This window comes from Stenotrophomonas sp. STM01 (assembly GCF_014852135.1).
In the GTDB taxonomy this organism is placed as follows: Bacteria; Pseudomonadota; Gammaproteobacteria; order Xanthomonadales; family Xanthomonadaceae; genus Stenotrophomonas; species Stenotrophomonas capsici.
Window position 1 is genome coordinate 864,821 of sequence record NZ_JACVBA010000002.1, and the last position, 57,671, is coordinate 922,491.

Below are 57,671 nucleotides of genomic sequence, written 5' to 3' on the forward strand. Positions count from 1 at the left end.
GCGGCGCGCGCCAACCGGTGCCGCTGGCCTGCCCGGACTGCGGCAGCCTGGCCCTGCAGCCGCAGGGCATCGGCACCGAGCGGCTGGAAGAACGCCTGCTGCAGCTGTTCCCCGAGTATCCCGTGCTGCGCATCGACCGTGGTACCACCGCGCGACGCGACGCGCTGGAGCAGACCCTGGCCACGCTGGGCGAGCAGCCCGGCATCCTGGTCGGCACGCAGATCCTGGCCAAGGGCCACGACCTGCCCAAGCTGACCCTGGTGGTGGTGGTGGGCATCGATGAAGGCCTGTTCTCGGCCGACTTCCGCGCCAGCGAGAAGCTGGCCCAGCAGCTGATCCAGGTCGCCGGCCGCGCCGGCCGCGCCGACCGCCCCGGCGAGGTCTGGCTGCAGACCCACCACCCGGACAATGCGCTGCTGCACACGCTGGTCAACGGCGGCTACCACGCCTTCGCCGAAGCCGAGCTGGTGCAACGCGAGGCCGCGGGCTTTCCACCGTTCGCGCACCTGGCATTGCTGCGCGCCGAGGCCAAGCAGGTGGAACAGGCCAATGCCTTCCTGGCCGCGGTGAAGCAGTTGGTCCCCACCGAGAGCGTCGTCGAGCGTTATGGCCCGATGCCGGCACCGATGCCGCGACGGGCGGGATTCCAGCGCACCCAGTTGCTGCTGTCAGCCACGCAGCGGCGGCCCCTGCATGGCCTGCTGGATGGGCTGATGCCACAGGTGTATGCGTTGCCGCAGGCGCGACGCGTGCGCTGGTCGCTGGATGTCGACCCGATGGACCTGTACTGACGTGGCAGCGTTCAACCGCCAATGGAGGACGCCGCGGCGGCCTCCATGCGGGTGATCACCGAGGCGAACGCCTGCTGCTGCGCGATCACCGTGCGCCAGGCATCCCGGTTCGCATCGCACTCGATGCAGCGCCGCAGGTCCGGGTCGTGGACCAGCCATGCACCTGCAACCGGCCCCGCGGCGGGCCAGCGGATCGGACTGCACGCGCGCCACGCGTTGTTCTGCCGGCCCGGCACGCCCTCGGCACGACGCGCCTGGACCATGCACCTGAAAGTGTTCATGACGCCCCCGCATCGCTGGCGCGGATCGAACGACCTACAGATCCACGCCGAAGCCGATACCGCCTGATTTCTCGCTGCCACTGAATGCGCCCCCCAGCGAGAACGAGCCACGCGCGCCGAGCTTGCGGCCGTAGCCGATCGACAGGGCCTTCTCGCTGCCCTGGAAACCCGCGCCGACCGAAACGCGCCCGCCATTGCTCTGCGAACCCGCCGCATTCACCGCCATGTTGAGCATCGCGCTGCTCATCGCGCCCATCCGGTCGATGCGACGGTCCTGGCGGGTGAAGCGGTCATCCATCTCCCGCCGCAACCCGTCGAACTGCAGGTCCACGGCCTCGAAACGGCTGTCGGTATAGCTGTTCGCGGCAGCGACGGCCTGGCTGGCGGTGCCATCGGCGTAGCTGCGGGCCGACTGCAGCGTGGTGGCATCACCGCTGTCGGCATGCGCCCTGGCCGAGGACAGCACGTTGGCGTCGGCCGTGGCCATGTCCGTGCGGATCGCGGCTTCACGGGCATCGGTGTAATTCCCGGCCGCGTCGATGGCGGCCGCATCCCCCGCATCCATCTGCCCCTTGTTGACTGCATGGTCGGCAGCGGTGCCATCGGCCACGCCCGCCACCTGGGTCCCCCCCGATGTTCCCCCCGAACCCGAGCCGGAGCCGGCGCCGCCGCCAAGCGTCAGCGAGGCCTTGCTGGCGTCGTCGTAGTACACCGCCAGGTCCGCGCGGCCCTTGATCGCGGTGAGCTGGGTATCGATGGCCGACAGCGCGGCACCGACATTGCCGTAGCTGTTGCCCTGGACGGCGAAGGTCGGCGCGGTGAACACGCCGCCGCTGTAAGCGGCCCCACCGCCCAGCCAGGCCGCGACCCCACCCAGGTTCGCATTCAACGACGTGCCCAGCGCGGTGAGCTGGCCCACGTTGGCGGCATCGGTGGCGGCCACGCCGGCGGCAACGTTGACGATGCGCCGTTGCTGGCTGGCCGAACCGACCGACACGACATTGGCCAGGCCGGCATCGGTGCTGCCCGCCCCCAGTGCAACTGAACCGCCGCCCGTTGCCTTGGCATTCCTGCCGATGGCCACGTTGTTGTCCGTACCTGCGGTGCCAGACGTGCCCTTGAAGCCACAACAGCCTTCCTTGCCATCGGCGCCGTTGCCCGCCTCGCTGCCATCGCCCAGAGCGATGTTGTAGTTTCCGCCGGCACCACCATCTCCGCCGGTGCCGCCGGCACTGCCGTCGCCGGCCTTACCGCCATTGCCGGCGCTGCTGCCGGCACCAAAGGCGAGGTTGTAGCCTCCACCGCTGCCACCCACCCCACCGCTCCCACCGGCCGTCCCGTTGGCACCCTGCCCGCCCATGCCGACCGAGCTGCCCTTGCCGATCGCTGTATTGCCCGTGGCATTTCCCAAGCCGCCGGCCGAACTGGAGTAACCGGGCTTGGATGGCCCAGACGCACCGTCACCGCCCACCCGACTGCCGTCCAGGCAGGCCAGGGCACCGGTACTTGCATCCTGAGTGCAGGGGGCCGTTGGCGTGGTTCCACCGACCACTTCGGCTGCATCCGCAGGCAGCGATGGGAACAAGATGAGCAGGCCGGCGACCGCCAGGGCCGCGGCTACTCGATCAGCCTTTGAAATGACACGGCCGCGCATGATGGTGTCCCCCGATTCAACAAGGGGCAAACCCTATCGCCATCGTTGCAGGATCAGCATCCACGAAATCAGGTACGCAGGTGTCCTTGGGACGCGGATCAACGGGCGAGGTCGAGCTCCAGCTGTACGCGGGTTCCGTTCCGGTCATCAGCCGGACCCACCTGCAGGTCACCGCCCATGCGCCTGGCCCGCAGCTGCATGCTGGCCATGCCGGCGCCGCCCGCTGCGCTGCCTGGGACGGTCGCCGGCAGGCCGATGCCGTCGTCGTCGATCTGCAGCTGCAGCCGGTCACCGTCCCGTCGCAGGGTGATGTCCACCCGTGTCGCACGGGCATGCTTGAACGCGTTGGTCAGGGCTTCCTGCATCAGCCGCAGCAGGTCCAGGCTGCGTGAGGCGCCCAGTTCCACCCCGTGCAGGTCCTGCAGGTGCCAGTAGGTATCGATGCCGCCGGCTTCCAGCAGGGTGCTGGCGCGGTGCCGCAAGGGCACCAGCATCTCGGCCAGGTCGGCGTGCTCGCGTGCGGTGCTGTCGATCACCAGGCGCAGGTCGTCGCGCATCTCGCGCAGCAGTTCGATCACCTTGGAACGCGGCATCTCCTGCGGGGCCTGCTCCAGCCGCGCGATCGCCCCGACCAGGGTGCCGCCGAAGCCATCGTGCAGGTCGCGCACCAACTGCAGGCGCTCACCGGCGCGGCTATGCGCCAGCTCCAGCGCATGCTGCGCGTTCAGGGTTTCCGACAGCTGGGACGTGGCCTGCTGCACTTCATGGCGCAGCTCGGCGTTGAACCCTTCCACGCGTTTCATCGTGTTGGCGAAACGGTAGGCCAGCACGAAGCCCATGCCCAGCAGCATCAACGGCGAGGTGAAGGACCCCAGGTAACTGACCCCGCCGTACCAGCCCATGTACACGCCCAGGTCGTGCAGCGACACCAAGATCGGCAGGACGATGCACAAGGCCAGCACCTGCGCGTCACGGCGGCCACTGCGCAGCGCATAGCCCATGAAGGTGAACGACACCACGTACAGGAAGGCGATGAGTGGCACCAGGTAGAGGTTGCGATGCGGCCCCATCCACTGCGGCCACAGCAGCGCCGCCGCCATCGCCACCGCCGCCAGGCCCATCAGCACGCGCTCGAAGCGTGGCCAGCGCCGCTCGCTGAAGCGCAGCAGGAACACGGTGTGCGCCGCCGCAGCCACCACGTAGCAGCCAGCGATGAAGGCCTGCCAGCCATCGGTGGTGGAAAACGGCCAGGGGCTGGTGGCCACGAAGTTGGTGTCGTACATGCGCCCGAACACCGCGCTCAGCGCATACCAGCCGTACATCGCCTCCTTGCGCCGCAGCAGCCAGAACAGGCCGATCACGCCGGCCAGCACGAAGCCGATGGCGGTATCGAGCAGCTGCAGGTCATGCCGCACGCGTACTTCCTGCCGGTAGCGTGCCTGCAGCACCGCGGCATCGCCCACGTCGACCACGCCGAACGATGGCTGGTACGCCGCCAGCCCCGACACCCGCACCAGCAATTCGTTCTCGCCCTGCCGCAGCAATGGCGACTGCAGCAGGTAGTAGCGCGGCACATGCCAGCTGCGCGACAACGGTTCGACCAGCGACGGATCGCGGTCGATCAGGCTGCCGTTGAGGTAGACCGCCGCCGCCATGCAGGTGTAGTCCAGCAGCAAGCCGGTGGGTTCGCCGGCATCGCCCTGCCGCCAGCGCAGCCGGTACCAGACCACGCCGTCGTGGTCGGGCCAGCGCGTCTGCCATTGGTCGGCCAGGGTCACCGGCTCCCACCCCTGCAACGGTGGCGCCTGCGCCTCCCAGCCGCTGCGCACCGCTTCGGCCTGCACGATGCGCGCCACCGCCGGCGGAGCGGCCAGCGCGCCCCCCATCACCAGCAGCAACAGCAGGCCCAGCAGCCCGCGGATCATGGCAGCAGCCCGAGCACGCGCGCCTCGAACACCGCCGCGGTGCGCGAACCGACGGCCAGCTTGCGGTAGATGTTGCGGGTATGCGCCTCGATGGTCAGGCGCGACAGGCTGAGCAGCTCGGCGATCTCGCGGTTGCCGTAGCCCTGCGCGACCAGGCCGAGGATGCCCAGCTCGCGTTCGGACAGCGGCACGCTGGCCGCCGGAGCAGGTGCCGTGGGTGTCGCCGCGGGCACGAAGGCAAGGATGCGCCGGGCGATCATCGGGTCGATCGGTGCACCGCCACGCTGCAGGCTGCGCAACGCCACGCGCAGCTCGATGTCATCGCGGTCCTTGAGCAGGTAGCCCACCGCACCGGCACGCAGCGCGGCGAAGATCGCCTCTTCCTCGGCGAACGCGGACACGATCACCGCCTGCGCCTGCGTGGCCTGCTGCTGCATCCACGCGATCAGTTCGGTGCCGGTGCCGTCAGGCAGCTGCATGTCCACCAGCGCCAGCGCGAAGGATTCGCGCTGCAGCAGGTCGCGGGCATCGGCAAGGTTGGCGGCGGTCCGGAGCCGCACCGGCTGCGGGTCCAGCAGTTCGGCCACGAGCCGTGCCAGCCGCGCCAGCGACGCCGCGTCATCATCGACAATCAGGATGGAAGACAACTCCATCAGCGCCCGCCTCGCTCCCCGTTGCGGTGGAGTTTAGCGCGCTCTTACGGCAAGTCTCGTGCCTGCCCGGATGAATGAGCACGCCCTCCACCCCCTCCCCCGCAGGCGGGAGAGGGGCTTTGAGCAAAGAGCCGATGCCGATCTGAACCCCACCCCCGCCTGCGGGAGCGGGGGTGGGGTGAGGGTCGCTTTCGCTTTACCAGGTCTTCCGCAGCGGATGCGCTTCGGTGTTGAACACCACGCCGTCGAAGTCCAGGGTCTTGGCCGGCGCGAACAGCAGGTAGTAGTACTTGAAGGTCTCGGCGAACAGGAAGCTCTCCATCGAGTCGTCCTTCTCCTTGCTGCGCACATCCTTCAGCGCGGCAAAGCCGTGCTCGGTGCGGGTGTGCTTGACGAAGTCGTCGAAGAACTCCTTGCCCATGCCGCGGTAGCGGGTGTCACCGGTGTAGTGGTGCAGGTAGTAGGCCGACTCGACGATCTCCGGACGCAGCGCGTAGCCCGGCGAGCGCACTTCCATCGCCGCGTAGTCCAGCGACTCCGGCTCGATGCCGTGCAGGCGCCACATCTTCAGGTTGGACTCCTGCAGGCGCTTGGCGCGGTCCAGGTCGCCGCCCAGCGCGAGCAGGCCCGGCATGAACGCATCCAGCGCGCCGTAGGTGGTGGAGGTGCGCGCGCCGGTGTTCATGTCGGCGTGGCCGTACCACAGCTCGCCTTCACGCACCTCGTCGGCCAGGTACTGGTTCAGCGGGCCGATGCTCTCGTCCCACATGCGCTTGCAGTCCTCGTCGCCGAACAGCTTCCAGCACTTGAGCAGGTACTCGTAGTACGAGTCGATGCCGCCGGCGATGGAGGCATCGGTGTTGGTCCACTCGCCGGTCTCGACGTTGATGTTCAGGCCGACCAGGCCGATCTTGGAGCGGCGGTTGTGGGTTTCCACCAGCGCGCGCTTGGCCTTGTCGTAGTAGGCCTGCTTGCCGGTGAGCTTGGCCAGGGTGCCGAACTCCAGCAGCAGCGTGCCGGTCTCGGCCGGGTTGCTGATGGTGCCGCTGGTCTTGCCGGTGCGCAGGTTGACGTGGGTGTACGGCAGGCCGGTGGGGCTGTCGAACACCGGCGACAGGCGCGTGCCCAGGTCATCGGCGAGCTTGAGCAGGCGCTCGTCGTTGGTCATCTGGTAGGCCGACAGCAGGCCACCCAGCAGGCGGATGGTGACCTCGAAGTTCTGCACGTCGATGTCCTGGTCGAAGGACAGCTGGCTGACGATCAGCTCGCGCGCTTCGTTGGCTTCCTTGTCCATGCCCAGCAGCAGCAGGGTATCCAGGGCATCGACCGGCGACATCAGCAGCGGCTGCGGGTACCAGTCGCGCGGCTTGGCGCTGAGCGGTTTCAGGTCATCGTGGCCCTTGGCGTACTGCATGTAACCCTGCCAGGCGTGGCGGGTGGCTTCGCGGACCTGTTCGGCCATGCGTGCCGCTTCGGCCTCGTCGACGGCCGGCACGGTGGCCAGGGCGGGCGTGGCAGCGGCGGCGGCCGGTGCGGCGGGCGTGCTGTCGCTCGGGGCGGGCGACGGGTTGCAGGCGCTCAGCGCCAGCATCAGGGCGGCGACCAGCGGGGCGGTGCGCAGGGCTCGGTTCATCATCGGGTCCTCGGAGTGGGAACGTCTTGCGGTGGTGCAAGGGTGGAGTGCAGCGTGTCGCCCAGCGTCTGCAGACGCAGCGCGGCACGCAGGGTCGACAGGTCGGCGCGGCTGCGCACGACCACGTCACGGGGGGAAGCGGGCAGCAGGTCGAAGGCGTTGTCCTCAACGCGCGCATCGACGTTGCCGAAATCAATCCACAGCGCACGCGCCAGTGAGGGGCTGCGCAGGCGCAGCAGGTAATGGTCGCCCTGTGCGACGAGCGCGCTGGCCACCTGCCCGGCCGCCAGTGGCTGGTCCTTGGCGGCGGCGAAGTAGACGACCCGCTCGGCGATGACCGTATCGTCCTGCAACAGCTCGAACATGGCCAGGCTGCGCCGCGGATCGGCCCCCTGCAGCAGCGCAGCATCGCTCAGGCGCGCGACCTCGGTGGCCGCCTGCGCGGCCAGCGTCACCGCCTGTTGCTGCTGGTGGAGCTGCCTGCCGTCGACATCGAGCACGCGGATCCGTAGCTGTGCCTGCAGCGCGCTGCGGCCGTCATTGAGCAGGCTGACCCGGGTCACGCCCTCGTCACGCAGCGCCGCCACCGCGACATCGGCGAAGAAGCGCCGCGCATGGAAGTGCAGCGCCTTCCAGTGCCCGTAGTAGTCCACGCTCGACCACGACGCACCGGGCCAGACATCGTTGAGCTGCCAGTACAGCGATCCCATCGTGTACGGCCGCGAGGCGCGGTGGTGCAACGCCGCCAGCGCGATGCCCTCGGCCTGCATCACCCGGCTCAGGTAGACGAAGTCGGCGAACGAACGCGGCGTGCCGTACTCCATCTGGATGTAGTGCAGCAGCCGCTCGTTGCCCTTGCCGGCCATGAACTTCTGGTGTGCCTGGATCACCGGGCCGTCGATCTGCTGTTCCTGGCCGGTCGCGAAGGCATCGATGGTGGATTGTTGCGGCCACGCCTGCAGCCCGTACTCGGACATGAAGCGCGGCGTCTCGCGCAGGTAGGCGGTCACCGGCAATGCCGGGTTGCCCCATACCTGCCAGTAGTGCTTGTCGCCGCGCGTGGAATCATTGGCCTTGGCATCGAGGTCGTTGCTCGGCGAGCTGGACCAGTACGGCACGCCCAGGCCTTCCTCGGCCACCACGGCGCGCAGGTCGGTGCCGAACAGGTCCACGTAGCCCTGCCAGACCTTGGCCGCGAACACCGGGTCGGCGGCGGTCAGGTCCTTGCCGTGGCCCCAGTCCTTCCACGCGGTTTCTTCCTCGTTGTTGCCACACCACAGCACGATGCTGGGGTGGTGGCGCAGCCGGCGCACGTTGTCGCGCGCCTCGGCCACCACGCTGGCGCGGAACGCCGGGTCGTAGCCGGGCTGCATGCCGCCGCCGAACATGAAGTCCTGCCAGACCAGCAGGCCGAGCTCGTCGGCGATGTCGAAGAACGCATCATCCTCGTAGTAACCACCGCCCCAGTTGCGCAGCATGTTCATGTTGGCATCGCGCGCGGCCTGCAGGTCGCGGCGCAGGCGTTCGCGCGTGACCCGCGCCGGGAACGCATCGAACGGGATCACGTTGGCGCCCTTGGCGAATACCGGCACACCGTTGATGACGAAGCTGAAGCCCTGCCCGCCCTGCGCATCGTTCTCACGGCGCAGCTCCACCGTGCGCAACCCGGTGCGCAGGCGTGCCTGTTGTTCATCGCTACGGCCACCTTCGACACGCGCCTGCACCGTGTAGCGGTCCTGCGCGCCCTGTCCCACCGGCCACCAGCGACGCGGCTGCTCGATAGTGACCGGCAGCTGCAGGTCATTGCTGCCGGGGCGCAGCATCAGCTGCCGCTCGATGCGCTGCACGCGCTTTCCGTCCGGGTCCAGCACGTCCACGGCCACGCTGGCGTTGCTGGCGGCGTCGCCTTGCTCGACCTGTAGCAGCACCGTCAGCGCGGCATGTGCCTCGTCCAGCGTGTCGGTGCGCACGGCCAGGTCGGTGATGCGGTTGTCGTCCCAGCTGGACAGCTGCACCGCGCGCCAGACACCGGCGGTGACATAGCGCGGGCCCCAGTCCCAGCCGAAGTGGTAGGCCGGCTTGCGCACGAAGTTGCCGACCATCGCGTCCTTCGGCTCGTCGCCGTAGGGCGAGGGATAGTTGCCGGCAATCTTGTGCGGCATCGCCTGCACCTGCGGCAGCAGCGTGCGGATCGGCGAGCGGAACACGATGCGCAGCTCGTTGCCGGTGGCCTTCAGCCGCCCATCGACGCGCGCGCGCCAGGTGCGGTGGGCATTGTCGGCGCGCAGCAGTGGCGCACCGTTGAGGCTGACCTCGGCAAACGTATCCAAGCCGTCGAAGCGCAGTTCGGCATGGCGGCGCTTGAGCGTGGTCGCCTCCACGTCGAAGCGGGCGCGGTATTCCCAGTCGCCCAGGCCGATCCACTGCAGGCCGGCCTCGGCCGCGCCGACGTAGGGGTCGCCGATCACGCCGGCGGCCTGCAGGTCGGTATGCACGCTGCCCGGCACCTGTGCCGGCCGCCACGCATCCAGCCCCGGATGGGCCTGCAGCTGCGCATCGCCCGGCAGCAGCCGGAAGCTCCACTGCGCCTGCAGGGGAGCCGCCGACGCAACGCCCGCCACGGTGCACGACACCGCCAGCAGGGCCAGCCAACCGAACCGGATGAAACGATTTTGTATCGATCCAAATTTCGTGCGCACGTACTGCATGCGAGCTCCTTCGTGCTGCCGGTTGCGGGAGGGCCACGCCTTCCGGCGTGTCGTTCATTGCGTCCACGGCGCCGGGGTGCCGCGGCGATTGCCGGTGATGCCGGGACGCCCGCAGTCACGCAGGCGTCCGCTGTTCAGTGCTGCTCAGTGCGCGCCACGCACCACGTTCAACACTTCGTGGCAGGCACCCATGGTGTGGTAATCGGTCTTGCCGGCCGGGCTCTTCTCGTTGCTGTACTTGCGGTTGTCGGCATCGAGGATGCGGAACCAGGCACCGTAGGTGTGGTCGACCATGTGTTCCCACGAATACGCCCACAGCCGCTCGTACCACTGCCAGTAGGCATCGTCGCCGGTGCGCTGGGCCAGCAACGCGGCCGCGGCCAGCGACTCGGCCTGCACCCAGAAGTACTTATCGTCGTCGCAGACGAAGCTGTCGGTGCCGATCGGCGCACCGTGCATGTCCGGCTGGCGTCGGGCTTCCGGCGCGAAGCCGTAATACAGGCCACCGCGCGTGGCGTCCCAGGAATTGGCCACCGCCACGTCGAACAGGTGGCGTGCGGTCGGTACCAGCCAATCGGCCTGCACGTGGCGGTCCAGGATCATCAGCAGCTTGGCCCACTCGGTCTGGTGGCCGGGCTGGAAGCCCCACGGGCGGAACAGGTGCTTGGGATTGTCCAGGTTGTAATCCCAGTCGATGTTCCACGCGGTGTCGTAGTGCTCCCACACCAGGCCACCGGCCTTGGCAGCCTGGCGGCGGGTCATGTTGTCGGCCAGCTGCAGCGCACGGTCCAGGTAGCGCTGCTCGCCGCTGGCTTCGAACGCGGCCAGCATCGCCTCGCACATGTGCATGTTGGCGTTCTGGCCGCGGTAGCCGGTGAAGTTCCACTGCGCATCGGCCTCGTCGCGGTACAGGCCGTGCGGCGCTTCCCAGAAGTGCCGCTCCAGCAGCTTCCAGGTCTCGTCCATCCATTCCCGGCCCTGCGCGATGCCGGCTTTCAGCGCACAGCTGTAGGCCAGCAGCACGAAGGCCAGGCCGTAGCAGTGGTTCATGTCGTCCTCGACCTTGCCATCGCGCAGGGTCCAGGCGTAGCCGCCGGTGGCCGGGTTGCGGTGCACGTTGCGCAGGTAGTCCACGCCGTGCTTCACCGCGGCCAGGTATTCGGCGTTGCCGAACTCGCGGTAGGCCATCGCATAGTTGAAGACGAAGCGCGTGCTGCTGACCAGGTGGCGGTGGCTGGCGTCATACACCGTGCCGTCGTCCAGGTAGTAGTGGAAGAAGCCGCCGTTCGGGTCGATGCAGTGCGGGTGGTAGAACGCCATCGTGCTGGCGATGTGGGCGCGCAGGAACTCCGGCGAGCGGAACGCGGGCGATGCGGTGGTCATGCGGTTTGCTCCTGTTGCTGCAGCAGGTGGTGCACTTCGGCACGGTCGGGCATCGCGGCGAACGCGCCCTTGCGGGTGACCGCCAGCGCGCCGACGGCGGCACCGAAGCGCAGGGTATCGGTGATGGCCTGCGGGTTGGCGCAGAACGCGGCAAAGCCCTGGCCGGACCCCTCGCGCTCGCTCATCGCCACCAGCACTCCGCCGACGAAGGCATCGCCGGCCGCAGTGGTATCCACGGTCGCCACCTTGAAGCTGGGCACCTGGCCATGGCCGTGCCGGGTATGCCATCGCAGCGGCGCGGCGCCGTCGGTGATGATCACCCAACCGGCACGCGCGGCCAGCAGGCGCGCGATCACCCGGGCTTCGCCATCCTCGCCCAGCGGCGCGGCCAGGTAGTCCAGTTCCTCGCGCGAAAGCTTGACCAGGTCGGCACGCTCCAGCGCCTGCCACAGCCACGGCGTGGGATCGGCATCGGCCGGCCACAGCGCCGGGCGCAGGTTGAGGTCCAGGCTGACCATGGCACCGGCCGCGCGCGCGCGGTCCATGCCGGCGTAGGTGGCCGCGGCAATGGCCGGCTCGGTCAGGCTGTTGGAGCAGACGTGGAAGCAGGCCGTCCCGTCGAAGCAGGCCGGCACGAAATGCGCGTCACGGAACAGCAGGTCCGCCGCCGGCGGGCGATAGAAGCTGAAGCTGCGCTCGCCGGCGGCATCCAGCGCCACGAACGCCAGCGCGGTCTTGGCCGCATCGGTACGCACCACGCAGTCGGTCGCCACGCCGGCCTGCGCCAGGCTCTCGGCGAGGAAGTCACCAAACATGTCGCGGCCCAGCATGCCGGCGAAATGGCTGCTGGCACCCAGCCGCGCGGCGGCCACCGCGACGTTGGCCGGCGCGCCACCGGCGTACTGCAGGAACGCGCGCGGGGTATCCGGCGTGGCCGGCGGCTGCGCGAGTAGATCGATCAAAATTTCGCCGAAACAAACAATCTTGCCCATCTGGCCTCAGTCTCCTTGGGCGATGACGGCGGCGGGCGACATGCCCGTCCTGCCATGGGATAGCGGATGGCCGCACTGCGGCACGAAACCTTCGTCACCGGACCACGCGCCGGCAACGGAGGTGTAGGGAAAACCTGGCCCTGCCCCGTCCTGCCGGGGGCCGGAGCGGTTGGCGCACGGGGATGGCATGCGTGGATTACTCATGGCTGGCTCACGCGGCCCCAGCGGTGGCCGCGCCGCGGCGGGCACCGAACAGGCCATAGAAGATGATGTAGCCGTAGCACAGCAGCGGCAGCACGAACGAATGGTGCAGACCGATGCGGTCAGCCAGCTGGCCCTGCAGGTACGGCACGATCGCACCACCGACGATGGCCATGATCAGCAGGCTCGAACCCTTGCTGGTCAGCGGCCCCAGGCCCTCGATGCTGAGCGCGAAGATGGTCGGGAACATGATCGAGTTGAACAGGCCGACGGCGATCAGGCTGTACACGGCAGGCATGCCGGTGCTGCTCATGGTGGTTACCAGCAGCACGATGTTCACCGTCGCGAAGATCGCCAGCAGCTTGCGCGGTGACAGGTTGACCATCAACGCCGAGCCGGCGAAGCGTCCCACCATCGCCAGGAACCAGTACGCCATCAGGTACTTCGAGGCCTGCGCTTCGGTGATGCCACCGATCTCCGGCAGCGAGAAGTAGTTGACCATCAGGCTGCCAACCGCCACTTCCGCACCCACGTAGAAGAAGATGCCGAGCACGCCCAGCACCAGGTGGCGATGGCGCAGCACGTCGGCCCAGGTGTGCGAGCCCGCGTCGGCCTTCTCGGTGGTCTCGGTGAGCCTGGGCAGGCGGAACAGGAACACGAACACCGCCAGCAGGAACAGGAAGATGCCCAAGCCCAGATAGGGCCCCTGCACCGCACTGGCCTCGTGGGCGAAGTACGCCGCGCGCTCGGCGTCCGGCAGCACCGCGATCTGGTCGGTGGTCTTGACCGTGTTGGACAGGATCAGCACGCCACCGAAGTACGGCGCCAGCGTGGTGCCCAGCGAGTTCATCGCCTGCGCCAACGTCAGCCGGCTGGAACTGGTGCGCTCCGGGCCCAGCAGCGCCACGTACGGGTTGGCCGCCACCTGCAGCACGGTAATGCCGGTGGCCAGCACGAACAACGCGGTCAGGAACGCGCCATACACGCGCAGTTCCGCCGCCGGCCAGAAGCCGATGGCGCCGATGCCGGCGATCACCAGCCCGATCACGATGCCCTGTTTGTAGCCCACGTGCGCGACCAGCCGACCGGCTGGCAACGACATCAGGAAGTACGCGCCGAAGAAGGTGAACTGCACCAGCATCGCCTGCGCGAAGTTGAGCTGGAACACGCTCTTCAGGTGCGGGATCAGGATGTCATTGAGGCAGGTCAGGAAGCCCCACATGAAGAAGATCGTGGTGACCACCGCCAGCGCCACCTTGGTGTTGACCACCGGTGCTGCAGCTGTGGATCTCAGCGGGGATGGAGGAAGTGTCGGCATGGGAAGGCGCCTTGCGGTGGATGCGGTGGAAGGGGGCGGTCAGCGTGGCAACGCCGCGCTGCTCTCACGGACACGCAGCTGCACCGGCGCGACCACGCGCATCGGAGCCGCGTCAGGGTTGTCCAGGCGCTGCAGCAACAGCGACGCCGCCTGCCGGCCACGCTCGCGCGGGTCGGCGGTCAGCGTGGTCAGCGGCGGGACCGCCACCGACGCTTCGGAGATGTCGTCGAAACCGGTCACCGCGAAGTCGGCGCCGGGACGGATGCCACGCGAGGTCAGGCCCAGCATCAGGCCGAGGGCGACGGTGTCGTTGTAGCAGACCGCGGCGCTGGGACGCTGGCCACCCTCGAACAGCTCGCCGGTGCGTGCGGCGGCCTCCAGGCGGTTCGGTGCCGATTCGATCAGCCAGTCCTGGCGCAGATCCAGGCCTGCTTCGGACAGCGCGCGTTGGTAACCGATGCGGCGCTGGTGGCACGAGCTCGACGCGGCATGCCCACCGAAGAAGGCGATGTCGCGATGGCCCTGCTCGATCAGGTGACGGGTGGCCAGGTAGGCACCGTTCTGGTTGTCCATGGTCAGGAAGTCCCAGTCGGCGCCTTCCAGCTCGCGGTTGAACAGCAGCACGTTGGCGTTGACGCCGAGCACCTGGCGCAGCGCCTGGGTGTCGCTGCCTTCGGCCGGCGACAGGATGAAGCCGGTCGGGGTGTGTTCCATCAGCGTGGACAGCACCGCCTGCTGCCGTGCCGGCGATTCGGAGGTACTGCCCAGCAGCGTGACATACCCTTTCTCGCCCAGGGCTTCGTCCACGCCGGAAGCGAATTCGGCGAAGAACGGGTTGGACAGGTCGTTGATCACCAGCGCGATCGAGGAGGAGGTGCGGCGGCGCAGGTTGGCCGCGGTGCGGTTGTATACGTAGCGCTGGCGGCGCAGCTCCGCCTCCACCTTGGCGCGCGTGTCCACGTTGACCAGTGGGCTGCCACGCAGCACCAGCGACACCGTCGCACGTGACACGCCCACCGCCTGGGCGATGTCGGTCACGGTCACCGCACGTTTTGCTTCCTTGCCGGCGCGCTGGCTGGCGGCGGGTTTCTTATCGTTCATGGCTCAGGCTGACGGCTCGATTCGCGGAAATCCTAAAGGATCGGGGCAGCGCGTCGACGCGCCCTGCCCGGACCCACTGGCAACGGCGTCGCAGCAGCTCACTTCATTTCACTGCCCGGCGTGGCGCAATAGGACACCGGCAGATCCGCAATGGCCGTACCCCAGCCCTGCGTCGGAACGTCTTCGCCCAGCTGGAACTCCACCGTCCCACCCTTGCTCAGCCGCTCCCAGTCGAGCCACACCGTGTTGAGCGGCTTGCCCTCGAACTGGACGGCGTGAATGTACTGCAAGCGATTCCCATCGGCACGCTGTGCCCTCAGCTGCAGCCGCTTTCCGTTGCCGAGATTGATTTCAGCGCTGGAAAACCGCGGCGTATGCAGCAGGAACTGTCCCGTACCCGGTACCGCCGGATACAGCCCCAGGGCACTGAACAGATACCAGGCCGACATCGTGCCCAGGTCGTCGTTGCCGGTCACGCCGTTGGGCGCGTTGGTGAACAACTGCTGCGCCGCGCGCACCACGGTGGCCGTCTTCCACGGCTGGCCGATCAGCGTGTACATCCACGGTGCATGCAGGTCCGGCTCGTTGTTGGGGTTGTAGCGGTACTGGTTGTAGTAGCTGTACGGCCCGACCACCCATTCCTTGCGCGCGGCGGTCTGCGGCGACTTGAGCAGTTCGCCATAGGCGAAGAACGCATCCAGCCGGCGACCGGCCTCCTCGCGGCCATGCATCGCCGTCACCAGGCCCGGGATGTCCTGCTGCGCCAGCCACTGGTACTGCCAGGCGGTGCCTTCGTGGAAGCCATGCTGCGAGCGCGGGCTGTAGTGGCCATCGGCCGGCGTGTACCACTGGCCGCCTTCGGCGCGCGGACGCGGGAAGCCACTGAAGCCGGCCTCGGCGTCACGCACGTCGGCGTCCCACACCTTGTGCCAGTTGCCGCCACGGGCGCGCAGCACCTGCGCATCGTCGGCATGGCCCAAGCCATCGGCCATCTGTGCCAGCGCGCAATCGGCCAAGGCGTACTCCAGCGTGGCCGAGCCGCCGTGGTGCGGGTCCACGTCCATGCCCCTGGACGGGAATGCGCGGTCATAGGCGACGTACCCGTCGGCAAGATAGGTGGCATTGCCCGAGCGGCCGGCATGGCGCGAGTTGATCGGCGGCATTGAGAACGCATTGCGGCGCAGCGCGGTCCAGGCCTCGGCCTCGCGGCCGGTCAATGCACCGAAACGCCACAGGTCGACCAGGAACGGCGTCACCGGGTCACCGGTCATCACGTTGGTCTCGAAGTTGGCGTAGCCCCAGCGCGGCAGCCAACCGCCCTGCGCATCGATGGCCAGCACGCTGCGCGCGATGTCACGTGCCACGTCCGGGCGGGTCAGCGCCAGCCACTGGTTCTGCGAGCGGTAGGTGTCCCACAGCGAGAAGTACTCGTAGTAGGTCCAGCCATCGGCACGGTGGATCGCATCGTCGTAGCCGCGATAGCGCCCATCGGCGTCACTGCCGGTCATCGGCTGCAACAGCGCGTGGTACAGCGCGGTGTACAGCACCACGCGGTCATCGGCACTGGCGCCCTGGACGCGCACGCTGTCCAACTGCTCACGCCAGCTCTGCTGGGACAGCGCGCGCATGCGATCGAAGCCGAGCAGGCGGTCGCCCTGCTTGCCGTCGGCGCGCAGGTTGTTGCGCGCGCCCTCGGCGTCCACGTGCGAGATCGCGCTGGTGGCGGTCACGCTGCGACCGTCGGCCAGGTCGAAGCTCAACCAGGCGCCGTTGGGCTTGAGTTCGCCTTCCATGCTGTGCCGCGCATCGGGCAGGCCGCCGTTCTCGCCCCAGGTGCCATGCGCCTTGAACGGGCGGTCGAACTCGATGCGGAACCACGTCGTGTACTGGTGTCCGCCGCAGAAGCTCTTGGTCACCAGTTTGCCCTCCACCGCGCGGTCGCCGACCACGTCGACGACGCTGCCGATGACCGAGTGCCGCTCGTTGGCCTGGCCAACGTTGACCAGCACATGGCCCAGCCCGCTGCCGGCGGTGAACGTATACCGCTCGGCCGCGGCACGGGTGCGCGCGGTGGTCTCCACGTCGATGCCGCCGTAGTCGGTCAGGCGCACCTTGTAGTAGCCGGCCTGGCCCACTTCGCCGTCGTGCGCATAGGCCGAGGCGTAGCTCTTGTGGTCGAAGCGCTTGGCATCGCGGGTGTCGAAGTCGCCGCCCGGACCGATGCTGCCGGTCACCGGCAGGACCGAGACCTGCCCGCCCTGTTCCCAGCAGCCGGCGCCGGAGATGAAGGAGTGGCCAAAGCCGCGGATCTTCTCGTCGTCGTAGCGCCAGCCCGAGTAGTGGCTGCCGATCGGGCTGACCTGGATCAGGCCGAACGGGGCCGACGCCCCCGGGAACGTATTGCCGTCGTCCTTGCTGCCGATGAAGGTGTTGACCTCGCGCTCCAGCGCCACCGGCGCGGCCTGCAGCAGCGGGACCACGGACAGGGCCAGCACGCAGGCCAGGCGCGCCAGCGGCCGGGGCCGGATCAGGCGGGAGGAAACAGACGGCAATCGGCTCATGCGATGGATCCTTTGGGTCGATGTCGGTACGGCGTCGTCAGGTTGGCCCGGCCGAAGCCGGGCCTGTGAGGCCGGCCCGTCCGTCGGCAGGACGGGGGAGAGAGTCGGCCTCAACAAGCGGGCAGGCGGCTGCCGATGGAAAAGCCCAGCGGCGGCGATCAGGTGGACAACAGCATCGATCAGCTGCCGATCAGCCCGCCATGAAGGCAGTAAAACCAGCATTTCAATCGCTGCAGGTCCGCCCTCCTGCAAATTTAGATCGATTTAAGTAGAACACGAGATTTTCTGGACTTGCATTCTGCGGCGCACCATTGCGCCTGCGGATCGCCCCACGCGTCACCCGGTGCCCGCCCCCTCCCGGACCGGACACCCCTGACCTGAGCCCCCTGCCGCGACATCGGCCCGGACGGCCGGGCCTGGCTCATATTGCGCAGCAGCATGCGTCGCACCCGGCTGCTGTGGTAAAAATTTGCCGCCAATCGTTTAGATCGATCCAAATAACTCGGTCGCGATTGCCTGATCGTGAAAGGCGCAAAGGACCGAGGCAACGCCACGGGAAACACCTGCAACGTCAAAAAGAAATCGGCTTCAAAAATTAGATCGATTCAAGTTTCCGTATCAGCTACCAGTTCAATCCAGGAGAGGGAGAGAGTGGAATGAAACAGATCACCCGCATGCAGGGCCGCGACGCATTGTCCGCCGCCATTGCCGCTGCATTGTTCGCCGTCGCGATCGCACCGGGCGCGGCGTTCGCACAACAGGCTGCCACGCAGCCCGACGCCACCACGCTGGACAGCGTGACCGTCACCGGCTACCGCTACGCCATCGAGAAGAGCCTGGAACAGAAGCGTGATGCCAACGCCGTGGTCGAGGTGATCACCGCCGAGGACGTGGGCAAGTTCCCCGACAAGAACGTCGCCGACGCGCTGCAGCGCGTGCCCGGCGTGATCATCACCCGCAGCGGCGGCGAAGGTAAGAACGTCAGCGTGCGCGGCCTGTCCTCGGAGCTGACACTTACCGAGTTGAACGGCAACTACGTGGCCACCGCCGAATCCAACGGCGACCCCACCCGTTCGTTCAATTACACGCTGCTGCCGTCGAACATGCTGGGCAGCGCCGAGCTGTTCAAGTCGCCGGAAGCCCGCATCGACGAAGGCGGCATCGGCGGCACGGTGATCCTGCACACGCGCCGCCCGCTGGACATGGAAGCCAACACCGGCTTCGTCTCGGTTGAAGGCACCTGGGCAGACACCACCGAGAAGGCCGACGGCCAGCTCTCCGCCTCCTACGCCTGGCATGACAAGGACGACCGCTTCGGCGTGTTCGTCGGTTATACCAACCAGAAGCGCACCACTCGCACCCTGGGCGCCAGCACCGAAGGCTGGTCCTGGTATGGCCGTGACGAAGGCGGCACTGCGGTTGACGTCAACGGCAACCCCTCCGACTTCAACTCCAACTGGTGGGGCGGCACTGGCTTCTACGACCAGAGCGGCAAGTACTACACCGGCTTCATGATGCCCACCTCGGTGAACCTCGACGTCAAGGACGAGAAGCGCGAGCGCAAGGGCGGCCAGATAACGCTCCAGTTCAAGCCGCTGGACAACCTCACCCTGACCGCGAACTACTTCCGCTTCGACCTGTCGCAGGACTCCCAGACCCACACCATCAAGGTGCCGGAATGGAACATCGCCCGCTACTGGGGCGACGGCAACTGGGCCGGCGGACGCCTGCTCGATGGGCTGACCATGGACCCGAGCGGCACCATCGTCACCGGCGCCGACTACAGCCGGCATCCGGGCAAGACCTATTACTGCAGCGAGGACGAGGCCGCGGCAGGCGGCATGGCGCCTGGTGGCTGGGGTTCTGACGACTGCACCGTGCCGACCCCGCAGATCACCGGCAGCTACAACCTCGAAAAGGCACTGTCGCAGACCGCCGATTTCTCCGCCGAATGGCGCGGCGAGTCGGTCGACGTCGCCTTCAAGGGCGGGCGCACCTGGGCCAAGGGCGGCCCGTCGCTGCAGTTCTCGGTGCCACTCAAGCCGCGCAGCCAGAATGCGGACGGCAGCTGGAACCTCGGCAACCTGGCCAGCGCCTGGAGCTTGGCCGGCACGCCGTCGATGGCGTTCTCTCCGGAACTGATGCAGAACCTGAAGAACGGCATCCTGCAGGTTGACCTGGGCTCCACCGGCTCGTCGTGGACGCGCAACACCAACGAGCAGAAGTACGCCCAGATCGACACCACCTGGCACAACGACAGCGGCTTCCTGGAATCGCTGCAGTTCGGCGTCAAATACCGTGACGGCGGCATCCACCGCAGCACCGGCAACAGCTACTGGGCCTGCCCTGGCACCGATGCCAGCGACTACGAGAACCGCTACTGGAACGGCGGCTGCAACGACCTCGCTCTGCAGTTCTCGCCCGACTTCATCTACGGCATGGGCAACCTGGCAGGCGGCATCAATGCAAGCGCGTTCCCGGCCATCAACTACCCGGCCTACATCTCGTACCTGAACAAGACCTACGGGGGGATGCAGACCCGCAACGAGGACAACTTCGTCTACAACGTGGACGAAAAAATCTACTCCACCTACCTGCAGGCCAACTTCCGCACCGAGCGCCTGCGCGGCAACGTCGGCGTGCGCGTGGTCAGCACCCGCCAGCATGCCGACTCCACCGACAAGGTCACCTCGTACAACGATTACTTCTACGACGATGCCAATGGCAACCCGCTGGCCTGCCAGGCCGGCGACACGGTGCCCGGCGCCGCACCGGCACGTACCTACTGCGGCACCGAGGGCTACTGGCGCCTCTCCGACAGCGAAGCGCGCGCCGAGTCGTTCGCGGTCAGCGGCCTGGACCGCAACTACACCGACGTGCTGCCCAGCTTCAACCTGGCCTATGAACTGACCGAGAACCTGTTGCTGCGTGCAGCAGCCTCCAAGGTGATCGCGCGCCCGAGCTACAGCAACATCGCCGCACCGGGCAGCCTGGAATACTTCAGCCCCGAATACGTCAACGACCGCCGCCTCACCGGTGGTGCCAGTGAGCAGGGCTGGTACGGTTCTGGCAGCAACAAGAATCTGGAAGCCTACAAGGCCACCCAGTACGACATCGGCGTGGAATGGTACTTCCACCCCGGCTCAGTGCTGGGCCTGGGCCTGTTCCGCAAGGACGTCAGCAACTTCTCGGTACCGGTGGTGCAGGACGTCACGCAGAACGTCGGCGGCCAGACCGTCGTCGTGCAGAACTACTCCACCACGGCCGGTGGTCGTGACGCGGTGTCGCAGGGTCTGGAGTTCTACGCCCAGCATACGCTGGATTTCGGCCTGGGCTTCCAGGCGAACTACACCTGGAACGACACCAACGAAGCGGCGATCACCCTGGAAGACGGCACCCAGATCGGCAAGTCGCCGCTGGTTGGCAGCGCCGAGAACCAGGCCAACTTCACCGTGTTCTATGAAGTGGAAAAGCTGCTGCTGCGCGCCTCGTGGAACCGTCGCGGCGAAGTGGTGCAGGGCCTGATCAGTGGCCTGAACCTCTACCAGGAGCCCTACCAGCAGATCGATCTGAACGCCGCGTACAACATCACCCCGGCGCTGAGCCTGAGTGCCTCGGTATTGAACCTGACCAAGGAAGAGACGCGCACCCACCTGGGCAACGACACCAAGGCCCGCTTCTACTCCAACGGTTACGCGGGCCGTGTCGTCTACTTCGGCGTGAACTGGAAGTTCTAAGCCTCACACCTCCGCGCTGAACGCGCGGGGGCGCTCCTCCACGGCAGTCGCGCTGGTACCAGGCGGCTGCCGTTTCTTTTTCAGGAAGGGAAAGCGGGAAGCGCAGCCAACGCCAGCAAACCGCTTTGGCTTTGGCTTTGGCTTTGGACTTGGCTTTGGACTTGGCTTTGGCCTTGGCTTTGGACTTGGAATTTCCCTTCTCCCGCTGGCGGGGGAAGGTGCCCGAAGGGCGGATGGGGGCGCTGTTGCGGTTGCTCTTCAACCGAAACCCATAGCAGCACCGCGTCTTCTCGGAAAGCAGCGCTGAAAGCTCACCTCACCCCAGCCCCTCTCCCGCAAGAAACGGGAGAGGGGCTCCAGGAAAAGCCCAAGGCCGCGCGCTCAGGTCAACGCCGTCATAACCGCCGCCTGATACGCCGGGCGCGTCTTCAACCGCGCATACCACGCCTCCAGATGCGGTAGATCCGGCCGCTGGATGGGCATCTCGAACCAGGCATAGGCAAACGCGCCCAGCGGGATGTCGCCCATCGCGAACTGCTCGCCGGACAGCCATGGCTGCCGCGCAAGCTCGGCGTCGGCCAGCTTCAACAACTCGCCACAGCGCTGCAACGCGGCCGCGATGCGTACTTCATCGCGATCGGCCGGCGCAGTCCGCACCACACCCCAGAACAGGTCGCGGAACGCCACCGCGAAGCTGGAGATGGTCCAGTCCATCCACTTCTCGCTCTGCGCGCGCGCGGCGGCATCTTCCGGATACAACGTGCCCAGCGCGTAACGTGCGCTCAGGTAGCGCACGATGGCGTTGGACTCCCACACCGGCAGGCCGTTGTCCTCGATCACCGGGACCAGCCCGTTGGGGTTCATCGCCAGGTAGTCCGGTGACTGGGTGCCACCAAACGCGCCGCCGACCTCGATCGATTCGTACGGCAGGCCGATCTCCTCGGCACACCACAGCACCTTGCGCACATTGCTTGAATTGCGCCGACCCCAGATCTTCAACATCCGCTTGCTCCGTTGTGTTCGCTTTGCATCATTGAACTGATTGTCACGGCTTCGCCTCGGCCCGCTTCGTACTTGCCTTGCTTACCTTGCTCGCCTTGCGCGGCGCTGCACGCACGGCCGACGACTTGCCGTCCTTCTTGACCTCGAACAACCCGGTCGCCTTCATCAGGTCGCTCAACTTGCGATACCCGTAGTTGCGCGAATCGAACGAAGCGCGGTTGGCAATCTGGTTGCCCACCGCACTGAGCATCGCCCAGCCCTGTTCGTCGGCGGCAGCTTCCACCGCGCCGCGCAGCAGGTTGATCAGGCGCGTGTCACCGCGCAACTCGCCGCTGGAACGCGGCGTGATCGGGGCCGCTTCCGGGGGCGCTGCATTCGGCGCGCCCTCGCTGGCATTGGCCGCGGCCGGCACCGGCGCGGCCGCCACGGGCTCCGCGCTCGGCTCATGCGGCTCGGAGCGATCATTGCCCAGGGCTTCCAGGTAGATGAACTTGGAGCAGGCGTTGACGAAGGCCACCGGCGTTTTCTGCTCGCCGAAGCCGTACACCTTCACGCCGTCGGTCAGCAGCCGCATCACCAGCGGAGTAAAATCCGCATCGCTGGACACGATCGCAAACCCGTCCAGGTTGCGTGCGTACAGCAGGTCCATCGCATCGACCACCATCGCCATGTCCGAGGCGTTCTTGCCCTTGGAATAGGCGAACTGCTGGATCGGCCGGATCGCGAACTCATGCAGCACGTGTTCCCAGCCCTTCAGGCGCGGGTTCTTCCAGTCGCCATAGGCACGGCGCACGTTGGCCACGCCAAAGGCCGCCACCTCGACCAGGATTTCATCGATCTTCGATGCAGGCGCGTTGTCGGCATCGATCAACAAGGCAATCCGCTTCTCCGGCTCGGACATGACACAGCTCCATGACGAAAGGCTGAGCCGCAGTATCGGCCATCTATGTTGTCCGCACATCACATGACATCATCGACAGCGCCCGTTGCCCCCACCAATGGCCGGCCCGATGCCGGTCTTTCTGGAGAACGTACATGCCACACGACCCAGTCCCCCACCTGGTCATCGTCGGCGGCGGCTTTGCCGGTCTCTGGGCCACCCGTGCCCTGGCCAAGGCCCGTCTGCGCATCACCCTGATCGACCGCCGCAACCATCACCTGTTCCAGCCACTGCTCTACCAGGTCGCCACCGCCGGGCTGTCCTCGCCGGATATCGCCGCACCGCTGCGCCACATCCTGCGCCGGCAACGCAATGTCGACGTGCGCCTGGGCGAGGTCACCGCCATCGACAAGCAACAGCGCGAAGTCGTGCTGGGCGACGGCACCCGTGTCGGTTATGACCTGCTGATGGTCGCCAGCGGTGCCACCCACGCCTATTTCGGCCACGACGAGTGGGCCGGCGACGCGCCGGGCCTGAAGACGCTGGACGATGCCCTGCTGCTGCGGCGCAAGCTGCTGCTGGCCTTCGAGCGTGCCGAGGCCGAGAACGACCCGGAGAAGAAAGCCGCCTGGCTCAGCTTCGCGGTGGTCGGCGCTGGCCCCACGGGCGTGGAACTGGCCGGCACCCTGGCCGAGATCGCCCGGCACACCTTGCGGAACGAGTTCCGCCACATCGACCCCGCGTCGGCACGGGTGCGCCTGGTCGAGGCCGGGCCGCGGGTGCTGTCCAGTTTCCCGGAACGCCTGTCGCAGAAGGCGCGCGAGCAGTTGGAACGGCTCGGCGTGGAGGTGCTGACCGGCACCCCGGTCAATGACATCAACGCCTTCGGTTTCCAGCTCGGTGACGTGCACGTGCCCGCGCGCACCGTGGTGTGGGCCGCCGGCATGGCCGCCTCGCCACTGGCGCGCACGCTGGACGTGCCACTGGACCGCGCCGGCCGCGTGCAGGTACAGCCGGACCTGACCGTCCCCGGCCATCCGGAGATCTTCGTCGCCGGTGACCTGTCCGCGCTGCAGCAGGACAACGGCCGCCCGGTGCCCGGCGTGGCGCCGGCCGCCAAGCAGATGGGGGCCTACGTCGCCCAGGTGATCCGTGCACGCCTGGACGGTGCCTCGCCCCCTGCCCCGTTCCGCTACAATGACCAGGGCAACCTGGCCACGATCGGACGCATGGCCGCCATCGTGCACATGGGCAAGCTGCAGCTATCCGGGGTGCTGGCCTGGTGGTTCTGGCTGGCCGCGCACGTGTTCTTCCTGATCGGCTTCCGCAACCGCCTGGTGGTGCTGCTGAACTGGGGCGTGGCGTACTGGAGCTACCAGCGCAGCGCGCGCATCATCCTGGGCAACCCCTACGACGACCGGAAGCCCGACCCCCGGTAGAGCGGAGCCGTGCCCCGCCGGGCATCATCGACACCCCCGTGCCGGGCACCACCCGGCAGGGCCCAGTTCATTGCCCGGCAGCGAACTGCTCGAACACCTGCTTGCCGGTCAGCGTCGGCGTGTCATTGGCCAATGCGTAGAACGGCGGCTTCTCGTCGATGAAGATCTGGCTGACCAGCTCCAGCGGTTCCTGCTGGAACAACCCTGCCGACACGAAGTACTCCCCGTCCGGCACCAGCCGGTAGAACAGGTGGGTGCCGCAGTCGCCGCAGAAGCCGCGCTCGGCCCATTCCGAGGAACGGTAGCGCCGTGGTTCGGCGCCGTTGAACCGCACCTTGTCATCGCAATGCACCGCGAAGAACGGCCCGCCGGACCAGCGCCGGCACATGCTGCAATGACACAGGCCGATCTGCACGTGCGCGTCACCGGCAATCACTTCGATCGCGCCACACAGGCAAGTACCCTTCATCGTCGTCTCCCTCCAGGATGCAAGCGCGGAATCTACACCGTCGCGCCGGGACACGCTCGGCCGGGAGCTTCACCGGAAGAGCCCGCCCGCACCACCGCCCACGAAAAAGCCCGGGTTTCCCCGGGCTTTTCGGTGCACCTCAACGCCTGATCAGGCGGCGAACAGTGCCTTCATCTTCTTCAGCGCGTTCGCCTCGATCTGGCGGATGCGCTCGGCCGACACGCCGTACTCGTCGGCCAGCTCCTGCAGCGTCACCTTGCTGTCAGCATCCAGCCAGCGGCGGGCGATGATGTCACGCGAACGCTGGTCCAGCTTGGCCAGGCCTTCGCGCAGCAGGCTCAGCTGGTTGTCCTCGCTGTCCTCGCGCTCGTAGGCCTGCGACGGGTCTTCATCGCGTGCGACCAGGTAGGCGGCCGGCGACGGCGGTGCATGGTCGTCGTCCTCGTCGGACGGCGCATCGAAACCGACGTCACGACCGGACAGGCGCGACTCCATCTCCATCACTTCACGCTCGGAGACGTTCAGGTCCTTGGCAACGGCGCTGACTTCGGCCGCGTTCATCCAGCCCAGGCGGGTCTTGGACTTGCGCAGGTTGAAGAACAGCTTGCGCTGCGCCTTGGTCGTGGCGACCTTGACGATGCGCCAGTTCTTCAGGATGAACTCGTGCATCTCGGCACGGATCCAATGCACGGCGAAGGACACCAGGCGCACGCCCATTTCCGGGTCGAAGCGCTTGACCGCCTTCATCAGGCCGATGTTGCCTTCCTGGATCAGGTCGCCCAGCTGCAGGCCGTAGCCGTTGTAGCCACGGGCCACGTGCACGACGAAGCGCAGGTGCGAATGCACCAGCTCGCGCGCGGCATCCAGGTCCTGCTCGTCGCGGAAACGACGCGCCAGTTCCTGTTCCTCATCGACCGACAGCACCGGGATCTGGTGCACGGCACCGATGTAGGCATCCAGCGAGCCGAGCGCACTGGGAATCGGGAGATTGTTTGCCACAAGGGCAGTGGAGGTATGCAGGCTCATAGTGTCCCAATCTTAGCAGTCAGAACTATTGGACTGACCGGTACAGAAAAAGTTCCAGCATTCTGTTTTTGGCACGACACCCGGCCTTCAGCCTGAATAGGTGCCACAAACAGCTGCTTTCCCCATCCCCCACACCCTACCAGAGCAGGCATCTCAGTCAAACGACAGGGAGCACGCTGATTCAGCCGCCAGCGAGCGCGGCGTCGAGCACCGCCCGCGGTGGCAGCCCCCAATCGATCGGGGCCTGCCCGCGGCGCTGCAGGTAGTCGTTGGCCTGGGAGAAATGGCGGCAGCCCAGGAAGCCGCGGTGGGCCGACAGCGGGGAGGGATGCGGGGCCTTGAGCACGCGGTGGCGGCGGGTATCGATCACCTTGCCCTTCTGCTGGGCGTAACTGCCCCACAGCAGGAACACCAGGCCCTCGCGCTCGCGGTTGAGCACATCCACCACATGATCGGTGAAGCCTTCCCAGCCGCGCCCCTGGTGGGCCCCGGCCTTGCCCTCCTCCACCGTCAGCACGGCGTTGAGCAGCAGCACGCCCTGCTTCGCCCACGGGACCAGGCAGCCATGGTCCGGGCGCGGGATGCCCAGGTCGGCCTCGATCTCCTTGTAGATGTTCAGCAGTGACGGCGGCACCGGCACGCCCGGCGGCACCGAGAAGCTCAGCCCATGCGCCTGGCCATGGCCGTGGTACGGGTCCTGGCCAAGGATGACCACCTTGGCCTGCTCGAACGGGGTGGCATCGAAGGCGGCGAAGATCTGCGGACCCGGCGGGAACACGTGCGCGCCGGCCGCCTTGCGCTGGCGCAGGAAGGCCGACAGCTCGCGCATCTCCGGACGCAGCAGCCAGTCGCCGACCTGTGCCTTCCAGCTCGGCTCGAGCTGGATCTGCGCCGCCTGCTCCGGGTTCACAGCGTCACCGCCGGCTGGGCCATGCGCGCCAGCCGGAGCTGGAACAGCACCTTGGTCACCAGCAGGCGTTCTTCGATGGGTTTCTGCACCAGGTCGTTGGCCCCGGACTGCAGCAGCGCCGACTGGTTGTGCGGGTTGCCGTCGCCGGTCATCACCAGCACCGGCAGGCGGCGCTTGCCGTAGCCGAAATCGATGCGGATCCGCTCGACCACGTCACGCCCGCTCAACTCGCCCTTCAGGGTCACGTCGGTCAGCACCAGGTCGATCTCGCGCTGGGTGCGGCCCAGCGATTCGGCAGTCAGCAGCGAGAACGCGTCCTCGGCGGTGAGCACGTGCACCACGTGCAGGTCGTGCCGCTCCAGCATGCGCTTGGTCGCCTCGGCCACCACGCGGCTGTCCTCCACGTACAGCACGGTCGCATCCGGCACTGGCTCGGGTTGCACGTAGCCACGGATGAAGGCCGCCAACGCCTCGTGGCCCAGCGACTTGTCGAAATAGTCGGTGACGTATTCGGTGAAACGGCGCTGCTCCAGGTGCTGCTGGGCGTCACCGGACACCACGATCACCGGCACGTAGGCCTGCCCGGCGGCGTCGCGCACGCTGCGCGCCAGGGTCAGGCCGTCGCCATCGGGCAGGGCCAGCGAGGTGGTGACCAGATGCACCGGGCCAGCCGCCAGCGCGGCGCGGGCCTCGGCGATGCTGGCGCACCCCACCACCTCCACGTCGGGCAGCTCGCGCGTGAGCACATCGCTGATCAGGCGCCGCACCAGTTTTGAGCCATCGACCACCATCACCCGGGGGGCGTCGCTGATCAGATGCTTGAGTTCGTGCTTCGCCATGCCTGCCTCAGGTTTCAGTCGGGCGAGTCTGCCTGAGGAAGTGGCCGGTCACCAGCCATGCCCCGAGCCAGCCCAGGATCGTGGTCGCCACCAGCACCATCAGCGAGTGGAACAGGTCCAGCCCGTGCAGCACGAAGGGACTGCCATAGCTCTGCGACAGCGTCGCCAGCGGCGGGCGCAGCGCCAGACCGCAGATGCCGATCAACCCCAGCGCCACCGCGCCGGCCCCCAGGCCATACCACGCCCCCAGGTAGACGAACGGACGGCGGATGAAGCCGTCACTGGCACCGAGCAGCTGCAGGACACCGATTTCCTCGCGCCGGGCCTGGATGTCGAGCCGGACGGTGTTGCCCACCACCAGCGCCGCGCCCACGCCCAACAGCACCGACAACACCTGCACCAGCCGTGCGCCGAACGCCAGCCAGCCGTCCAGCCGTTGCCGCCACAGCGCATCGTGCTGCACCAGGTCGGTTTCCGGCAGGGCTTCCAGTGACTTGGCCAACGCGGCGTCATCGCCCGTGGCCGGGGTGACGATCAACAGCGTCGGCAGCGGGTTGTCGCCCAGCGCATCGATCGCCTCGCCCAGCCCGGCACTCTGCCGCAGCTCGGCCAGGCCTTCTTCCGGGGTGCGCACGGCCACCTCGGCCACGTCGGCACGGGCGCGCAGCGCGGCCACCACCGTCTGCGCGGCGGCCGCGTCCAGCTCGGGCTTCAGGAACAGGTTGATGTCACGCGACTGCTGCACGCTGCCGGCGAAATGCTTGAGGTTGTCCAGCACGATGGACAGGCCCAGCGGCAATGCCAGCGCCAGCGCCATCACCGCCACGGTCAGGGCGGTGGCCCACGGCTTGCGCAGCGCGCGGCCAAGGCTGAACACCACGCTGTGCAGGTGGTGGCGGAACCAGGTGAGCACGCGCGACGGCGCGGCGGCTTCGGTGTTTGCGGGTTTGCTCATCGTCTTGCGCTCACTCCGCCAGTTCGTGCGGCGAGATGTCATCGACCAGCTTGCCGTGGTCCAGGATAAGCACGCGCTTGCGCATCTGCTTGATCAGCGCCAGGTCGTGGCTGACCACCAGCACGCTGGTGCCCCGCCCGGGCAGCTCGGCGAACAGCGACATGATCTCCGCGGCCAGGGTCGGGTCGAGGTTGCCGGTGGGTTCATCGGCCACCAGCAGCCGCGGTTCACCCACGATGGCGCGGGCGATGCCCACGCGCTGCTGCTCGCCGGCCGACAGTTCGGTGGGCAGGGCCTTCTCGCGGTGCGCCAGGCCCATGCGTTCGAGCACCGAGCGCACCCGCTTGGCGGTATCGGCACGGCGGTCGCCGCGCAGGATCAGTGGCAGGGCGACGTTCTCGCCGATGCTGCGGTCCACCAGCAGGCGGTGGTCCTGGTAGACCGCGCCCACCTCGCGCCGGTGCAGGGCGACCTTGCCGCCACGCACCTTCAGCAGGTTGCGCTCACCGAACAGCACCGCGCCGCGCGTGGGCCGTTCGCTCAGGTGGATCAGCTTGAGCAGGGTGCTCTTGCCGGCACCGGAGTGCCCGGTGACGAACAGCATCTCGCCGGCCGCCACCTCGAAGCTGACATCCGCCAGCGCCTGATGGCCACCGGCGTACTGTTTGCTGACATTGTCAAAACGCAGGACGCTCATCCGCCGATTATGCAGGAGCGCACCCGGTAGTGCCGAGCCATGCCCGGCACAGGATCCCCGCACGGCCCGGCGCCGAGCAGGGCTCGGCGTCCCCGGGCCGGGCCGATCAGCTGCCGGAAAGCATCCGGCGGATCTTGCGGCCCAGGCGGGTCAGGAACGAGTCGTTGTCACTGCCACCACGCATCGACTTGGCCTGTACCTGCACCGGTGCATTGGCCACGGCCGGTGCGGCCACGCCCTCAGCACCTTCGACCGGACGCCCGTGGCGACGACGACGACGCTTGCGCGGGGCGCGCTCGCCTTCCACCGCCGGGGTGCCCGACGCATTCGGTGCGCTGCCGGCGGTGTCCGGGCGCGGCGGCTTCGGTGCGGCAGCCTGCTCGCCTTCCACGCGCGGCTTGCGCTCACGACGCGGACGGCCATCGGCACCACGCTCGCCACCGCCACGGCGCTCACCGGGCTTGCCGCCACGGCCACCACCACGACGGGCCTCGTCGGCGGCCTTCTGCTCGCGGGCTTCGCGGAAGATGGCCCCCACGCTTTCGTTCTCCTCACCCTCGGCGCCTTCCACCGGCGCGCGCTCCGGGCGCGGCAGGGGGGTCAGCAGCTCGCTGGTGACGGACTCGACCGGGATCTTCTGCTCGATGTAGGCCTCGATGTCCGGCAGGCTCATCGCATAGCGCTCGCAGGCGAAGCTGATCGCATCGCCTTCCTCGCCCAAGCGCGCGGTGCGGCCGATGCGGTGCACGTAGTCCTCTGCATCGAACGGCAAGTCGTAGTTGTAGACGTACTTGATGCCGTCGATGTGCAGGCCGCGGGCGGCCACGTCGGTGGCGACCAGGATTTCCAGCTGGCCCTTCTGGAAGCGGTTGAGCAGGCTCTCGCGCTTCTTCTGCGGTACGTCGCCGGACAGCACGCCGACGCGGTAGCCGGCTCGCTCCAGCGCGCGCGCGACGCGCTCGACGAACACCTTGGTGTTGACGAACACCATGGTGCGGGCGCCTTCGCTGCGCGAGAGCAGGCCCAGCAGCAGCGGCAGCTTCTCCTCGTCGGCCGGGAAGTAGATGCGCTGGCGCACGCGGTCGGCGGTGACGTTCTCGGTCTCCACCACCAGCTTCTGCGGCTCGTTCATGTGCTCGTAGGCCAGCTCCAGCACGCGGTGGCTGAGGGTGGCGCTGAACAGCAGGGTCTGGCGCGTGGTGCGCTCGGGCATGCGCCGCAACAGGAAGCGGATGTCCTTGATGAAGCCCAGGTCGAACATGCGGTCGGCTTCGTCCAGCACGCAGATCTCGCAGGCATGCAGCGACACCACCTTGTGCTGCTTGACGTAGTCGATCAGGCGGCCCGGGGTGGCGATGATCACGTCCACGCCCTGCTGCAGCAGCTCACGCTGCTTGTCGTAGTCCACGCCACCGTAGACCAGCGCGAAGCGCAGGCCAGTGTCGGCGGCGAACTTCATCGCGTCCTTGTGGATCTGGATGGCCAGCTCGCGGGTCGGCGCCAGGATCAGCGCACGCGGGTCTTCCGGCTTGCGGTCGGCCAGCGCCGGCCGGGTCAGCAGCCGGTTGACCACCGCCACCAGGAAGGCCAGCGTCTTGCCGGTGCCGGTCTGTGCCTGCCCTGCCACGTCGCCGCCTGGCAACGCGACCGGCAAGGTCAGCGCCTGGATCGGGGTACAGCGGGTGAACCCTGCTCCTTCAAGCCCTGCCAGCAATGCTGGCTGCAGTTCGAAGGAGGAAAACGTCACATCGGTCAGCGGTTTGTCGCTCATTATTCTGTCTTTGTAGTGCCAGGCGGCCAGTGTGGCCGGGCGGCTTGCATCAATACGGGCACCGTCGCACACTGCGGCCCCTGCGCCGGGTCGCGCGGCTTGGGCTGTACCCTTTTTGTCCGCGCAATAACCCAGTTTACCGCAATGCGACGGTCAACCCGGCATCGACAGTCGCATTGACCCAGGAGACTCACAAGTGAGCGATAAGGTTTTACACGTCGGCGACGCCGACTTCGACAGCGCCGTCCTGCAGTCCGGCGAACCGGTCCTGGTGGATTTCTGGGCGGAATGGTGTGGCCCGTGCAAGATGATCGCCCCCGTGCTGGACGAGCTGGCCGACGCCTATGACGGCAAGCTGAAGATCGTCAAGCTGAACGTGGACGACAACCGCGCCACCGCGGTGAAGTACCACGTGCGCTCGATCCCGATGCTGCTGCTGTTCAAGGATGGCCAGATCCAGGCCACCCAGATCGGCGCCGTCGGCAAGGGCCAGCTGAGCCAGATGATCGACAAGGCCCTGGCCTGATCGATCCACCCGGCCCGGTGGCGCTCCGCCGCCGGGCCATGCGGGCCTTGCCAATACGGCGGCCCAACAGGGTTTCCGGGCAACTTGCACCCCCGCGCGCGGCGGTGTTAGTGTCGTCCTATCCGGCAGCGTTCGCATGCCGCACCCTCCGGCCGGGTTCTCGACCGGATCACTCCCAACCAGTTCGCCGCCCACAGGGCGCTCGCACGTCTTAGCGAGAGGAATCAAGCACTTGTCCGAGAACACTCCTTCCGAAACCGGGAGCCCCGACGCGCCCGTCGAGAAGCGCGTGCGCAAGCCGCGTGTCGCCAAGGCCACCGAAGGCAGCGATACCAGCGCCGCCCCCGCTCCGGCCCAGCCCGCACTGCCGCTGCCGCCCGCCGCACCGACGCCGGCTCCGGTTGCCCAGGAATCTTCCGCCCCGGCGCCCGCTGCCGGTGGCAACGACAGCCCGGCCACTTCCGGCAACGCCTCCGGCGGCCAGGAAGGCGGCGAGCCGCGCGGTGACGGCAACAACCCGCAGCGCCACAACAACCCGAACGGGCAGCAGGGTGGCCAGGGCCAGCAGCAGGGCCAGGGCAACCGCCGCGACCGTTTCCGCAACCGCCGCGACCGCGACCGCAACAACCGCTTCCGCGACGACAACGGCATGCCCAACGAGGGCGGCAACGAGAACTACGCACCGCGCCCGATGCCGAGCGTGCCGGAAGGCTTCCCGGTCTACTCGCTGAGCGACCTGAAGCGGATGCCGGCGCAGAAGCTGCTGGAAATCGCCGAGCAGCTGCAGATCTCCGAAGGCGTGGCCCGTGCCCGCAAGCAGGACGTGATCTTCGCGCTGCTGAAGGTGCTGACCCGCCACGGCGACGGCGTCGCCGCCGACGGCGTGCTGGAAATCCTGCCGGACGGCTTCGGCTTCCTTCGCGCGGCCGAGGCCAGCTACCTGGCCGGCCCGGACGACACCTACATCTCGCCCAGCCAGATCCGCCGCTTCAACCTGCGCACCGGCGACCACCTGTCCGGCCGCATCCGCTTCCCGAAGGACGGCGAGCGCTACTTCGCGCTGTCGATCGTGGACACCATCAACGGTGAGCCGATCGAAGCATCGAAGAACAAGGTGCTGTTCGAGAACCTGACCCCGCTGTTCCCGCGCAAGCGCTTCACCCTGGAGCGCGGCAATGGCTCCTCCGAAGACATCACCGGCCGCATCCTCGATCTGATGGCACCGCAGGGCAAGGGCCAGCGCGCCCTGATCGTTTCGCCGCCCAAGGCCGGCAAGACGATGATGATGCAGCAGATCGCCACGGCCATCACCACCAACCATCCGGAAGTGCACCTGATCGTGCTGCTGGTGGACGAGCGTCCGGAAGAAGTGACCGAAATGCAGCGCACCGTGCGCGGCGAAGTGGTCTCCTCGACCTTCGACGAGCCGGCCGCGCGCCACGTGCAGGTTGCCGAAATGGTGATCGAGCGCGCCAAGCGCCTGGTCGAGCACAAGAAGGACGTGGTGATCCTGCTGGACTCGATCACCCGCCTGGCCCGCGCCTACAACAACGTGGTGCCCAGCTCCGGCAAGGTGCTCACGGGCGGCGTCGACGCCAACGCCCTGCACCGCCCGAAGCGTTTCTTCGGTGCCGCGCGCAACGTGGAGGAAGGCGGCAGCCTGACCATCATCGCCACCGCGCTGGTTGAAACCGGCTCGAAGATGGACGAGGTGATCTACGAGGAGTTCAAGGGCACCGGCAACAGCGAAGTGCACCTGAACCGTCGCATCACCGAGAAGCGCGTCTACCCGGCGATCGACATCAACCGTTCCGGCACCCGCCGCGAAGACCTGCTGATCGAGCCGGAGCTGCTGCAGAAGATCTGGATCCTGCGCAAGCTGCTGCACCCGATGGACGAAATCGCCGCGATGGAATTCCTGCTGGACAAGATGAAGAACACCAAGTCCAACGACGAGTTCTTCGGTTCGATGAAGCGGTAACACCCGAGAATGCCCTCGGAAGCAGAAAGGCCCCGGATATCCGGGGCCTTTCTGCTTATTGCCGAGTGACACACTGGCATCCCCTGAAATATCTGGAGAAAGCTTATCGAACCACCTCCCAAATGACGCTGGGCATAGGTCTTCCTGTCCCTGCATCGCTGCCTGCCGAGTGTGCTTTGGCAGCATGGCCACCAATAGCAACCCACAATCTGGCCGAACCATTGCTCACATGCTGCGCTAACGGCGATTGCAACAACCACCGAGACCTCCTCCATTCTTCAGTCGTCGACGGAACATGCCCTCTGTTCCACACAAATGACTTGCGATAGATTAAGTGAGACAAGCACCTTTGGAATCGCCGTGTACGCTGCCTGCCGCCGCCTCGCTCGACGCACATTGAGCAGCGTCCGTCCCTATGCTTTTCCACAAGCGAAACCATCGATTGAGAAGCCCGCGTGCAACATCTGCGGATTTCGCCTCAAGGCATCGCGTGAGGCTCTCTCGGACAGGGAGGCACCGAGCTGCCCGGCCTGCGGTTCGTCAATGCGGTTTCGCGCCATCATGGCGGCCTTCCAGACCGAGCTGGACAACACTCATCAGATTCAAGTACTTGAGCGCCTCCCAAAGCGAAAGAGCATCAAGGGAATAGGCATGAGCGATGCGAATGTGTATGCAGCCGGCCTACGGCGCAAGTTCGACTACCTCAATACATTCTTCCATACCCAACCGAGGCTCGACATCCGCTCTCCTGATCCACACTACATCGGGCAATACGACTTTGTGGTCAGCTCCGATGTCATGGAACACGTGGACGGCCCCTGCGAACGCGCACTCGGCAACCTGCGCATGTTGCTCAAGCCCGGCGGCCTTCTCGCGCTCACGGTGCCATACACGTTCGAAGGGGGCACAGTCGAGCACTTCCCCGAACTCCATGACTATCGGATCGAGGGCAAGGGCACGGATAGAGTGCTCGTCAATGTCACCAGGGACGGCCGCGAGCAACGGTTTTCCGATCTGTGCTTTCACGGCGGTGATGGTTCAACCCTTGAATTGAGAATCTACGCATTCAACGATCTGATGAGATTGCTTGGCGAAATGGGTTTCACCGATATCAAACTGCACGATACTGATCACCCGCAATGGGGCATCATTCACCGTCACCGACTGGGTGCTCCCGTTACGGCACGGGCCGGGTAGCAGATCGCCGCGATGGAGTTCCTGCTGGACAAGATGAAGAACACCAAGTCCAACGACGATTTCTTCGGTTCGATGAAGCGCTGATCCCTCGGGATTGGCCGCCACAGAAAGCCCCGCGCAAGCGGGGCTTTCTGTTTTCCCGGAAAGAGCGGCCCCGGCAGCAAAACCGGCGACTCCTGGCACCTCAACCACGCAGGAACAAATCTGGCCGCCAAGCCGATGATTCTCGTCGGGCTTCGCGGCCGAGGCCGCTCCTGCCAGCGATCAGCCGCCCTGCAGCGGGGTCAGCAGGCGCGGGCCGGTGTTGCGGTCGGCCATGTAGACGCCGCCTTCGGCCAGGCTGTCGGGTGAGGTCTCCACGTTGCGGTCTTCCGTGCGCCAGGGCGCACGCTCACGCGGGCCGGCCACATAGCTGACCCAGCGACCATAGGTTTCGGCCCCCTTGTCCCGGCCGCGGTCCATCGCGTAATTGATCGGCACGCGCACGTTCCAATAGGGCCGCGAGGCGACGTCACCTTCGGTGGGGACCCGGAACGTCCAGCCCTTCGCCGCCGCTATCGCATTGCGGGCCAGCACCTCGCGGAAACGCCGCTGGTCGGATTCACGGCTGAGGAAGGTCAGGTTCACCTGCTCGGCGAAGGCATCCTCGACCTTTCCGTCGCGGCCAACCTTCACCAGCAGGTAGACGCTGCCGGTTGCGCCTGCGCGGAAGGCCAACTCGGGATACCGCGGCGGATCCATCTGGATGCTTGCGACGTTCTGCGGATCGGTGGAGTCGTACTTCTGGAAGCTCACCCCACGCAGGCTGACCTCGTAGCTGCCGCCCTCCAGCTTGCGCGCGACCACCCGCAGGCTCATCGGTGCCACCGCGCGGACCAGCTTCCCGTCCACGACGATGGGTTCGAAACGCCACTGCAGCGCACTGTCGCGCACCAGCTTGACCACGCCCTCGGGCAACGTCTCCTCCTGGCGGAGCAGCAACCCGGACACCGATCCATCGGTCTCGATATGCACATCGCCACTGACCAGCATGCTGCTTTCCACCTGCTGGCGGACCTGCGCCACGCTGCCCGGCGACGGCTCGGCAACCACCATCGCGGGAAGGCCCAGCAACAACACCCCGGCCAGGCCCAACGCGCCGATTCGAACGTTCATGCTCACATCCTTGAGATTGAAGTGCCCCGATTACAACGCAAACCCGATGACCGCATCAATCACGCCACGCCGGGATACCTGTCGGTTGCTCAACCGCCTTGCAGCGGGGTCAGCAGGCGCGGGCCGCTGTTGCCGTCGGCCATGTAGACGCCACCGTCCTCCAGGGCATCCAGCGAGAACCAGGTCTGCGCGGCCGATTCCGCCCATGGCGCACGCTCGATGGGTCCGGCCACGTAGATCTGCCAATGGCCGTACCCCCTTACCGCCGGCTGTGCTCTATCGGTGAAGGAGTAGTCCGCCGGCACCCAGACATCCCAATATGGACGACCCGCAAGGTCTCCTTCCGTAGGTATGCGATAGCTCCACTTCAACGCCTGCTCGATCGCACTCTCGGAGAACAACTGGCGGAACTTCAGCTGATCCCGTTCGCGGCTGACGAACTTCAGGTTGACCTGCTCGGCGAATGCCTGCATCACCTTGCCATCCCTGCCAATCCGCAAACGCAGGTAAACGGTGCCGCCAACACCAAGGTCAATGGCTTCACGCGGATAACGCGGCGGCGTCGTGCTGATACATGAAAGACCGCGCGGATCATCCTTGCCACCGCCGATGAAGTTCACTCCGCGCAGTGCCACCTCGAAGTTGCCGTCGTCCCGTTGCTTGGCCACTACCCGCAGGCTGACCGGCACCTTCGCGCGCACGGGCTGACCCAGCTCGCGAACCGGCTCGAACCGCCATGGCAGTACCGTGGCGCGTACGTAGCCGGCAATGGCCGTCGGCAGCATCTCTTCCCTGTCCAGTTGCAACGAGGCGACCGTGCCCTCCTCGCTGAGCAGCAGCTCCCCCTTGACGAGCATGCTGCGCTCGATGCGCTCGCGCACCTCCGTGATGCTGCTGCCTCCGGCTGCCATACCGGTGCCGGACATGCCGAACAACACCCCGGCCACCATCACCCACGCACTGAACCTGCCACGCATAGCCCACCCCGTTGGATCCCCTTGGTCGGCGGATTACAGCGCAGGCATCGCCCGGCCGCAATGCCCCCTCAGGCCACGCGCAGCGCGCGCGGATACGGCGGTGTGTCCGGGAACTCGCCCCTGCCGAAGCCCTGCTGCAGCCCCTGCCACCACGATGGCTCGAACAGCTCGCCGTAGCGCTCCTGCACCACGTCCAGCAATGCGCGGGGCAGGCCCATGAACAACGCGAAACGTTCCGGGAACACGTCGTTGGGCGCGACGTGGAACCACGGCTCGCTGGCCATGGCCTCCTCCTCGCTGCGCGGTGTTGGCCAGGCCCGGAAGTTGCAGTCGGTGACCAGGCACAACTCGTCGTAGTCGTAGAACACCGCGCGCCCGTGCCGGGAGACACCGAAGTTCTTCAGCAACATGTCGCCGGGAAAGATGTTGTTGCAGGCCATGTCACGGATGGCCTGCGCGTAGTCCAACGCCGCGGCGCGGGCGGCTTCACTGCCCTGCTCGCGCAGGTAGAGGTTGAGGGGCCGGAAACGGCGCTGCACGTAGCACAGCGCGATCACCACGTCCCCGCCTTCGACCTGCACGCTGTGGCTGCATTGGTTGACCAGCTCATCGAGCAGCTCCGGCGCGAAGCGGCTGACCGGGAAGCGCAGGTGGCGATAGGGCTGGGCGTCGAGCAGGCGGCCGATGCGGTCCAGGTTGAAGACCAGCGCGTACTTCTCCTCCACGTCCTGCCGGCTCATGGTCTTGGGCCAGGCGAAGCGGTCGCGGATCAGCTTGAAGACCAGCGGATAGCTCGGCAGCGTGAACACCGCCATCACCATGCCGGGGGTGCCTTCGGCATGCACCAGCCGCTCGTTGGCATGCTGCTGGAAATGGCTGAAGAAGGTGCGATAGCGCTCGGTCTTGCCCTGCTTGGCGCGGCCCAGCACGGTGTAGATCTCATCGACCGGCTTGCCCGGCAGGATGCTGCGCAGGAACACCACCGCGTCGGCGACGGTGGGCAGGTCGGCCTGGAAATAGCTGCGCGAGACACCGAACAGATGCGCCACGTCGCGGCGTCGGCTCAGCACCGCTTCCACGCGGATGCCTTCCTCCCCGTTGACCAGCGCGATCACGCAGGGCGAGAAGCGGTGCTCACCGAACACGCGCCCGACCAGGTATGCACGGCGCTCGCGGTAGAACACGGTCTCCAGCAGTTCGATGGCTCGCACCGGGTACGTGCCCCAATGGGCCAGGTCGTCCTGCAGGCGCACCGCGATGGCCGCGGCGCAGCGCAGGCGATGCTGGTAAGGCACGTCGAAGGCATAGTCGGCGAGCAGGCGCGAGAACGCATCGGCCGGACGCGCTTCGGAAACGGCGTAGACATGACGCGCAACCGGGTGGGTGATGGCATCGGACGGCTCGATGTCCAGCGCCATGAACTCGATGTCGTCATCCACGCCATGGGTACCGAACAGGCGCCGGGTCAGGGTGTTGTAGAACGTCTTGTACAGCTCGCCATCGATGCGCGATGAAACCCGTGCGTCGAAGCACTGCTTCACTTCCCGCCACAGCGCCTGCGTGGGCGGGATGCCGGCCAGCAACGCCTGCAGTTGCGCCCGGCAGCGTGCCACGCACGCGTCGTACAGCTCGATGCGTTCCACCGCATCCGTCCTGGCTGCGCTCCAGTCGCGTGTCTGGAAGCGCGCGCGTGCCCGACGGGTAATGTCGGCGAAGCCCTGGTGGTAGTCCTCGAACCCCGTGGCGATGCCGTGGGCAAGCTTGTCCGCCAGGGCGGCATCGATGACCGTTGCATTCATCACGGTCGCTCCGGCAATGCACGGACTGCAGGGAGAAGATGGGATCGCATGGCTGTCGCCGGAGGGGGGATGGACATGACCATACGACACCGCACGCCTCCCGTGACAGGGCGCCCGCCCGGCGGAGGCGTCCTTGGGCGTGAAGCAGGGAAGTCCACATCGCGCGAAAGGCAACCCCTCCCCCGCCCTCTCCTTGCCTGCGGCAAAGGGAGGGGGTAATCCGCGCATCGTCGGGACTGATGGCACGCCGCAACCGTAGGAGCGTTCTTGGACGCGAAGCCTGGAAGTCCACATCGCGCGAAAGGCACCCCTCCCCCGCCCTCCCCTTGCCTGCGGCAAAGGGAGGGGGCGGTCCGTGCGTCGTCAGGCGTACCGGCTCGCCACGACCGCGGGCTCCAGCGCTCAGCCGCTGGACAACTCCGCCTGGATCTTGCGACCGCATTCGCGGGCGCTCCACAGCACGTGGCCGATCACGCTGCGCTGGCCGCAGGCGGCCATCAGCAACAGCGAACCACGCGCCAGCGGGATCGACTGCATCAGCACCTTGCCTTCGCTGGCTTCCAGCATCAGCACTTCCATCGTGCCCAGTGACAGCTCGCGACCCACCGCGCTGGCCAGCGCCAGCATCGCGCTGGTCATCGCCGCCAACCGCTCGCCACTGGACTGCTGCGTGGCCGATTGGGCCAGGGCGAAACCGTCCACGCTGGCCACCACCGCCGCGCGCACGCCATCCACCGATTCGGTGAACTCCCTGAGCCGGGCATCCACCGCCGTGACTTCCCAGTCCTCCAGCACCGCTACCCCCCTTGGTTCACCCATGTGCTTCGACCAGTGCCGCCGCTTCCACTTCGCCCATCAACACGTCCATCAACATCATCACTTCGTCTTCCGAACGCGCATCGAACGGCACCAGGGGCAGCGGGCGCCCCGCCACCTCCTGCACGCGCAGCTGGCACGCATCCAGGTCCACGTCGGGCACCAGGTCGAACTTGGACACGCCCACCACTGCCGGAACCCGGTCGGCATGGGTGCGCAGCGTGCGCAGGTAGGTATCCAGTTCGGTCGCCACCCCCGGGCTGGAGGCATCGGCGAGGATCACCACGCCGCGCGCGCCCTGCAGCAGCACCGGCCAGATGAAGGAGAAACGCTCCTGCCCCGGCGTACCGTACAGGCGCAGGCGGTCGCCGTTGGGCAGGCTCACGTCGGCATAGTCCATGGCCACGGTGGTGGCCAGCTTGGACGAACTGACGTCGGTGTTGAGCACGTCGGTATCGATCACGGTGCCACCGGCCACCGCACGCACCAGGGTGGACTTGCCGGCGCCCATGGCCCCGAGGACAACGATCTTGTGCTCGATCATGCATGCATTCCCGTGCGGCCGCGGACGCTGCGCCACATCCTGGCCAGCAAGGCACTGGCACCGTGCTTCTGCGCCACCGGCACCGGTGGCGGCGCATCGACCGGCACCTTCACCTCGGCGTAGCCACACAGGTAGGCCGAGCGCATGAACGCCCGCGTGGCATTGATGTCCAGGTCCAGCAGCTGAGTGCACTCGGTCAGGCTGCACGGCTTCTTCAACAGCAACGAGCACAGCCGGAACCCATCGTGCTGGTGGGCCAGTACGCGGAAATCCGGCCAGCGCAGCAGGTGCATCTGCGCGTTCTGCTGGAGGCGGCGTTCGAAATCGCTCCAGTAGTCGCCGTGCTGCGCCATCTGCCACAGCAACGGCCGCAGCGGCTGCCGCGACAGGTTTTCGGCCAATGCCTCGTAGCGCGCCGGCGAGAGCTCCTGCAAGGCGAGCAGTTCAAGCAGTTCGCCCAGTTGCTGGGCCAGCGTCGGTCCCGCGCCGGGGTGCAGGTAGAGCGGGACGGCCTGGTCATGCTCGAAATCGATCAGCAGTTGCGGCTGGCCCTGCAGCGTCAGCAGCGCCCGGCCTTTGCGCTCCTGCAGGCGCTGCCGCAACAGGCGGGTGACCTGCTTGGCGCCGCTGGCCAGGTACAGGCCATCGGTGGTGACATCGACCCGGGGGGCAAGCGCGGACTGGATCTGTTGGTCGTCCAGGAACACCGGCGTGGCCGCGCGTCCATCGTGTACGGCACCGTCGTCGTCGTGCATCCACAGCCGCATCGATGGCCGCTTGCTGGCCATGTGCAGCGCCGCGCTGCGCAGTGCCGGTGTGTCGCGCACCAGCAACAGGTCGCATTGATCCAGGTCCACGCAGCGTTGCAGCGCCTCCGGCGGCAACCCCGCAGCCTTGCGCAACCGGCCGAGCAATACCTGCTCCTCACGGTTGTCAGAGCCCACCACCAGCACTCTGGTCATGCCTGTCCCCTTTCGACGCCGTGCGTCATGCATTTCCATGGCAGTCCAATGAGGCTATGCCAGATGCCGGCTGTGAAAGGGTGACTGCTCCCACAGTTCGATTTGTCAGGAAGTCTTTCACGCCTATACGTTCGTCGTAGGCATGCGTAGGCGGTAACCAAAATGAAAGAAGCCTGCATCCGACAACGGATGCAGGCTTCTCTTACGTGCTGACGCCCGCAGCGGCTTGTGTAACGGCCGCTACTGAAAGGCGTCGTCGCGCTTCACATCACTCAACCCTTCAGCTTGGCCAGCGCCGCATTGAAGGTGGCGCTCGGGCGCATCACCGGGCCGGCCTTGGCCAGGTCCGGGCGGTAGTAGCCGCCGATATCCACGGCCTTGCCCTGCACCGCGACCAGTTCGTCGACGATGGTCTGCTCGTTGCTGGCCAGCGCCTCGGCCAGCGGTGCGAACCTGGCCTTCAGCGCAGCGTCGTCGTTCTGCTCGGCCAAGGCCTGCGCCCAGTACATGGCCAGGTAGAAATGGCTGCCGCGGTTATCGATGGTGCCGAGCTTGCGGCCCGGCGAGCGGTCGTTGTCCAGGAACGTGCCGTTGGCCTCGTCCAGCGCCTTGGCCAGCACGGCGGCGGCCTTGTTGTCGTAGCGCTGGGCCAGGTGCTCCAGCGACGCGGCCAGGGCCAGGAACTCGCCCAGCGAATCCCAGCGCAGGTAATCCTCTTCCACGAACTGCTGCACGTGCTTCGGGGCCGAACCACCGGCGCCGGTCTCGAACAGGCCACCGCCGGCCATCAGCGGCACGATCGACAGCATCTTGGCGCTGGTGCCCAGCTCCAGGATCGGGAACAGGTCGGTGAGGTAGTCGCGCAGCACGTTGCCGGTCACCGAGATGGTGTCCTGGCCCTTGCGGATGCGCTCCAGCGAGAACGCGGTGGCTTCCACCGGCGACAGGATGCGGATGTCCAGGCCGTTGGTGTCGTGGTCCTTGAGGTAGCGCTCGACCTTGGCGATCACCTGCGCGTCGTGGGCGCGGGCAGCATCCAGCCAGAACACCGCCGGGGTGCTGCTCAGGCGGGCGCGGGACACGGCCAGCTTCACCCAGTCCTGGATCGGCGCGTCCTTGGTCTGGCACATGCGCCAGATGTCACCGGCTTCCACGGTGTGCTCGAACACCACGTTGCCGGCGTCGTCGGTGACGGTGACCACGCCATCGGCCGGGATCTGGAAGGTCTTGTCGTGCGAGCCGTATTCCTCGGCCTTCTGCGCCATCAGGCCGACGTTCGGCACCGAGCCCATCGTGGCCGGGTCGAACGCACCGTGTGCCTTGCAGTCTTCAATCACCGCCTGGTACACGCCGGCGTAGCAGCGGTCCGGGATGACGGCCTTGGTGTCCTGCAGCTTGCCTTCGGCGTTCCACATCTTGCCCGAGTCACGGATCATCGCCGGCATCGAGGCGTCGACGATCACGTCCGACGGCACGTGCAGGTTGGTGATGCCCTTGTCGGAGTTGACCATCGCCACGGCCGGGCGCTTGGCGTACTCGGCGGCGATGTCGGCCTTGATGGCTTCCTGGGTGGCTTCGGGCAGCTGCGGCAGGCGCGCGTACAGGTCGCCGATGCCGTTGTTGGCGTCGAAACCGACTTCCTTCAGCGCGGCGGCGTGCTTGGCCAGCACGTCCTTGTAGAACTCCTCCACCACCACGCCGAACATGATCGGGTCGGAGACCTTCATCATCGTCGCCTTCAGGTGCAGCGAGAACAGCACGCCCTGGGCCTTGGCATCGGCCACCTGGGCGTCGATGAAGCTGGCCAGTGCCTTGCGGCTCATCACCGAGGCGTCGACGATCTCGCCGGCCTTGACCGCGGTCTTTTCCTTCAGCACGACGGTCTTGCCATCGTTCTGGACCAGCGCGATCTTCAGGCTGCCGGCATTGGCCAGCGTGGCCGACTTCTCGCTGCCGTAGAAATCACCGCCGTCCATGTGCGCGACGTGCGACTTGGAATCGCCGCTCCACGCGCCCATGCGGTGCGGGTGCTTGCGGGCGTAGTTCTTGACCGACAGCGGCGCACGGCGGTCGGAGTTGCCTTCGCGCAGCACCGGGTTCACCGCGCTGCCCTTGACCTTGTCATAGCGCGCCTTGATGTCGCGCGAGACGTCGTCGGTGGGTGCGTCCGGGTAGTTCGGCAGCACGTAGCCCTGGTCCTGCAGCTCCTTGATGGCGGCCTTGAGCTGCGGCACCGAGGCGGAGATGTTGGGCAGCTTGATGATGTTGGCGTCCGGCTGGGTCGCCAGCTCGCCCAGCTCGGCCAGGTCGTCGCTGATCTGCTGGCCGTCCTTCAGGTAGTCCGGGAACTGCGACAGGATGCGACCGGACAGGGAGATGTCACGGGTCTCGACCGAGATACCGGCGGTGGCGGTATAGGCATCGACGATCGGCAGCAGCGACTGGGTCGCCAGGAACGGAGCTTCGTCGGTGAGCGTGTAGATGATCTTCGGCGTATTCGACATGGGGGCAGGAACTCTCTTGCTGACGGATGCGTTGCGTGGTGAACGGGGGTGGCCGGTGCAGCGGGCGCGGGCAATGCCCGGCCCCGGGCCGGGCCGCCGTGGGGAAACCTTTGCATTGTCGCGTTTTCACCCGGGTCCGGCAAAAGCGCGCCATACGCAAACGTAGGGATGATCGCGGCGTTTCCAATGCAACCGTGCGCAGGCCTTGGCGTGCCTTGCATCACGGCCCGGTGCACGCTGCTGGTCTCAGCTGCAACCGATGCAGTTGTCCCGGGACAGGCCCGGCGGACGCGCAGGCGCGGTGGCGTGCGGCCGGAAGCGGCGCATAAAAAAGGCGCAGCCAATCGGCTGCGCCCATGCGTACCACCGGCGGGAGAGAGTGCGCCGGTGGACGCCCTACCTCACTTCACTTCGAACTGCTGCGAGCCAGCCGACTTGCCATCAACGGTCACGTCGGCGGTGTACTTGCCTGCCGGCCAGCCGCTGGGCTTGGTGAACTCGACATTGGTGGTGCCGGTGTCGGTGGCATTGAGCGTCGCGCTCTGCTCACCGGCCACCTGGCCGTCCTGGTAGGTCAGCTTGGCGCCGACGGTGACATTGTTGGCGGTGCCACTGGTCTTCACCGAGACGACGATCTTGTCCTTGGTGCCGAGCATGGCCACCGGCGCCACAGACTGGTCGGCGGCAACGGTGTTGCCCACCGTCACCGAGGTGACGGACAACGCCGGCGCAGCCGGTTCAGCCATCGGAGCCGGGGCCGGAGCCGGGGTGCTGGCGGCCGGCGGCGGCGGTGCGGCTTCCTCTTCCTTCTTCTTGCAACCGACCAGCGCGACGGCGCCGATCACAGCGATCATCAGGGCACTGCTGAGCGAAGTCTTCTTCATGGATTGCTCCGGTATGTGTTTGGTTTTGGACAGCGGAAACGGGGCTGCATCAGGCCTGGCGCGGCGGAATCCTGAGGACCTGGCCGGGGAAGATCTTGTCCGGGTCGTCCAGCGCATCCCGGTTGGCCTCGAAGATCTGCTTCCACGCGTTGGCGTCGCCGAGCAGGTGTTTGGCGATCTTGGAAAGGTTGTCACCCTTCTGCACCGTGTACTGCTGCTCGCTCACGATCTGCTCGGTGCTGGTCACCGATGCGGTCACGTCTGAAAAATCCGCTTTCTGCACGATCTGCTCCGTACTGGTGACGGAGGCAGAAACGTCAGAGAAATCCGCCTTCTTGTCGGTACCCATCCAAGCCACTCCGCTTCTTGACTGGCGACCACGATTACACGTCGCCTGTTAAGGTTTTATCTCGGCCGTGTAAAAACCAGCGTACGGGGCTGAATGTTCATTGACGCAGGTCGCGGATCGGCGCGGTGGCGGCGGTCCGGTCCGGGCTGGCCCGGCGCGGATTGATGTCCAGGCCGCCACGGCGGGTGTAGCGGGCCTCCACCTCCAGCGAGGCTGGGCCGCAGCGGCGCTGCAGGTCCAGAAAGATGCGCTCCACGCACTGCTCGTGGAACTCGGCATGGTCGCGGTAGCTGACCAGGTAGCGCAGCAGGCCTTCGCGGTCGATGCGCGGCCCGTGGTAGCGGATGCTGACGCTGGCCCAGTCCGGCTGGCCGGTGACCGGGCAGTTGGACTTGAGCAGGGCCGAGGTCAGGGTCTCCTCGACCAACGTGCCGGCGTCGGCCAGCAAGAAGCCGGCGTCCGGCGGCCCGTAGCAGTCGATGTCCACGTCGACGTGGTCCACCGACTCACCGTCCGCCCCGGCGAAGGCCGGCAGGCCGAACTCGACCCGCACGTCGGCGCCGGCGCAGGCCGACAGGTCGGTGGCGATGCGCTCGCGCACCGCCTCGGGCCGGTTGAAGCGCGCGTTGTTGAGCGAGTTCAGGTACAGCTTGAGCGACTTGGACTCGATCAGGTTCGGCGAGGTTGCCGGCACCCACAGGGTCAACGTCTCCACGCACGGCTTGCCGCGGGCGTCCAGCCAGCCCAGTTCATAGGCATGCCAGCGGTCTTCGCCGTGGAAAGGCAGGTCGCCGCCACCCAGGCCGATTTCCGCGCGGGCCCCGGCACGGGGGATCGGGAACAGCAGGCTGGCGTCGTACTGGCGGGGGTAGTCGACCTCGCGGCCGAGGCTGGAATCTTGGGGGGTATTCATCGGCGCCATTGTAGGGGCAGCAGTTTGAGCGGCGGATTTACCGACACCCGCTTTCACTGCACGCCCCACCCCAGGCGCAGGTTCAGTTCAGCAGCCGCTTCCACCACGACGTGCCCGGCTTGGCCTGCGGCACTTCCTCGCTCTGCAGGCGCATCACCTGCCGTTCCGGGTCCAGCGCCGAGGGGCCGTAGACGACGCGGATGCGTTCCTCGGCACTGGCCCCCAGGGTGTCACCATCGCTGATGACCATGCCGTTCTCGACCAGGTAATCGACGATGCCGGTGAGCCGGCCGAATACCTCCTCGGCACTGTCCTGGGTCTCGGGAATCTCGATGTCCATCAGCCCCAGCATGTCCATGCCGCGGGTGTGACCGGTCATCACCCCGTCCGGGCGGGCGCCGACGTTGATCGCCACCCAGGCGATCGGCATCGGCGCAGGCAGGGTGGCCTGGGTCAGTTCACGGAACAGGCCCGGCAGCACCACGTGGTTGGCACTGCCGAAATACACCGCCTGGATGCTGTCGGACAGGGCGATGGCCGAGGCCAGCACGCGGCTGAGCAGCGCGGCCTGGGCGACCAGGTTGGTGTCCTGGCCGTCCTGGCCGAACGCCATCACGGTGACGATGGTGTGCGCGGCGTAATCCACCGGCGCCGGCGTGGCGTTGGGCCACAGCCGGCTGTGCGCGCAGATCTGGTCGATGTCGTCGCCGATCTGCACCGGGATCGGCATCAGCGCGATCAGCGCATCGCCGTACTCCAGGCATTGCATCGGCGACTCGTCGCCGCCGACCGCCTTGTCCTGGCCGTCCTCGGCGGGCATCTCGCCCAGCCGCAGCAGCGACGGGTCCAGATCGGGCCAATCGCTGCGCATCTGCGCCAGCAGGGCGTCGGCGGTGAGCGTGGGATCAAGCTGCGATTGCAGCAGCATGGCCAGGCTGGCGCTCATGGGAGTGTCCTTCTTCCGTGTCGAGGGGGGCACGACACTACCGGGAGTCAGCCAGCCTTGCCACCGTGCAGGTAGTCCAGCGACACCTGAAGCAGCGCGCGCAGGCCGACGTCCAGCGCCTTTTCATCGAGCAGGAACTTCGGCGAATGGTTGCTGGGCGCGGTCGCCGGGTCGATGCCCGGGGACGTCGAGCCGACGAAGAAGAACATCGCCGGCACCTGCTGGGCATACAGCGAGAAGTCCTCCGAGCCCATCTGCAGCGGCGGCTCGTAGACGTTGTCCGTGCCCACCACGGCCTGCAGGCTGGGCAGCATGCGCGCGGTCAGGGCCGGGTCGTTGACCGTGGCCGGGTTGCCGTCGTTCTCGTAGATGTCGGTCACGGCGGTGGCGCCGTGCGCGGCGGCGGTGTGCTCGGCGACGTTGCGCAGGTCGGCGAAGATCTGCCGGCGCATGTCCGCATCGAAGGTGCGGATGGTGCCGACCATCTCCACCGAGTCGGGGATGATGTTGTAGCGGATGCCGCCCTTGATCGCGCCGACGGTCAGCACCGCCGGCTGCCTGGACAGGTTGGCGCGGCGGCTGACGATGGTCTGCGCGGTGCCGATCAGGTCGGAGGCGGCGACGATCGGGTCGATCCCGTTCCACGGTGCCGAGCCGTGGGTCTGGCGGCCGTTGACGGTGATCGAGAAGCGGTCCGAGGCCGCCATCAGCGGGCCGCCGCGCACCGCGATCTGCCCGGCCTGGACGCTGGAGAACACGTGCAGCCCGAACACGGCCTCGGGCTTGAAGTCCTTGAACAGGCCCTGCTTGAGCATCAGGTCGGCGCCGCCCTGCTCCGGCGGCGGCGCGCCTTCCTCGGCCGGCTGGAAGATCAGCATCACTTCACCTGGCAAGCGGTCGCGCATGGCCACCAGCGCATCGGCCACGCCCAGCAGGGTGGCGGTATGGGCATCGTGGCCGCAGGCGTGCATCACCCCGACCTGCTCGCCGCGGTACTCGGCCTTGGCCCTGGAAGCGAACGGCAAGCCGGTCTGCTCGGTGACCGGCAGCGCGTCCATGTCGGCACGCAGGGCGATCTTCGGGCCCGGCAGGCCGCCCTTGATGATCGCCACCACGCCGTGCACGGCAACACCGGTCTTCGGCTGCAGGCCCATCGCGCGCAGGCGCTCGGCGACCTTGGCGGCGGTGCGCTCCTCGCGGTTGGAGAGCTCGGGGTGTTCGTGGAAATCGCGACGCCAGTCCACCACCTGCTGCTGCAGCCGCCTGGCCGCCTCCGCCACTTCCGGGCGTTGTGCCTGCTGGGCCTGCGCCAGCGGGGAGAGGGCGCACAGCAGCGCGGTCAGCAACACGGTCGTGCGGGCCATCGGCAATTCCTTGGAAAGGGAGCGTTGGGGGACTGTAAGCCAGAACCGGGGCCGTGCGCCGCCGGGGCGTGACCGGAAGGCTTCGGCCGAGCGTGGCTCGGCACTGCCGGGACAACGACGGCCGGCGTGGCACTACGGCGGTCAACCGGGGGCGCTCTGGAACGTTCACACCCTGTCGCGGTCTGAGCGCGTAGGCCATCGGTCATGAAACAGACCGACACGGGCCGGCGCTATCCTTGGCAGCTTGATCGTTTCTTCCCCTTATCGGTTTCTCAGGAGTTTTCGCATGTCGCGTTTCTGGAAGATTGTGCTGCTGGGCATCGCAGTGCTGCTCGTGGCCGGGATCGGCTACCGGGTGATGGGGGGCGGCAAGCAGAAGGCGGGCGCGCCGGCGGCAGATGCCATGCGCGGGGGCCAGGGCGGGGGCAACGACGCCCCGGTGCCGGTCACCGTGGTCGCCGCCGAGCGCAGGAACGTGCCGGTGTACGTGACCGCCCAGGGCACGGTGACCGCCTACAACACCGTCACCGTCAGCCCACAGGTGGGCGGTGAGCTGCTGAGCGTGAACTTCCGCGAAGGCCAGGCCGTGAAGAAGGGTGAGCTGCTGGCGCAGATCGACCCGCGCACCTTCCAGGCCCAGTACGACCAGGCTGCGGCCAGCAAGCGCCAGAACCAGGCCCTGCTGGCCACCGCGCAGTCCAACTTCGAGCGCTCCAACTCACCGGAATACCGCCAGTTCGTCGCGCAGACCGACCTGACCACGTTGCGCAACCAGGTGGCCCAGTACCAGGCCGCGGTCGCCGCCTCGCAGGCGTCGATGGACCAGGCCAAGGTGCAGCTGGACTACACCCGCATCACCTCGCCGATCAACGGCGTTGCCGGCATCCGCGCGGTGGACCCGGGCAACGTGGTCAGCGCCGGCACGCAGATCGTCACCGTGACCCAGCTGCAGCCGATCTACGTGCTGTTCAACCTGCCCGAGCAGCAGCTCGACGCGGTGCGCAGCGCCCAGCAGGCAGGCCCGCTGCAGACCGCCACGCTCGACCGCGAGGGCGGCAGCGTGGTCAACGCCGACGGCAAGCTGCAGGTGGTGGACAACCAGATCAGCAGCACCAGCGGCACCTTCCGCCTGCGCGCCGAGTTTGGCAACGCCGAGGGCGCGTTGTGGCCGGGCCAGTTCGTCAACGTGCGCATGCAGCTCAACGAGCTGCCCGATGCGGTGGTGGTGCCGGCCGAAGCCGTGCAGCGCAGCAGCAACAGCGACTTCGTCTACCTGATCAAGGCCGATGGCACGGTGACGCTGCGCGACGTGGTCCAGGGCGGCCAGGTCGATGACAGCCACGTGGTGATCAGCAAGGGCCTGCAAGGCGGCGACAAGGTGGTCACCGAAGGCCAGTTCCGCCTGAAGGAAGGCAGCAAGGTGACCCAGCTGGCGCCGGGCCAGGCACCGCCGGAACCGACCGAGGACCAGCTCAAGGCGGCCAGCCAGAAGGGCCGTGGCGGCAGGGGTGGCCCGCCGCGCTGACGCGCCGCGCGCCCTCCGTCCCTCCCCCTTCGCACCAGGAATCGCCCGTGGGCTTCTCAACTATCTTCATCCGCCGACCGATCGCCACTTCACTGCTGATGATCGGCCTGATGCTGCTGGGCATCCTCGGCTACCAGCGCCTGCCGGTGGCCGCGTTGCCCGAGATCGAGGCGCCCAGCCTGGTGGTGACCACGCAGTACCCCGGTGCCAGCGCGCAGACCATGGCCTCGCTGGTGACCACGCCGCTGGAGCGGCAGCTGGGCCAGATCTCCGGCCTGGACATGATGACCTCCGACTCCTCGGCCGGGCTGTCCAGCATCGTGCTGCAGTTCTCGATGGAGCGCGACATCAACACCGCCGCGCAGGACGTGCAGGCCGCGATCCGCCAGGCCACCCTGCCCAGCTCGCTGCCCTACCAGCCGGTCTACAACCGGGTGAACCCGGCCGATGCGCCGATCCTGACCCTCAAGCTGGCCTCGGACACGCGCCCGCTGCGCGAGGTCAACGACCTGGCCGACTCGGTGCTGGCCCAGCGCCTGTCGCAGACCGACGGCGTGGGACTGGTCTCCATCGCCGGCAACGTGCGCCCGGCCGTGCGCATCCAGGCCAACCCGGCGCAGTTGTCGAACATGGGCATGACCCTGGAGGACCTGCGCAGCGCGCTGACCCAGGCCAACGTCAACGCGCCCAAGGGCTCGCTCAACGGCAAGACGCAGAGCTACACGCTGTCCACCAACGACCAGCTGGCCGACGCGGCGGCGTACAACGACATCATCATCCGCTACCAGAACGGTGCGCCAGTGCGCCTGCGCGACGTGGCCAAGGTGGTCGACGGCGTGGAGAACGACCAGATCGCCGCCTGGGCCGACGGCAAGCCGGCGGTGCTGCTGGAAGTGCGCCGGCAGCCCGGCGCCAACATCGTCAAGACGGTGGAGAGCATCCGCCAGATCCTGCCCAGCCTGCAGGCGATGCTGCCGGCCGACGTGACGCTGGATGTGTTCTCCGACCGTACCGTGACCATCCGCGCCTCGGTGCACGACGTGCAGTTCACGCTCATCCTCACCATCTGCCTGGTGGTGGCGGTGATCTTCGTGTTCCTGCGCCGCCTGTGGGCCACGGTGATCCCGTCGGTGGCGGTGCCGTTGTCGCTGCTGGGCACCTTCGGGGTGATGGCCTTCGCCGGCATGTCGCTGGACAACCTGTCGCTGATGGCGCTGACCGTGGCCACCGGCTTCGTGGTCGACGATGCGATCGTGATGATCGAGAACATCGTGCGCTACATCGAGCAGGGCAAGGACGGCCAGGAAGCGGCCGAGGTGGGTTCGAAGGAGATCGGCTTCACCGTGCTGTCGCTGACGGTGTCGCTGATCGCGGTGTTCCTGCCGCTGATCCTGATGCCCGGCGTCACCGGGCGCCTGTTCCACGAGTTCGCGTGGGTGCTGTCGATCGCGGTGGCGATCTCGATGCTGATCTCGCTCACGCTCACGCCGATGATGTGCGCCTACCTGCTCAAGCCCGACGCCCTGCCCGAGGGTGACGATGCCCACGAGCGGGCGGCGGCCGAAGGCAAGGTCACCGCCTGGTCGCGGCTGGTGCACGCCTACGAGCGCAGCCTGGACTGGGTGCTGCGCCACCAGCGCCTGACCCTGGGCATCGCGCTGGCCTCGGTGGCGCTGACCGTGCTGCTGTACATGGTCATCCCCAAGGGCCTGCTGCCCGACCAGGACACCGGCATGGTCACCGGCGTGGTGCTGGCCGACCAGAACGTGGCCTTCGACCAGATGCAGCAGCGCACCCAGGCCGTGGCCGAGGCGCTGCGCCACGACGAGGCGGTCACCGGCGTGGCCGCCTACATCGGCGCCGGCACCATGAACCCCACGCTCAACCAGGGCCAGCTGAGCATCGTGCTCAAGGACCGTGGCGAGCGTGACGGGCTGGACGTGATCCTGCCGCGCCTGCAGGCCGCCGCCGCGCATATCCCCGGCGTCGCGCTGTACCTCAAGCCGGTGCAGGACGTGACCCTGGACACGCGCGTGGCCGCCACCGCCTACCAGTTCTCGCTCTCGGACATGGACAGCACCGAGCTGGCCGCCCAGACCGAGCGCGTCACCGATGCGCTGCGGCGCCTGCCGGAGCTGGCCGACGTGGACAACAACCTGGCCAACCATGGCCGGGCGCTGCACGTGCAGGTGGACCGCGACAAGGCCAGCCGCTACGGCGTGCCGATGCAGACCATCGACGACACCCTGTACGACGCCTACGGCCAGCGCCAGATCTCCACCATCTTCACCCAGCTCAACCAGTACCGCGTGGTGCTGGAAGTCGCGCCGGAGTTCCGCAACAGCGACGCGCTGATGAACCAGCTGGCGATCGGCAGCAACGGCAGCGGCACGCTGACCGGCAGCAACGCCACCACGCTGGGCCAGGTGAGCTCGAGCAACTCCTCCACCGCCACCGGCATCGGCAACAGCAACACCGGCATCGCGTTGGGGGGCGGCGGCAGCATCCCGCTATCGGCCATCGCCACCGCGGTGCCCGGCACCGCGCCGCTGATCGTCAGCCACCAGCAGCAGCTGCCGTCGGCGACCATCTCCTTCAACCTGGCCCCGGGCTACTCGCTGTCCGAAGGCGTGGACGCCATCAACAAGGCGGTGGCCGAACTGCAGCTGCCCCAGCAGATGCAGGCCCAGTTCATCGGCACCGCCGCCGAGTTCTCCAGCAGCCAGACCGACGTGGTGCTGTTGCTGCTGGCCGCCATCGCGGTGATCTACATCGTGCTGGGCGTGCTGTACGAGAGCTACATCCACCCGCTGACCATCATCTCCACGCTGCCGCCGGCCGGCGTCGGCGCGTTGCTGGCGCTGTACCTGTGCGGGATGAGCCTGTCGGTGGATGGCATCGTCGGCATCGTGCTGCTGATCGGCATCGTCAAGAAGAACGCGATCATGATGATCGACTTCGCGCTGGACGCGCAGCGGGCCGGCGCCAACGCGTACGACGCGATCCGCCGTGCCTGCCTGCTGCGCTTCCGCCCGATCATGATGACCACCGCGGCGGCGATGCTGGGCGCGTTGCCGCTGGCGCTGGGCACCGGCATCGGTTCGGAGCTGCGCCGCCCGCTGGGCGTGGCCATCGTCGGCGGCCTGCTGCTCTCGCAGCTGGTCACGCTGTACACCACGCCGGTGATCTACCTGTACTTCGAGCGCCTGTCCGAATGGGCGGCCAGGCGCCGCGAGCAGCGTGCCGCCGCGCGCCTGCACGCCGCCCGCTGAGGCGCACGGATGAACATCTCCGCGCCCTTCATCAAGCGCCCGATCGGCATCGGCCTGCTCGCCATCGGCCTGTTCTTCGCCGGCCTGGTCTGCTACCTGCGGCTGGGCGTGGCGGCCCTGCCGAACCTGGCCATCCCGGTGATCTTCGTGCAGGCCTCCAACACCGGTGCCGACGCCAACACCATGGCCGCCACGGTGACCGCGCCGCTGGAGCGCCACCTCGGCCAGGTGCCGGGCATCGACACCATGCGCTCGAGCAGCAGCGACGGGCGCAGCATGGTGTTCCTGATGTTCAACACCAGCCGCGACATCGACGCCGCCGCGCAGGACGTGCAGGCCGCGATCAACGCGGCGATGGCCGACCTGCCGGCCGGCATCAACACGCCCACCTACCAGAAGGCCAACCCCAACGACGACCCGGTGATCGCGCTGGCGCTGACCTCGGAAACACAATCGGTCGCCGAGCTGTACAACCTGGCCGACTCGCTGCTGGCGCAGCGGCTGCGCCAGTTGCCGGGCGTATCACAGGTGGACATCGCTGGTGCCTCGACGCCGGCGGTGCGCATCGACCTCAACCTGCGCGCGATGACCGCGCTGGGACTGAGCCCGGACGACCTGCGCAACGCCATGCGCGCGGCCAACGTGGCCTCGCCGCTGGGCTTCCTCAGCGACGGCAGCAGCCAGACCGCGATCGTGCTCAACGACCAGGTGCGCAAGGCCTCGGACTTCGCCAACGTCGCCATCTCCATGCATGACGGCGCGGTGGTGCGGCTGAAGGACATCGCCACCGTCTACGACGGCCAGCAGGACGCCTACCAGGCCGCCTGGTTCAACGGCAAGCGCGGCGTGCTGATGTACGTGTACCTGCGCAGCGGCGACAACCTGGTCGCCACCGTGGACCGGGTCAAGGCCTCGGTCCCGTCGCTGGCCGGCTACCTGGACGCCGGCACCACGCTGACCCCGTACTTCGACCGCACCCCGACCATCCGCGCCTCGCTGACCGAAGTGCAGATCACGCTGATGATCAGCCTGGCGATGGTGATCCTGACCATGGCGCTGTTCCTGCGCCGCCTGGCCCCGACCCTGATCGCGGCGGTGACGGTGCCGTTGTCGCTGGCCGGCGCGGCCCTTGTGATGAGCACGCTGGGCTTCACCCTCAACAACCTGACCCTGCTGGCGCTGGTGATCGCCATCGGCTTCGTGGTGGACGATGCGATCGTGGTGATCGAGAACATCATGCGCCACCTCGATGAGGGCATGCCGCGCAGGCAGGCCGCGCTGGCCGGTGCACGCGAGATCGGCTTCACCATCGTCTCGATCACCGCATCGCTGGTGGCGGTGTTCCTGCCGATCATCTTCGCCCAGGGCATGCTCGGCGCGTTCTTCCGCGAGTTCACGCTGACCCTGGTGGCGGCGATCGTCGTTTCGGCGATCGTCTCGCTGACCCTGACCCCGGCACTGTGCGCGCGCTTCCTGCAGCCGCATGAGGCCCACGTGCACGAGTCGCGTACCCATCGCATGCTCGACCGCATGCACGAAGGCATGTTGCGCCTGTACACCGTGGCGCTGGACTTCTCGCTGCGCCACTGCCTGCTGCTGGCGCTGACCCCGCTGCTGCTGATCGTGGCGATGGTGATGCTGGCCGGCGCGGTCAGCAAGGGCTCCTTCCCCGAGCAGGACACCGGGCTGATCTGGGGCCGGGCCAGCTCCAGCGCCACCGTGTCCTTCCAGGAAATGAGCACGCGCCAGCGCCGCCTCAGCGACATGTTCCTGGCCGACCCCGCGGTGAAGATGGTCGGCTCACGGCTGGGCTCCAGCCGCCAGGGCAGCAGCGCGCAGTTCAACATCGAGCTGAAGACCCGCCAGGACGGCCGCCGCGAGCCAACCAAGGACGTGGTCGCCCGCCTCAGCGCCAAGGCCGCGCAGTTCCCCGACCTGGACGTGCGCCTGCGTGCGATCCAGGACCTGCCCTCCGACGGCGGCGGCGGTGGCCAGGGCGCGCAGAACCGCGTGACCCTGCAGGGCAACGACGCCGACCAGCTTGCCGAGTGGCTGCCCAGGCTGGTGGAAGTGCTCAAGCAGAACCCCAAGCTGCGCGACGTGGGTTCGGACGTGGACAAGGGCGGGCTGATGCAGAAGATCGTCATCGACCGCGAGAAGGCCTCGCGGCTGGGCGTGAGCATCGGTGCCATCGACGGTGCGCTGTATGGCGCGTTCGGCCAGCGCCAGATCTCCACCATCTACGCCGACCTCAACCAGTACGGCGTGGTGGTCAACGCGCTGCCTAGCCAGACCGCCAGCCCCTCGGCGATCGAGGACCTGTACGTGGCCTCCAGGAGCGGGCAGATGATCCCGCTGACTGCGCTGGCCCACCAGGAAGCCGGCCTGGCGCCGTCGCAGGTGACCCACCAGAACCAGTACACGGTGATGGACCTGAGCTACAACCTGGCCCCGGGCGTGAGCAGTGGCGAGGGCGATGCCATCGTCAAGGCCGCCATCGATGGCCTGCGCATGCCGGGGGACATCCGCCAGACCGAACGGGGCGGCTTCGGCCAGGCCACCGATCCCTCGGCGATGCTGATGCTGATCATCGCCGCGATCGCCACGGTCTACATCGTGCTGGGCATGCTGTACGAGAACCTGGTGCATCCAGTGACGATCCTGTCGACCCTGCCCGCGGCGGGCATGGGCGCGCTGCTGGCGCTGTGGGTGACCAACACCGACCTGTCGGTGATCTCGATGATCGCGCTGGTGCTGCTGATCGGCATCGTCAAGAAGAACGCGATCATGATGATCGACTTCGCGCTGGTGGCCGAGCGCGAGCACGGCAAGTCGCCGGCCGAGGCAGTGCGCGAGGCGAGCATCGTGCGGTTCCGCCCGATCATGATGACCACGATGGTGGCCATCCTGGCCGCGCTGCCACTGGCCATCGGCATCGGCGAGGGTTCGGAACTGCGCCGCCCGCTGGGTATCGCGATGATCGGCGGCCTGCTGATCTCGCAGAGCCTGACCCTGCTGAGCACGCCGGCGCTGTACGTGATCTTCTCGTGCCTGCAGAAGCATTGGCGCAACTGGCGTGCGCGTGCGAAGGAGCGCAAGCGCCTGCGCAGGCTGGCCCGTGCGTGAGTGACCGACAGGCCGGGAGTGCATTCCGGCCTGCATGACGCAACGGAAGTGCAGCGCGACACGCTCTTCCCTTCCCTTTGCAGGACGCGCTCTGCCCCCTCCCTTTGCCGCAGGCAAGGGGAGGGCTGGGGAGGGGTGCCGTTGATCTGGCTGTTCCGTTGCGCTGCTTGTTGCGCATGCCGCTGGAAGAGCGGGAACAGCAGGTGCACCAGCACAAAACCAAAAGCGCCCCCTCCCCAACCCTCCCCTGCGCTACGCGCAAGGGAGGGAGACAATCAACGGCGGAACGCTTGGTCGTACAGGTCAACGCAGAACCGCCCCCCCCTTTGCCGCAGGCAAGGGGAGGGTTGGGGAGGGGTGCCGTTGATCTGGCTGTTCCGTTGCTGTGGTTGCCATGTGTGCCGCCGAAGGCGCAGGAACATCAGGCGCCCAGGCGCTAAACCAAAGCAACCCCTCCCCAACCCTCCCCTGCGCTACGCGCAAGGGAGGGGGAAGATCAACCGCAACAGCAGTGACGGTGGCAGCTGCACCGCTGGCACGGCTCCGCCGCGTTAATCCGCCTTCGGCGCGGGGCGTGCAGGCGTTTCCACCAGCCCCTGCCCCGCCTTGACCAGCTGGATGAACTGCGCGCGCTCGCCTTCCGGGTCATCACCGCGCGCGTCCCGCGCCGTTGCGATGATCTGCTCCCAGCTCCAGCCCGGCATGCGCTCGCCACCGCGCAGTGCATCGGCAAAGCCCGCCACCGCCGAGGCGAAACGCAGCGACTCGCTCGGCGTCGCGCGCAACGTGCTGGCCAGCACCGGCTGGCGGATCAATTCACTGCTGTCGCTGCCCGGCAGCTTGTAGCGCAGGCGTACATCGGCCACCTCGTCCCCGTGGGCAGTGCCGGTCGGCGCCTTGTCTGCGTACCGCAACGCCGGCAACTGCTCGGCACCACTGCCCACCGGCACGATCTCATACAACGCGGTCACTTCATGGCCGGGGCCGATGTCACCGGCATCCACCTTGTCATTGGCGAAGTCCTCGTTGTTCAGCACGCGGTTCTCGTAGCCGATCAAGCGGTACTCCGACACCCGCGCCGGATTGAACTCGACCTGGATCTTCACGTCACGTGCGATGGTGAACAGCGTGCTGCCCATCTCGCGCACCAGCACCCGCCGCGCTTCGGACAGGCTGTCGATGTAGGCATGGTTGCCGTCGCCGACATCGGCCAGGCGTTCGGCCATCGCATCGTTGTAATTGCCGGTGCCGAAGCCCAGCGTGGTCAGCGCGATGCCGCTCCTGCGACGGTCACCGACCAGCGTCTCCAGCGCCTGGCGGTTGGCCACGCCCACGTTGAAATCACCGTCGGTGGCCAGAATCACCCGGTTGGCACCCCCTTCGACGAAGGACTGCCGCGCCATTGCATAGGCCAGTTCGATGCCGGCACCGCCGTTGGTGCTGCCGCCGGCCTGCAGGCGTTCGAGCGCGGCGATGATCTTCCCATGCTGGTCGCCCGCGGTCGGCTCCAGTACCAGGCCCGCCGAACCGGCGTAAGCGACGATGGCCACCCGGTCCTGGCTGCGCAGCTGCGGCACCAGTTGCGCGAAGGCGCGCTTGAGCAGCGGCAGCTTGTCCTGCGAATACATCGAGCCGGAGGTGTCGACCAGGAACACCAGGTTCATCGGCGGCAGCGCGGCCCGGGACTGTTCGTAGCCCTTGATGCCGATCATCAGCACCTGCCTGCGCGCGTCCCAGGGCGCGCGTGCCAGCTCGGTATGCACGCGGAACGGCACCGCCTTGTCGGCCGGCACCGCGTAGCCGTAGTTGAAGTAGTTGATGAACTCCTCGGCACGCACCGCATCGGCCGGTGGCCGCACGCCATCGTCGAGCATGCGCCGCACGTTGCTGTAGCTGCCGGTGTCC

Annotated in this window: 42 protein-coding genes (2 of these 42 running past the window's edge); 9 read left to right on the plus strand and 33 right to left on the minus strand. The window is 67.3% G+C overall.

The genetic code is table 11. The features are described 5' to 3' along the window. Positions 1–791: the final stretch of a primosomal protein N' gene (locus IB227_RS13760; RefSeq protein ID WP_192287843.1), read on the plus strand. Its footprint begins 1,405 nt before the window's first position; only the last 791 of its 2,196 coding nucleotides appear in the window; its start codon lies beyond the left edge, outside the window; its stop codon occupies positions 789–791. A gap of 11 nt (positions 792–802) precedes the next feature. Here the strand turns inward: IB227_RS13760 and IB227_RS13765 are convergent, their stop codons facing one another. From IB227_RS13765 to IB227_RS13815, 11 genes are all read right to left on the minus strand, one after another. Further along, positions 803–1,072 (minus strand): hypothetical protein, encoded by a 270-nt coding sequence (locus tag IB227_RS13765; protein WP_192287844.1) that lies wholly within the window; start codon positions 1,070–1,072, stop codon positions 803–805. A 34-nt stretch (positions 1,073–1,106) separates the two neighbouring features. Next, positions 1,107–2,483, minus strand: coding sequence for a hypothetical protein (locus IB227_RS13770; RefSeq protein ID WP_192287845.1), 1,377 nt, complete (start codon positions 2,481–2,483; stop codon positions 1,107–1,109). A gap of 341 nt (positions 2,484–2,824) precedes the next feature. After that, a complete protein-coding gene (locus tag IB227_RS13775; protein ID WP_192287846.1) occupies positions 2,825–4,651 on the minus strand; it encodes an ATP-binding protein in 1,827 nt (608 codons plus the stop codon). Further along, positions 4,648–5,304: a response regulator transcription factor gene (locus IB227_RS13780; RefSeq protein WP_192287847.1), complete on the minus strand. Its 657-nt coding sequence runs from the start codon at positions 5,302–5,304 to the stop codon at positions 4,648–4,650. The genes IB227_RS13775 and IB227_RS13780 overlap by 4 nt, the downstream gene beginning before the upstream one ends. Positions 5,305–5,500: 196 nt before the next feature. Then, positions 5,501–6,937 carry a glycoside hydrolase family 47 protein gene (locus IB227_RS13785; protein WP_225591825.1) on the minus strand — a complete coding sequence of 479 codons (1,437 nt, stop codon included), beginning with the start codon at positions 6,935–6,937 and terminating at the stop codon, positions 5,501–5,503. After that, positions 6,937–9,645, minus strand: a complete 2,709-nt coding sequence (locus IB227_RS13790; protein ID WP_192287848.1) for a glycoside hydrolase family 2 protein — start codon at positions 9,643–9,645, stop codon at positions 6,937–6,939. Before IB227_RS13790 ends, IB227_RS13785 begins: the two co-directional genes overlap by 1 nt. A gap of 144 nt (positions 9,646–9,789) precedes the next feature. After that, positions 9,790–11,028, minus strand: a complete 1,239-nt coding sequence (locus IB227_RS13795) for an AGE family epimerase/isomerase (protein WP_192287849.1) — start codon at positions 11,026–11,028, stop codon at positions 9,790–9,792. Further along, complete coding sequence (locus IB227_RS13800; protein ID WP_192287850.1) at positions 11,025–12,020, minus strand: carbohydrate kinase; 996 nt, start codon at positions 12,018–12,020, stop codon at positions 11,025–11,027. Before IB227_RS13800 ends, IB227_RS13795 begins: the two co-directional genes overlap by 4 nt. Positions 12,021–12,231: 211 nt before the next feature. Further along, entirely contained in the window at positions 12,232–13,491 is a 1,260-nt protein-coding gene (gene fucP / locus IB227_RS13805) for an L-fucose:H+ symporter permease (RefSeq protein ID WP_318639548.1), read from the minus strand. Between the two features lie 87 nt (positions 13,492–13,578). Continuing rightward, entirely contained in the window at positions 13,579–14,640 is a 1,062-nt protein-coding gene (locus IB227_RS13810) for a LacI family DNA-binding transcriptional regulator (protein ID WP_132865885.1), read from the minus strand. Positions 14,641–14,738: 98 nt separating this feature from the next. Beyond that, positions 14,739–17,201: a GH92 family glycosyl hydrolase gene (locus IB227_RS13815; RefSeq protein WP_192287852.1), complete on the minus strand. Its 2,463-nt coding sequence runs from the start codon at positions 17,199–17,201 to the stop codon at positions 14,739–14,741. A gap of 656 nt (positions 17,202–17,857) precedes the next feature. Between IB227_RS13815 and IB227_RS13820 the strand changes: the two genes are divergently transcribed. Next, positions 17,858–20,938, plus strand: coding sequence for a TonB-dependent receptor (locus IB227_RS13820; RefSeq protein ID WP_192287853.1), 3,081 nt, complete (start codon positions 17,858–17,860; stop codon positions 20,936–20,938). Between the two features lie 381 nt (positions 20,939–21,319). Here the strand turns inward: IB227_RS13820 and IB227_RS13825 are convergent, their stop codons facing one another. Together IB227_RS13825 and IB227_RS13830 are read right to left on the minus strand one after the other, a co-directional pair. Further along, entirely contained in the window at positions 21,320–21,940 is a 621-nt protein-coding gene (locus tag IB227_RS13825; RefSeq protein WP_192287854.1) for a glutathione S-transferase, read from the minus strand. Positions 21,941–21,983: 43 nt separating this feature from the next. Then, positions 21,984–22,841: an NYN domain-containing protein gene (locus tag IB227_RS13830; protein ID WP_192287855.1), complete on the minus strand. Its 858-nt coding sequence runs from the start codon at positions 22,839–22,841 to the stop codon at positions 21,984–21,986. 134 nt (positions 22,842–22,975) lie between these two features. Between IB227_RS13830 and IB227_RS13835 the strand changes: the two genes are divergently transcribed. Continuing rightward, positions 22,976–24,259: an NAD(P)/FAD-dependent oxidoreductase gene (locus tag IB227_RS13835; RefSeq protein ID WP_192287856.1), complete on the plus strand. Its 1,284-nt coding sequence runs from the start codon at positions 22,976–22,978 to the stop codon at positions 24,257–24,259. A 67-nt stretch (positions 24,260–24,326) separates the two neighbouring features. Here the strand turns inward: IB227_RS13835 and IB227_RS13840 are convergent, their stop codons facing one another. From IB227_RS13840 to rhlB, 7 genes are all read right to left on the minus strand, one after another. Then, complete coding sequence (locus IB227_RS13840) at positions 24,327–24,728, minus strand: GFA family protein (protein WP_192287857.1); 402 nt, start codon at positions 24,726–24,728, stop codon at positions 24,327–24,329. 150 nt (positions 24,729–24,878) lie between these two features. Beyond that, positions 24,879–25,754 (minus strand): RNA polymerase sigma factor RpoH, encoded by an 876-nt coding sequence (gene rpoH, locus IB227_RS13845; protein ID WP_192287858.1) that lies wholly within the window; start codon positions 25,752–25,754, stop codon positions 24,879–24,881. A 181-nt stretch (positions 25,755–25,935) separates the two neighbouring features. Continuing rightward, the gene (gene ung / locus IB227_RS13850) at positions 25,936–26,664 is read right to left on the minus strand and encodes a uracil-DNA glycosylase (RefSeq protein WP_192287859.1); all 729 of its coding nucleotides are present in this window, start codon (positions 26,662–26,664) and stop codon (positions 25,936–25,938) included. Then, positions 26,661–27,503 carry a response regulator gene (locus IB227_RS13855; protein WP_165931219.1) on the minus strand — a complete coding sequence of 281 codons (843 nt, stop codon included), beginning with the start codon at positions 27,501–27,503 and terminating at the stop codon, positions 26,661–26,663. Before IB227_RS13855 ends, ung begins: the two co-directional genes overlap by 4 nt. A 7-nt stretch (positions 27,504–27,510) precedes the next feature. After that, a complete protein-coding gene (gene ftsX / locus IB227_RS13860) occupies positions 27,511–28,458 on the minus strand; it encodes a permease-like cell division protein FtsX (RefSeq protein WP_192287860.1) in 948 nt (315 codons plus the stop codon). 10 nt (positions 28,459–28,468) lie between these two features. After that, positions 28,469–29,155 carry a cell division ATP-binding protein FtsE gene (gene ftsE / locus IB227_RS13865; RefSeq protein ID WP_132865894.1) on the minus strand — a complete coding sequence of 229 codons (687 nt, stop codon included), beginning with the start codon at positions 29,153–29,155 and terminating at the stop codon, positions 28,469–28,471. Positions 29,156–29,261: 106 nt separating this feature from the next. Further along, the gene (rhlB, locus tag IB227_RS13870) at positions 29,262–30,926 is read right to left on the minus strand and encodes an ATP-dependent RNA helicase RhlB (protein WP_192287861.1); all 1,665 of its coding nucleotides are present in this window, start codon (positions 30,924–30,926) and stop codon (positions 29,262–29,264) included. 196 nt (positions 30,927–31,122) lie between these two features. Here rhlB and trxA point away from each other — a divergent pair, with 196 nt between their 5' ends. From trxA to IB227_RS13885, 3 genes are all read left to right on the plus strand, one after another. After that, the gene (gene trxA / locus IB227_RS13875) at positions 31,123–31,452 is read left to right on the plus strand and encodes a thioredoxin TrxA (RefSeq protein ID WP_132865896.1); all 330 of its coding nucleotides are present in this window, start codon (positions 31,123–31,125) and stop codon (positions 31,450–31,452) included. A 232-nt stretch (positions 31,453–31,684) separates the two neighbouring features. Then, entirely contained in the window at positions 31,685–33,433 is a 1,749-nt protein-coding gene (gene rho / locus IB227_RS13880) for a transcription termination factor Rho (RefSeq protein WP_132865897.1), read from the plus strand. A gap of 360 nt (positions 33,434–33,793) precedes the next feature. Further along, entirely contained in the window at positions 33,794–34,630 is an 837-nt protein-coding gene (locus tag IB227_RS13885) for a class I SAM-dependent methyltransferase (protein WP_192287862.1), read from the plus strand. A 264-nt stretch (positions 34,631–34,894) separates the two neighbouring features. Here IB227_RS13885 and IB227_RS13890 read toward each other — a convergent pair whose 3' ends face one another. The 12 genes from IB227_RS13890 to IB227_RS13945 all read right to left on the minus strand — a co-directional run bounded on the left by IB227_RS13890 (position 34,895) and on the right by IB227_RS13945 (position 47,843). After that, positions 34,895–35,785, minus strand: a complete 891-nt coding sequence (locus IB227_RS13890; protein ID WP_225591826.1) for an energy transducer TonB — start codon at positions 35,783–35,785, stop codon at positions 34,895–34,897. Between the two features lie 89 nt (positions 35,786–35,874). Then, a complete protein-coding gene (locus IB227_RS13895) occupies positions 35,875–36,762 on the minus strand; it encodes a protein tonB (RefSeq protein ID WP_192287863.1) in 888 nt (295 codons plus the stop codon). A 68-nt stretch (positions 36,763–36,830) separates the two neighbouring features. Further along, a complete protein-coding gene (gene aceK / locus IB227_RS13900; RefSeq protein WP_192287864.1) occupies positions 36,831–38,561 on the minus strand; it encodes a bifunctional isocitrate dehydrogenase kinase/phosphatase in 1,731 nt (576 codons plus the stop codon). Positions 38,562–38,963: 402 nt separating this feature from the next. Continuing rightward, positions 38,964–39,380 (minus strand): roadblock/LC7 domain-containing protein, encoded by a 417-nt coding sequence (locus tag IB227_RS13905; protein ID WP_132865912.1) that lies wholly within the window; start codon positions 39,378–39,380, stop codon positions 38,964–38,966. Then, positions 39,373–39,921 carry an ATP/GTP-binding protein gene (locus tag IB227_RS13910; protein ID WP_192287865.1) on the minus strand — a complete coding sequence of 183 codons (549 nt, stop codon included), beginning with the start codon at positions 39,919–39,921 and terminating at the stop codon, positions 39,373–39,375. The genes IB227_RS13905 and IB227_RS13910 overlap by 8 nt, the downstream gene beginning before the upstream one ends. Further along, complete coding sequence (locus IB227_RS13915; RefSeq protein ID WP_132865914.1) at positions 39,918–40,883, minus strand: hypothetical protein; 966 nt, start codon at positions 40,881–40,883, stop codon at positions 39,918–39,920. The genes IB227_RS13910 and IB227_RS13915 overlap by 4 nt, the downstream gene beginning before the upstream one ends. 272 nt (positions 40,884–41,155) lie before the next feature. After that, positions 41,156–43,387, minus strand: coding sequence for an NADP-dependent isocitrate dehydrogenase (locus tag IB227_RS13920; protein ID WP_192287866.1), 2,232 nt, complete (start codon positions 43,385–43,387; stop codon positions 41,156–41,158). Positions 43,388–43,788: 401 nt separating this feature from the next. After that, on the minus strand, positions 43,789–44,271 hold the full coding sequence (locus IB227_RS13925; RefSeq protein WP_132865916.1) for a hypothetical protein: 483 nt from the start codon (positions 44,269–44,271) through the stop codon (positions 43,789–43,791). 49 nt (positions 44,272–44,320) lie between these two features. Continuing rightward, positions 44,321–44,620 carry a LysM peptidoglycan-binding domain-containing protein gene (locus IB227_RS13930; protein WP_132865917.1) on the minus strand — a complete coding sequence of 100 codons (300 nt, stop codon included), beginning with the start codon at positions 44,618–44,620 and terminating at the stop codon, positions 44,321–44,323. A gap of 97 nt (positions 44,621–44,717) precedes the next feature. After that, positions 44,718–45,533 carry an NADPH-dependent 7-cyano-7-deazaguanine reductase QueF gene (gene queF, locus IB227_RS13935; RefSeq protein WP_192287867.1) on the minus strand — a complete coding sequence of 272 codons (816 nt, stop codon included), beginning with the start codon at positions 45,531–45,533 and terminating at the stop codon, positions 44,718–44,720. Positions 45,534–45,615: 82 nt separating this feature from the next. Beyond that, positions 45,616–46,479 (minus strand): DUF4261 domain-containing protein, encoded by an 864-nt coding sequence (locus tag IB227_RS13940; protein WP_192287868.1) that lies wholly within the window; start codon positions 46,477–46,479, stop codon positions 45,616–45,618. 47 nt (positions 46,480–46,526) lie between these two features. Next, a complete protein-coding gene (locus IB227_RS13945) occupies positions 46,527–47,843 on the minus strand; it encodes an amidohydrolase (RefSeq protein WP_132865920.1) in 1,317 nt (438 codons plus the stop codon). 286 nt (positions 47,844–48,129) lie between these two features. On the opposite strand from IB227_RS13945, the gene IB227_RS13950 reads away from it, so the two are divergent. From IB227_RS13950 to IB227_RS13960, 3 genes are read left to right on the plus strand one after another with little or no spacing between them, the layout of a single operon-like run. Next, complete coding sequence (locus tag IB227_RS13950; RefSeq protein ID WP_192287869.1) at positions 48,130–49,368, plus strand: efflux RND transporter periplasmic adaptor subunit; 1,239 nt, start codon at positions 48,130–48,132, stop codon at positions 49,366–49,368. Between the two features lie 47 nt (positions 49,369–49,415). Further along, complete coding sequence (locus tag IB227_RS13955) at positions 49,416–52,640, plus strand: efflux RND transporter permease subunit (protein ID WP_192287870.1); 3,225 nt, start codon at positions 49,416–49,418, stop codon at positions 52,638–52,640. A 9-nt stretch (positions 52,641–52,649) separates the two neighbouring features. Then, on the plus strand, positions 52,650–55,766 hold the full coding sequence (locus IB227_RS13960; protein ID WP_192287871.1) for an efflux RND transporter permease subunit: 3,117 nt from the start codon (positions 52,650–52,652) through the stop codon (positions 55,764–55,766). A 551-nt stretch (positions 55,767–56,317) separates the two neighbouring features. Here the strand turns inward: IB227_RS13960 and IB227_RS13965 are convergent. Then, positions 56,318–57,671: the 3' portion of a VWA domain-containing protein gene (locus tag IB227_RS13965; protein ID WP_192287872.1), read on the minus strand. The gene runs 272 nt beyond the window's last position; 1,354 of the gene's 1,626 nt are visible here — the last part of the coding sequence; the start codon falls outside the window, past its right edge; its stop codon occupies positions 56,318–56,320.

Bases quoted from the DNA above. Each gene is read 5' to 3' on its own strand.
- IB227_RS13765 (WP_192287844.1), bottom strand. From the start codon at position 1,072: ATGAACACTTTCAGGTGCATGGTCCAGGCGCGTCGTGCCGAGGGCGTG.
- IB227_RS13775 (WP_192287846.1), bottom strand. From the start codon at position 4,651: ATGATCCGCGGGCTGCTGGGCCTGCTGTTGCTGCTGGTGATGGGGGGC.
- IB227_RS13780 (WP_192287847.1), bottom strand. From the start codon at position 5,304: ATGGAGTTGTCTTCCATCCTGATTGTCGATGATGACGCGGCGTCGCTG.
- IB227_RS13785 (WP_225591825.1), bottom strand. From the start codon at position 6,937: ATGAACCGAGCCCTGCGCACCGCCCCGCTGGTCGCCGCCCTGATGCTG.
- IB227_RS13790 (WP_192287848.1), bottom strand. From the start codon at position 9,645: ATGCAGTACGTGCGCACGAAATTTGGATCGATACAAAATCGTTTCATC.
- IB227_RS13795 (WP_192287849.1), bottom strand. From the start codon at position 11,028: ATGACCACCGCATCGCCCGCGTTCCGCTCGCCGGAGTTCCTGCGCGCC.
- IB227_RS13800 (WP_192287850.1), bottom strand. From the start codon at position 12,020: ATGGGCAAGATTGTTTGTTTCGGCGAAATTTTGATCGATCTACTCGCG.
- IB227_RS13810 (WP_132865885.1), bottom strand. From the start codon at position 14,640: ATGAACGATAAGAAACCCGCCGCCAGCCAGCGCGCCGGCAAGGAAGCA.
- IB227_RS13815 (WP_192287852.1), bottom strand. From the start codon at position 17,201: ATGAGCCGATTGCCGTCTGTTTCCTCCCGCCTGATCCGGCCCCGGCCG.
- IB227_RS13820 (WP_192287853.1), top strand. From the start codon at position 17,858: ATGAAACAGATCACCCGCATGCAGGGCCGCGACGCATTGTCCGCCGCC.
- IB227_RS13825 (WP_192287854.1), bottom strand. From the start codon at position 21,940: ATGTTGAAGATCTGGGGTCGGCGCAATTCAAGCAATGTGCGCAAGGTG.
- IB227_RS13830 (WP_192287855.1), bottom strand. From the start codon at position 22,841: ATGTCCGAGCCGGAGAAGCGGATTGCCTTGTTGATCGATGCCGACAAC.
- IB227_RS13835 (WP_192287856.1), top strand. From the start codon at position 22,976: ATGCCACACGACCCAGTCCCCCACCTGGTCATCGTCGGCGGCGGCTTT.
- IB227_RS13840 (WP_192287857.1), bottom strand. From the start codon at position 24,728: ATGAAGGGTACTTGCCTGTGTGGCGCGATCGAAGTGATTGCCGGTGAC.
- rpoH (WP_192287858.1), bottom strand. From the start codon at position 25,754: ATGAGCCTGCATACCTCCACTGCCCTTGTGGCAAACAATCTCCCGATT.
- IB227_RS13855 (WP_165931219.1), bottom strand. From the start codon at position 27,503: ATGGCGAAGCACGAACTCAAGCATCTGATCAGCGACGCCCCCCGGGTG.
- ftsX (WP_192287860.1), bottom strand. From the start codon at position 28,458: ATGAGCAAACCCGCAAACACCGAAGCCGCCGCGCCGTCGCGCGTGCTC.
- ftsE (WP_132865894.1), bottom strand. From the start codon at position 29,155: ATGAGCGTCCTGCGTTTTGACAATGTCAGCAAACAGTACGCCGGTGGC.
- rhlB (WP_192287861.1), bottom strand. From the start codon at position 30,926: ATGAGCGACAAACCGCTGACCGATGTGACGTTTTCCTCCTTCGAACTG.
- IB227_RS13890 (WP_225591826.1), bottom strand. From the start codon at position 35,785: ATGAACGTTCGAATCGGCGCGTTGGGCCTGGCCGGGGTGTTGTTGCTG.
- IB227_RS13895 (WP_192287863.1), bottom strand. From the start codon at position 36,762: ATGCGTGGCAGGTTCAGTGCGTGGGTGATGGTGGCCGGGGTGTTGTTC.
- aceK (WP_192287864.1), bottom strand. From the start codon at position 38,561: ATGAATGCAACGGTCATCGATGCCGCCCTGGCGGACAAGCTTGCCCAC.
- IB227_RS13905 (WP_132865912.1), bottom strand. From the start codon at position 39,380: ATGGGTGAACCAAGGGGGGTAGCGGTGCTGGAGGACTGGGAAGTCACG.
- IB227_RS13910 (WP_192287865.1), bottom strand. From the start codon at position 39,921: ATGATCGAGCACAAGATCGTTGTCCTCGGGGCCATGGGCGCCGGCAAG.
- IB227_RS13915 (WP_132865914.1), bottom strand. From the start codon at position 40,883: ATGACCAGAGTGCTGGTGGTGGGCTCTGACAACCGTGAGGAGCAGGTA.
- IB227_RS13920 (WP_192287866.1), bottom strand. From the start codon at position 43,387: ATGTCGAATACGCCGAAGATCATCTACACGCTCACCGACGAAGCTCCG.
- IB227_RS13925 (WP_132865916.1), bottom strand. From the start codon at position 44,271: ATGAAGAAGACTTCGCTCAGCAGTGCCCTGATGATCGCTGTGATCGGC.
- IB227_RS13930 (WP_132865917.1), bottom strand. From the start codon at position 44,620: ATGGGTACCGACAAGAAGGCGGATTTCTCTGACGTTTCTGCCTCCGTC.
- queF (WP_192287867.1), bottom strand. From the start codon at position 45,533: ATGAATACCCCCCAAGATTCCAGCCTCGGCCGCGAGGTCGACTACCCC.
- IB227_RS13940 (WP_192287868.1), bottom strand. From the start codon at position 46,479: ATGAGCGCCAGCCTGGCCATGCTGCTGCAATCGCAGCTTGATCCCACG.
- IB227_RS13945 (WP_132865920.1), bottom strand. From the start codon at position 47,843: ATGGCCCGCACGACCGTGTTGCTGACCGCGCTGCTGTGCGCCCTCTCC.
- IB227_RS13950 (WP_192287869.1), top strand. From the start codon at position 48,130: ATGTCGCGTTTCTGGAAGATTGTGCTGCTGGGCATCGCAGTGCTGCTC.
- IB227_RS13960 (WP_192287871.1), top strand. From the start codon at position 52,650: ATGAACATCTCCGCGCCCTTCATCAAGCGCCCGATCGGCATCGGCCTG.